The organism is Lentibacillus sp. (assembly GCF_035301675.1).
In the GTDB taxonomy this organism is placed as follows: domain Bacteria; phylum Bacillota; class Bacilli; order Bacillales; family Amphibacillaceae; genus Lentibacillus.
Window position 1 is genome coordinate 1 of the sequence record NZ_DATGTT010000006.1, and the last position, 57,671, is coordinate 57,671.

General features: G+C 44.0%; 59 protein-coding genes, 2 tRNA genes, 1 pseudogene and 3 other annotated features (1 of these 65 running past the window's edge). Of the genes and pseudogenes, 32 read left to right on the forward strand and 30 right to left on the reverse strand.

The features are described 5' to 3' along the window. Positions 1–194: 194 nt before the first annotated feature. Positions 195–395 carry a cold shock domain-containing protein gene (locus VK097_RS00720; protein ID WP_010529359.1) on the reverse strand — a complete coding sequence of 67 codons (201 nt, stop codon included), beginning with the start codon at positions 393–395 and terminating at the stop codon, positions 195–197. A gap of 299 nt (positions 396–694) precedes the next feature. Between VK097_RS00720 and trhO the strand changes: the two genes are divergently transcribed. Together trhO and VK097_RS00730 are read left to right on the forward strand one after the other, a co-directional pair. Beyond that, positions 695–1,678 carry an oxygen-dependent tRNA uridine(34) hydroxylase TrhO gene (gene trhO / locus VK097_RS00725; protein ID WP_324209878.1) on the forward strand — a complete coding sequence of 328 codons (984 nt, stop codon included), beginning with the start codon at positions 695–697 and terminating at the stop codon, positions 1,676–1,678. Between the two features lie 211 nt (positions 1,679–1,889). Next, on the forward strand, positions 1,890–2,372 hold the full coding sequence (locus tag VK097_RS00730; protein WP_324209971.1) for a glutathione peroxidase: 483 nt from the start codon (positions 1,890–1,892) through the stop codon (positions 2,370–2,372). 84 nt (positions 2,373–2,456) lie between these two features. Here the strand turns inward: VK097_RS00730 and proS are convergent, their stop codons facing one another. Further along, positions 2,457–3,854, reverse strand: coding sequence for a proline--tRNA ligase (gene proS, locus VK097_RS00735; protein WP_324209972.1), 1,398 nt, complete (start codon positions 3,852–3,854; stop codon positions 2,457–2,459). Positions 3,855–4,003: 149 nt separating this feature from the next. Then, positions 4,004–4,222 (reverse strand) — a binding site (T-box leader). 174 nt (positions 4,223–4,396) lie between these two features. Here proS and VK097_RS00740 point away from each other — a divergent pair. Both VK097_RS00740 and VK097_RS00745 read left to right on the forward strand, forming a co-directional pair. Then, positions 4,397–5,674 (forward strand): MFS transporter, encoded by a 1,278-nt coding sequence (locus VK097_RS00740; RefSeq protein WP_324209973.1) that lies wholly within the window; start codon positions 4,397–4,399, stop codon positions 5,672–5,674. Between the two features lie 115 nt (positions 5,675–5,789). Further along, a pseudogene (locus VK097_RS00745) lies at positions 5,790–5,888 on the forward strand (VOC family protein); the annotation flags it as partial. 77 nt (positions 5,889–5,965) lie between these two features. Here VK097_RS00745 and VK097_RS00750 read toward each other — a convergent pair. The 5 genes from VK097_RS00750 to VK097_RS00770 form a co-directional block, all read right to left on the reverse strand. Then, on the reverse strand, positions 5,966–6,505 hold the full coding sequence (locus VK097_RS00750; protein WP_324209879.1) for a GNAT family N-acetyltransferase: 540 nt from the start codon (positions 6,503–6,505) through the stop codon (positions 5,966–5,968). 114 nt (positions 6,506–6,619) lie between these two features. Beyond that, complete coding sequence (locus VK097_RS00755; protein WP_324209880.1) at positions 6,620–7,171, reverse strand: cysteine hydrolase family protein; 552 nt, start codon at positions 7,169–7,171, stop codon at positions 6,620–6,622. 117 nt (positions 7,172–7,288) lie between these two features. Continuing rightward, positions 7,289–8,119, reverse strand: a complete 831-nt coding sequence (thiD, locus tag VK097_RS00760; RefSeq protein ID WP_324209881.1) for a bifunctional hydroxymethylpyrimidine kinase/phosphomethylpyrimidine kinase — start codon at positions 8,117–8,119, stop codon at positions 7,289–7,291. Positions 8,120–8,140: 21 nt separating this feature from the next. Further along, a complete protein-coding gene (locus VK097_RS00765; protein ID WP_324209882.1) occupies positions 8,141–8,626 on the reverse strand; it encodes a DUF456 domain-containing protein in 486 nt (161 codons plus the stop codon). Positions 8,627–8,641: 15 nt separating this feature from the next. Then, a complete protein-coding gene (locus VK097_RS00770) occupies positions 8,642–9,265 on the reverse strand; it encodes a glycerol-3-phosphate acyltransferase (RefSeq protein WP_324209883.1) in 624 nt (207 codons plus the stop codon). Positions 9,266–9,445: 180 nt separating this feature from the next. Between VK097_RS00770 and VK097_RS00775 the strand changes: the two genes are divergently transcribed. The 6 genes from VK097_RS00775 to ehuA all read left to right on the forward strand — a co-directional run bounded on the left by VK097_RS00775 (position 9,446) and on the right by ehuA (position 14,852). Next, a complete protein-coding gene (locus tag VK097_RS00775; RefSeq protein ID WP_324209884.1) occupies positions 9,446–10,015 on the forward strand; it encodes a M15 family metallopeptidase in 570 nt (189 codons plus the stop codon). A 104-nt stretch (positions 10,016–10,119) separates the two neighbouring features. Then, complete coding sequence (locus VK097_RS00780; RefSeq protein ID WP_324209885.1) at positions 10,120–11,097, forward strand: ring-cleaving dioxygenase; 978 nt, start codon at positions 10,120–10,122, stop codon at positions 11,095–11,097. 557 nt (positions 11,098–11,654) lie between these two features. After that, a complete protein-coding gene (gene ehuB, locus VK097_RS00785) occupies positions 11,655–12,569 on the forward strand; it encodes an ectoine/hydroxyectoine ABC transporter substrate-binding protein EhuB (protein WP_324209886.1) in 915 nt (304 codons plus the stop codon). Positions 12,570–12,688: 119 nt separating this feature from the next. Further along, positions 12,689–13,348 carry an ectoine/hydroxyectoine ABC transporter permease subunit EhuC gene (ehuC, locus tag VK097_RS00790; RefSeq protein WP_324209974.1) on the forward strand — a complete coding sequence of 220 codons (660 nt, stop codon included), beginning with the start codon at positions 12,689–12,691 and terminating at the stop codon, positions 13,346–13,348. Then, positions 13,348–14,082 carry an ectoine/hydroxyectoine ABC transporter permease subunit EhuD gene (ehuD, locus tag VK097_RS00795; protein ID WP_324209887.1) on the forward strand — a complete coding sequence of 245 codons (735 nt, stop codon included), beginning with the start codon at positions 13,348–13,350 and terminating at the stop codon, positions 14,080–14,082. The genes ehuC and ehuD overlap by 1 nt, the downstream gene beginning before the upstream one ends. Next, positions 14,082–14,852, forward strand: a complete 771-nt coding sequence (gene ehuA, locus VK097_RS00800) for an ectoine/hydroxyectoine ABC transporter ATP-binding protein EhuA (protein ID WP_324209888.1) — start codon at positions 14,082–14,084, stop codon at positions 14,850–14,852. Before ehuD ends, ehuA begins: the two co-directional genes overlap by 1 nt. 96 nt (positions 14,853–14,948) lie before the next feature. On the opposite strand, the gene murB is transcribed toward ehuA, so the two are convergent. Genes murB through VK097_RS00815 form a run of 3 tightly spaced genes read right to left on the reverse strand, consistent with a single transcriptional unit; the run spans position 14,949 to position 17,130 of the window. After that, entirely contained in the window at positions 14,949–15,878 is a 930-nt protein-coding gene (gene murB / locus VK097_RS00805) for a UDP-N-acetylmuramate dehydrogenase (RefSeq protein WP_414672141.1), read from the reverse strand. A gap of 27 nt (positions 15,879–15,905) precedes the next feature. Beyond that, positions 15,906–16,730, reverse strand: a complete 825-nt coding sequence (locus VK097_RS00810) for an alpha/beta hydrolase (RefSeq protein ID WP_324209890.1) — start codon at positions 16,728–16,730, stop codon at positions 15,906–15,908. 19 nt (positions 16,731–16,749) lie between these two features. Further along, the gene (locus tag VK097_RS00815) at positions 16,750–17,130 is read right to left on the reverse strand and encodes a YbaN family protein (protein WP_324209891.1); all 381 of its coding nucleotides are present in this window, start codon (positions 17,128–17,130) and stop codon (positions 16,750–16,752) included. A 372-nt stretch (positions 17,131–17,502) separates the two neighbouring features. On the opposite strand from VK097_RS00815, the gene hisZ reads away from it, so the two are divergent. From hisZ to hisC, 8 genes are all read left to right on the forward strand, one after another. Next, positions 17,503–18,738, forward strand: coding sequence for an ATP phosphoribosyltransferase regulatory subunit (hisZ, locus tag VK097_RS00820; RefSeq protein ID WP_324209892.1), 1,236 nt, complete (start codon positions 17,503–17,505; stop codon positions 18,736–18,738). Continuing rightward, positions 18,739–19,365, forward strand: coding sequence for an ATP phosphoribosyltransferase (hisG, locus tag VK097_RS00825; RefSeq protein ID WP_324209893.1), 627 nt, complete (start codon positions 18,739–18,741; stop codon positions 19,363–19,365). A gap of 6 nt (positions 19,366–19,371) precedes the next feature. Continuing rightward, positions 19,372–20,655 carry a histidinol dehydrogenase gene (gene hisD / locus VK097_RS00830; protein ID WP_324209894.1) on the forward strand — a complete coding sequence of 428 codons (1,284 nt, stop codon included), beginning with the start codon at positions 19,372–19,374 and terminating at the stop codon, positions 20,653–20,655. Further along, positions 20,648–21,232, forward strand: coding sequence for an imidazoleglycerol-phosphate dehydratase HisB (hisB, locus tag VK097_RS00835; RefSeq protein ID WP_324209895.1), 585 nt, complete (start codon positions 20,648–20,650; stop codon positions 21,230–21,232). The genes hisD and hisB overlap by 8 nt, the downstream gene beginning before the upstream one ends. A gap of 294 nt (positions 21,233–21,526) precedes the next feature. Further along, a complete protein-coding gene (gene hisA, locus VK097_RS00840) occupies positions 21,527–22,237 on the forward strand; it encodes a 1-(5-phosphoribosyl)-5-[(5-phosphoribosylamino)methylideneamino]imidazole-4-carboxamide isomerase (RefSeq protein ID WP_324209896.1) in 711 nt (236 codons plus the stop codon). Continuing rightward, a complete protein-coding gene (gene hisF / locus VK097_RS00845; protein ID WP_324209897.1) occupies positions 22,238–22,996 on the forward strand; it encodes an imidazole glycerol phosphate synthase subunit HisF in 759 nt (252 codons plus the stop codon). A gap of 4 nt (positions 22,997–23,000) precedes the next feature. Next, positions 23,001–23,645 (forward strand): bifunctional phosphoribosyl-AMP cyclohydrolase/phosphoribosyl-ATP diphosphatase HisIE, encoded by a 645-nt coding sequence (gene hisIE, locus VK097_RS00850; RefSeq protein WP_324209898.1) that lies wholly within the window; start codon positions 23,001–23,003, stop codon positions 23,643–23,645. Beyond that, positions 23,638–24,723: a histidinol-phosphate transaminase gene (gene hisC, locus VK097_RS00855; protein WP_324209899.1), complete on the forward strand. Its 1,086-nt coding sequence runs from the start codon at positions 23,638–23,640 to the stop codon at positions 24,721–24,723. The genes hisIE and hisC overlap by 8 nt, the downstream gene beginning before the upstream one ends. Before the next feature lie 59 nt (positions 24,724–24,782). On the opposite strand, the gene VK097_RS00860 is transcribed toward hisC, so the two are convergent. From VK097_RS00860 to fni, 8 genes are all read right to left on the reverse strand, one after another. Next, positions 24,783–25,568 carry a SurA N-terminal domain-containing protein gene (locus VK097_RS00860; RefSeq protein WP_491712955.1) on the reverse strand — a complete coding sequence of 262 codons (786 nt, stop codon included), beginning with the start codon at positions 25,566–25,568 and terminating at the stop codon, positions 24,783–24,785. A 200-nt stretch (positions 25,569–25,768) separates the two neighbouring features. After that, positions 25,769–26,713 (reverse strand): siderophore ABC transporter substrate-binding protein, encoded by a 945-nt coding sequence (locus VK097_RS00865; RefSeq protein ID WP_324209901.1) that lies wholly within the window; start codon positions 26,711–26,713, stop codon positions 25,769–25,771. 19 nt (positions 26,714–26,732) lie between these two features. Next, the gene (locus VK097_RS00870) at positions 26,733–27,491 is read right to left on the reverse strand and encodes an iron ABC transporter ATP-binding protein (RefSeq protein WP_324209902.1); all 759 of its coding nucleotides are present in this window, start codon (positions 27,489–27,491) and stop codon (positions 26,733–26,735) included. Beyond that, on the reverse strand, positions 27,485–28,435 hold the full coding sequence (locus VK097_RS00875) for an iron chelate uptake ABC transporter family permease subunit (protein ID WP_324209903.1): 951 nt from the start codon (positions 28,433–28,435) through the stop codon (positions 27,485–27,487). The genes VK097_RS00870 and VK097_RS00875 overlap by 7 nt, the downstream gene beginning before the upstream one ends. Then, the gene (locus VK097_RS00880; protein WP_324209904.1) at positions 28,425–29,378 is read right to left on the reverse strand and encodes an ABC transporter permease; all 954 of its coding nucleotides are present in this window, start codon (positions 29,376–29,378) and stop codon (positions 28,425–28,427) included. The genes VK097_RS00875 and VK097_RS00880 overlap by 11 nt, the downstream gene beginning before the upstream one ends. 205 nt (positions 29,379–29,583) lie before the next feature. Then, a complete protein-coding gene (locus tag VK097_RS00885; RefSeq protein ID WP_324209905.1) occupies positions 29,584–30,309 on the reverse strand; it encodes a DsbA family oxidoreductase in 726 nt (241 codons plus the stop codon). A 128-nt stretch (positions 30,310–30,437) separates the two neighbouring features. Further along, positions 30,438–31,301, reverse strand: a complete 864-nt coding sequence (locus tag VK097_RS00890) for an MBL fold metallo-hydrolase (protein WP_324209906.1) — start codon at positions 31,299–31,301, stop codon at positions 30,438–30,440. A 130-nt stretch (positions 31,302–31,431) separates the two neighbouring features. Then, positions 31,432–32,481, reverse strand: coding sequence for a type 2 isopentenyl-diphosphate Delta-isomerase (fni, locus tag VK097_RS00895; RefSeq protein WP_324209907.1), 1,050 nt, complete (start codon positions 32,479–32,481; stop codon positions 31,432–31,434). Positions 32,482–32,625: 144 nt separating this feature from the next. Here fni and VK097_RS00900 point away from each other — a divergent pair, with 144 nt between their 5' ends. Next, entirely contained in the window at positions 32,626–33,165 is a 540-nt protein-coding gene (locus VK097_RS00900) for an HD domain-containing protein (protein WP_324209908.1), read from the forward strand. Between the two features lie 144 nt (positions 33,166–33,309). On the opposite strand, the gene VK097_RS00905 is transcribed toward VK097_RS00900, so the two are convergent. The 4 genes from VK097_RS00905 to VK097_RS00920 all read right to left on the reverse strand — a co-directional run bounded on the left by VK097_RS00905 (position 33,310) and on the right by VK097_RS00920 (position 37,467). After that, positions 33,310–34,134 carry an aldo/keto reductase gene (locus VK097_RS00905; RefSeq protein WP_324209909.1) on the reverse strand — a complete coding sequence of 275 codons (825 nt, stop codon included), beginning with the start codon at positions 34,132–34,134 and terminating at the stop codon, positions 33,310–33,312. 65 nt (positions 34,135–34,199) lie between these two features. Beyond that, complete coding sequence (abc-f, locus tag VK097_RS00910) at positions 34,200–35,831, reverse strand: ribosomal protection-like ABC-F family protein (RefSeq protein ID WP_324209910.1); 1,632 nt, start codon at positions 35,829–35,831, stop codon at positions 34,200–34,202. A 331-nt stretch (positions 35,832–36,162) separates the two neighbouring features. Further along, positions 36,163–36,279 carry an RAxF-45 family protein gene (locus VK097_RS00915; protein WP_324209911.1) on the reverse strand — a complete coding sequence of 39 codons (117 nt, stop codon included), beginning with the start codon at positions 36,277–36,279 and terminating at the stop codon, positions 36,163–36,165. A gap of 129 nt (positions 36,280–36,408) precedes the next feature. Next, a complete protein-coding gene (locus VK097_RS00920) occupies positions 36,409–37,467 on the reverse strand; it encodes a YkvI family membrane protein (protein ID WP_324209912.1) in 1,059 nt (352 codons plus the stop codon). 712 nt (positions 37,468–38,179) lie between these two features. Between VK097_RS00920 and VK097_RS00925 the strand changes: the two genes are divergently transcribed. After that, entirely contained in the window at positions 38,180–39,604 is a 1,425-nt protein-coding gene (locus tag VK097_RS00925) for an amidase family protein (protein WP_324209913.1), read from the forward strand. Positions 39,605–39,616: 12 nt separating this feature from the next. On the opposite strand, the gene VK097_RS00930 is transcribed toward VK097_RS00925, so the two are convergent. Further along, positions 39,617–40,180 (reverse strand): DNA-3-methyladenine glycosylase I, encoded by a 564-nt coding sequence (locus VK097_RS00930; protein WP_324209914.1) that lies wholly within the window; start codon positions 40,178–40,180, stop codon positions 39,617–39,619. Positions 40,181–40,182: 2 nt separating this feature from the next. Continuing rightward, a complete protein-coding gene (locus VK097_RS00935; RefSeq protein WP_324209915.1) occupies positions 40,183–41,025 on the reverse strand; it encodes a sulfurtransferase in 843 nt (280 codons plus the stop codon). Positions 41,026–41,184: 159 nt separating this feature from the next. On the opposite strand from VK097_RS00935, the gene pepT reads away from it, so the two are divergent. Continuing rightward, complete coding sequence (gene pepT, locus VK097_RS00940) at positions 41,185–42,420, forward strand: peptidase T (RefSeq protein WP_324209916.1); 1,236 nt, start codon at positions 41,185–41,187, stop codon at positions 42,418–42,420. Between the two features lie 178 nt (positions 42,421–42,598). Next, the gene (locus tag VK097_RS00945; protein ID WP_324209917.1) at positions 42,599–43,615 is read left to right on the forward strand and encodes a D-alanyl-D-alanine carboxypeptidase family protein; all 1,017 of its coding nucleotides are present in this window, start codon (positions 42,599–42,601) and stop codon (positions 43,613–43,615) included. A 165-nt stretch (positions 43,616–43,780) separates the two neighbouring features. Here the strand turns inward: VK097_RS00945 and VK097_RS00950 are convergent, their stop codons facing one another. The 4 genes from VK097_RS00950 to VK097_RS00965 all read right to left on the reverse strand — a co-directional run bounded on the left by VK097_RS00950 (position 43,781) and on the right by VK097_RS00965 (position 47,765). After that, positions 43,781–44,233, reverse strand: a complete 453-nt coding sequence (locus tag VK097_RS00950) for a DUF2269 family protein (protein ID WP_324209918.1) — start codon at positions 44,231–44,233, stop codon at positions 43,781–43,783. Between the two features lie 115 nt (positions 44,234–44,348). Then, positions 44,349–45,212 (reverse strand): fructosamine kinase family protein, encoded by an 864-nt coding sequence (locus tag VK097_RS00955; protein WP_324209919.1) that lies wholly within the window; start codon positions 45,210–45,212, stop codon positions 44,349–44,351. Positions 45,213–45,264: 52 nt separating this feature from the next. Then, complete coding sequence (gene abc-f, locus VK097_RS00960) at positions 45,265–47,058, reverse strand: ribosomal protection-like ABC-F family protein (RefSeq protein ID WP_324209920.1); 1,794 nt, start codon at positions 47,056–47,058, stop codon at positions 45,265–45,267. Positions 47,059–47,312: 254 nt separating this feature from the next. Beyond that, positions 47,313–47,765, reverse strand: a complete 453-nt coding sequence (locus tag VK097_RS00965) for a nucleoside deaminase (protein WP_324209921.1) — start codon at positions 47,763–47,765, stop codon at positions 47,313–47,315. Positions 47,766–47,954: 189 nt separating this feature from the next. On the opposite strand from VK097_RS00965, the gene VK097_RS00970 reads away from it, so the two are divergent. Further along, positions 47,955–48,515, forward strand: coding sequence for a nitroreductase family protein (locus tag VK097_RS00970; protein ID WP_324209922.1), 561 nt, complete (start codon positions 47,955–47,957; stop codon positions 48,513–48,515). 204 nt (positions 48,516–48,719) lie between these two features. Here the strand turns inward: VK097_RS00970 and ddlA are convergent, their stop codons facing one another. Continuing rightward, entirely contained in the window at positions 48,720–49,826 is a 1,107-nt protein-coding gene (gene ddlA, locus VK097_RS00975) for a D-alanine--D-alanine ligase (protein WP_324209923.1), read from the reverse strand. A 148-nt stretch (positions 49,827–49,974) separates the two neighbouring features. Continuing rightward, positions 49,975–50,219: a binding site (T-box leader), on the forward strand. A gap of 36 nt (positions 50,220–50,255) precedes the next feature. Next, positions 50,256–50,508 (forward strand) — a binding site (T-box leader). A 129-nt stretch (positions 50,509–50,637) separates the two neighbouring features. Between ddlA and trpE the strand changes: the two genes are divergently transcribed. The 6 genes from trpE (at position 50,638) to trpA (ending at position 56,589) form a co-directional block, all read left to right on the forward strand. Then, the gene (trpE, locus tag VK097_RS00980; protein ID WP_324209924.1) at positions 50,638–52,047 is read left to right on the forward strand and encodes an anthranilate synthase component I; all 1,410 of its coding nucleotides are present in this window, start codon (positions 50,638–50,640) and stop codon (positions 52,045–52,047) included. 142 nt (positions 52,048–52,189) lie between these two features. Beyond that, complete coding sequence (trpD, locus tag VK097_RS00985) at positions 52,190–53,215, forward strand: anthranilate phosphoribosyltransferase (protein WP_324209925.1); 1,026 nt, start codon at positions 52,190–52,192, stop codon at positions 53,213–53,215. 1 nt (position 53,216) lies between these two features. Next, entirely contained in the window at positions 53,217–54,017 is an 801-nt protein-coding gene (gene trpC, locus VK097_RS00990) for an indole-3-glycerol phosphate synthase TrpC (RefSeq protein ID WP_324209926.1), read from the forward strand. Then, positions 54,007–54,612: a phosphoribosylanthranilate isomerase gene (locus tag VK097_RS00995; RefSeq protein WP_324209927.1), complete on the forward strand. Its 606-nt coding sequence runs from the start codon at positions 54,007–54,009 to the stop codon at positions 54,610–54,612. The genes trpC and VK097_RS00995 overlap by 11 nt, the downstream gene beginning before the upstream one ends. Before the next feature lie 5 nt (positions 54,613–54,617). Further along, positions 54,618–55,823: a tryptophan synthase subunit beta gene (trpB, locus tag VK097_RS01000; protein ID WP_324209928.1), complete on the forward strand. Its 1,206-nt coding sequence runs from the start codon at positions 54,618–54,620 to the stop codon at positions 55,821–55,823. Beyond that, complete coding sequence (gene trpA / locus VK097_RS01005; protein ID WP_324209929.1) at positions 55,816–56,589, forward strand: tryptophan synthase subunit alpha; 774 nt, start codon at positions 55,816–55,818, stop codon at positions 56,587–56,589. The genes trpB and trpA overlap by 8 nt, the downstream gene beginning before the upstream one ends. 116 nt (positions 56,590–56,705) lie before the next feature. On the opposite strand, the gene VK097_RS01010 is transcribed toward trpA, so the two are convergent. Next, positions 56,706–56,900 (reverse strand): SHOCT domain-containing protein, encoded by a 195-nt coding sequence (locus tag VK097_RS01010; protein WP_324209930.1) that lies wholly within the window; start codon positions 56,898–56,900, stop codon positions 56,706–56,708. A gap of 131 nt (positions 56,901–57,031) precedes the next feature. Here VK097_RS01010 and VK097_RS01015 point away from each other — a divergent pair. From VK097_RS01015 to VK097_RS01025, 3 genes are all read left to right on the forward strand, one after another. After that, positions 57,032–57,107, forward strand: a tRNA-Thr gene (locus tag VK097_RS01015). 11 nt (positions 57,108–57,118) lie between these two features. Beyond that, a tRNA-Ser gene (locus tag VK097_RS01020) sits at positions 57,119–57,206 on the forward strand. Positions 57,207–57,635: 429 nt separating this feature from the next. After that, positions 57,636–57,671, forward strand: partial view of a spore coat protein gene (locus tag VK097_RS01025; protein ID WP_324209931.1) — the start only. Its footprint extends 183 nt past the window's final position; the window shows 36 of its 219 coding nt (coding positions 1–36); it begins with the start codon at positions 57,636–57,638; its stop codon lies off the right edge, out of view.

Here is a 57,671-nt window from a genome sequence, read left to right on the forward strand (position 1 = left end):
GATAAACGGTACAATATCTTTTCTGCTGCCGGAGTCCCACATTTCCATGCTCCGTTCACTCCAGAATTCCGCCCGGTTATCCCACTGCAGTTCTGCTTCCTGATGCCAGTCAAATTTTTTTGGCATGCAACCCCTCCTCAAACAAAAAAAGGTTTACCTCACAAATGAGATAAACCTTTTTATATCATAATCGATTAAACAGCTGTAACGTTAGCCGCCTGTGGCCCGCGGTTGCCTTCAACGATTTCGAATTCAACGTTCTGACCATCTTCAAGCGTTTTGAAACCTTCAGCATTGATTGCTGAGAAGTGAACGAATACATCGTCTCCCTCTTCGCGCTCAATGAAACCAAAGCCTTTTTCAGCGTTGAACCATTTTACTGTACCAGTCATCATAATTAACGACCTCCTTATACAAATATGTGCAAAGTAATTGAACCATAAATACTTTTACACCACTTGTTAAAGAGATCGTAAAGTATTACTAATTTCAATTTCATTTGCTTATTGCTACTTTACTACTTTATAAAACAAAACGCAAGTGGTTTTGATGAATAAATTAATTTATATTTCCCCTAAGCAATACCAGCCCTGGCAAAAAAGGTGTAAACATGATAAAATATTTTTCTGCAAGATTATAATTAGTTATCCACTGCATTTGTATCTTGCAAATATAAATGGTAGGTGGTATAGAAATGGAAAATAAACAGGAGTATCGGGTGTTGCTTTATTATAATTTCGTCCCGATTGACGACCCGGTGACTTTTTCGGAAGAGCATCTGGCTTTTTGTCAGGACCTTGGACTCAAAGGGCGGATTCTCGTGGCCGAAGAAGGACTGAACGGAACAGTTTCCGGTACAGTTGAACAGACTGAAAAATATATGGAGACCATGAATCAGGATCCGCGCTTTGCTGACATGACCTTCAAAATTGATGAGCACGATGGACACGCTTTTAAGAAAATGCACGTGCGGCACCGTCCGGAGATTGTCAGCCTGAAGCTGAATGAGGACGAAGATGTTAGCCCGATGGAAAAAACAGCAAAGTTCCTCTCACCCAAAGAGTTTTATGAGGCGATGCAGGATGAGGAGACGATTATTCTGGATGCCCGGAATGATTATGAATATGACCTCGGACACTTTCGTGGTGCGATCCGTCCGGAAATTGAGGCATTCCGTGAATTGCCTGACTGGATCCGCGAAAATAAAGATCAGCTGAAGGATAAAAAGGTGCTGACCTATTGCACCGGCGGCATCCGCTGCGAAAAATTCTCCGGCTGGCTGATGGATGAAGGCATTGAAGATGTTAATCAGCTTGACGGCGGCATTGTCACTTACGGTAAAGATCCGAAAGTGCAAGGTGAACTCTGGGATGGCAGATGTTACGTCTTCGATCAGCGCATCTCGGTTCCGATCAACCAGAACGAGCATGTAGTCGTCGGAAAGGACTATTTTGACAGGGAACCATGTGAACGCTATATCAACTGTGCTAACCCGTCATGTAACAAACAAATCATCTGCTCGGAAGAAAACGAGCATAAATATATGCGCGGCTGTACCCACGAATGCCGGGTAAACCGAGACAACCTGTATGTCCGGGAACACAACTTATCTCAGGAAGAAATCGACCATAAACTTGCTGTTATCGAGAAAGAAAACCGGGCAAAACAGGAAGCTTAATAATATGCAGAAAAGAATCGGCGACCAGTATTCGCCGGTTCTTTTTTTGGGATTAACATGATTCGGTCCTGTTTTCACATGTGAGTTTCATCCATTTTTCTGCGATAAACCCCGCTTTATACACTGTATAACAAGACCAAATACTGTTGATTTAATTTTTTGACAATAATTGGTTGCCGTTGTTATTCTTTACAAAAAGGGGGCGATTTCAATTAGTATTTATGATTTCTCCGCAAAGACAATAGATGGAGAAGAAAAATCGCTAAAAGACTATGAGGGGGATGTGCTGTTAATTGTCAACACCGCCAGTGAATGCGGGTTTACGCCACAATTTGATGGCCTGGAAAAGCTTTATGATACATATAAAGATAAGGGGTTGGCAGTACTTGGATTCCCGTGTAACCAGTTTAACAGTCAAGATCCAGGTTCAGATGGCGAAATAGCTACTTTTTGCCGAAGAAATTACGGTGTCACATTCCCTATGTTCAGCAAGATTGATGTTAAAGGTGAGAACGCACACCCTTTGTTTGTATACCTCACCGAACAAGCAAAAGGTGTCGTAACGAGACAGATAAAATGGAACTTCACCAAATTTCTGATTGATCGAAATGGAAACGTCATCAACCGCTACGCACCACAGACAAAACCTGAAAATATCGAAAAGGATATAGAAAAGGCGCTGCGAATTGAATAGATTATCCCTCAAAATGGCGGGACAGCTTTTTTTCACTTGGAACAAAAAATCGGGCGGCTGCAAGCAGCGCCCGATTTTTTTACCTTAATATGCTCTTGCCCAGTAAACCATTTCTGTCGCCTCTCTGCCGCAGCACACACAGGAATCAGCAACCTTCTCCTGCTCAAATGGAATACAGCGGGAAGTGGCAGATGTTTCTTCCTTAATTTTTTCTTCACAATCAGCATCGCCGCACCACATGGCCTTGATGAATCCCGGCGACTCATCCAGTGCACTCTTAATCTCGCCCATGTCAACAGCTGTTGTGGTGGTTTCCTCTAGATGATTCTGCGCTTGTTTGTAAAGGTTCTGCTGCACTTCTTGAAGCAGAGCCGGCAGCCGCTCCTCTAATTCGCCCAATGGCACAAACTCTTTATCGCCAGTATCACGGCGGACAAGCACCACCTGTTCATTTTCAATATCTTTCGGCCCCATCTCAATCCGCACAGGAATTCCCTTCATTTCATACTCATTGAATTTCCAGCCGGGCTTCTTATCACTGCCGTCGATATCAATGCGGACCAGGTTTTGCAGCCGATCACGAAGGTCATAAGCTTTATCCAGAACACCCTCTTTATGCTGGGCAACCGGTACAATCATCGCCTGTGTCGGCGCTATGCGCGGCGGAATCACCAGACCGCGGTTGTCGCCATGCACCATAATCAGCGCCCCCATAATCCGGGTGGACATGCCCCATGATGTCTGATGGACCGGTTTTTGCTCACCATTTTCGTCAAGAAAGAGTATGTCAAATGCTTCGGCAAAGCCTGTCCCAAAATAATGTGATGTGCCGGATTGCAATGCTTTACCATCGTGCATCAGGCTTTCAATCGTTAGAGTATAATTTGCCCCGGCAAATTTCTCGCTTTCGGTCTTTTTCCCACGGAGGACCGGTACAGCCAGATAATTTTCACAGACATCTGCATAAATTTCCAGCATACGGTTCGTTTCCGCTTCAGCATCTTCTCGTGTCGCATGGGCTGTATGTCCTTCCTGCCACAAAAATTCAAGCGAGCGCAGGAACGGCCGGGTTGTTTTTTCCCAGCGGACAACATTGCTCCACTGGTTATACAGCTTCGGCAGATCGCGATAAGAATGGATGTTTTTTGAATAGTATTCACCGAACAATACTTCAGATGTCGGCCGAACGCAAATCCGCTCCGCAAGTTCTTCCTCCCCGCCGTGGGTTACCCAGGCAACTTCTGGCGCAAACCCTTCAATATGGTCTTTTTCTTTTTGCAGCATGTTTTCCGGAATAAACAATGGGAAGTAAACATTCGAATGGCCCGTTTCCTTAAACTTCTTGTCTAGTTCATCACGGATATTTTCCCAGATGGCAAAACCGTATGGCTTAATGATCATCGTTCCGCGGACGGTTCCATAATCAACCAATTCCGCCTGTTTGACAACGTCTGTATACCACTGGGCGAAGTCATCTTCCATCGCGGTAATTTTCTCAACAAATTGCTTGTTTTTACTCAATTAAGTCACTCCTCTAAAATATATTTAGAATCGGCTGCAGCATGATATTGCCAGGCACTGGAAGAATATCGCTTGCAGTTTTCAGCCTATTAAAAAACCCCCGGTCCTTCAAAAGGGACCGAGGTCTGGTGGTACCACCCTTGTTTGCAGACATCCAGACGACTGCACACTTGATATCATAACGGTGTAAAACCGCGCACGTCTTCCGAAAAAACTTTTCGACGGCGAACTCAGAGGCAGGTTCCAGTTTGTGCCTTGGAAATTCCCACCAGCCATTTCCTCTCTGTCAAGGCCGCGCAAACTATACTTATCCTCATCAGCGTTTCGTCTATTGTATGTTTTAATATAAAACGATGACCAATTAAAGTCAAGCCCAAGCCGTAAAATCCGCCCGGAGACCGACGAAAATAACAACTGCCGCCTGATTCACCAGGCTGGATTATTCGATAAAATAGCGTTAGACTTTTGAAAGGCAAATAAGACCGGAGAAGAGGAGCATTATGATGGGGATCTGGAACAACAATAACTTTTTATTCCTGTTTCTGGGGAGAATTGTTACAAATATCGGCGACAGTATTTATTATGTGGCGGCCATGTGGCTCGTCTATAATTTGGGAGGAAGCGCATTTTATTCCGGTTTGGCAGGCTTTTTAACGCTGCTGCCATCTGCACTGCAGTTTATTACCGGACCATTTGTGGATCGCTGGCCGATTAGGAGAACGCTGGTTACGACACAAGTATTGCAGTCCGTTCTGATTTTAATTATTCCCGCCTCCTATTACTTTGATGTTTTGACTGTTCAGATTGTGCTGTTTGTCATGCCTGTCGTGGCCTTTATTGAGCAATTTGCCTATCCGTCACAGACAAAAGCCTTACCCGCCATTTTGACTAAAGAACAACTGATAAAAGGGAATTCGTACTTTTCGTTTGCCTATCAGGGAATCGATCTGGTCTTCAACGCCGTATCAGGTATTCTGGTTGCTTTCATGGGCGCGATTACGCTTTATCTTGCTGATTCGATGACCTTTGCTGTGGCAGCAATACTTTTTAGCCTGTTAAAAGTGCCACAGCTTGAGGAAAAGCCACAAGTCCAGAGAAAAGGACTCAAAATGGTCATGAAAAATTATTTTGCTGAATTGAAGGAAGGCTTCTCTATCGTATTCACATCACTTATGGCTACCTTTCTGATTGGTTCGGTTATGGCTAACTTTGCAATCGGTGCAGCTTTAGCGATTCTTCCGGCTTTTGGTGAAGACCATGGCGGACCGCAAATTTATGGCTTTTACCTGGCTGCCATGTCAACAGGCGGGCTAATCGGAGCTTTATTTGCCAATTGGATGGGAAAATTCCGTCTTGGCCATTTTTCCATTGCAGCATTTTTAATCGGATCCGTCTGCTGGGTACTGGCAGCAATTCTTCCGTGGACATACGCAGGCATCGTATTGTACGGAATTGCCTGGGTACCAATCGGCGGAACAAACGTTATTTTCAGCGCAGTCATGCAAACAGTGATCCCCAACAACATGCTCGGACGAATCAGCTCCGTCCAAAGGAGTATGACAGTCGTTGCCATGCCAATCGGGTCGCTTGCGGGCGGGTATTTAGCAGCTATTACCGGCAGCACCTTAATTTTTGCTGCGTCGGGGTTAGGTTTGGCGTTCGTTTCAATAGTCTGGATCCTTCATCCAAAACTGCGCAAACTGCCAAAAGCAGATGAGATGACACCGGAATTGCTTCATTTGCCTTTTCCAGGGGATAAACAAGTGCCACAACCGGATTAAACCCTTACTTTAAGTTTCAGAACAAATTATATTAAAATTAGCCTGATTATTTCTCTGGAATAAAGAATAATTCAGCAAAATTGTAAAACGGATTCATGGAAGGAGAAGAATTATAATGGAAAAAGTAACATCTTTCTTAATGTTTCAAGATGACAAGGCTGAGGAAGCCATGAATTATTACACATTCCTCATTGAAGATGCTCAAATTACAAGCAATTTCTCCAAGCGTTTTTATGCCACAGATGGCGTTCTGTATTCGTCAATATTTTACAAAGCAGACAATTTCAAGGATTAAACATTCAATGGCTTTTCATACATGGAAAACTGAATGCCCATCGCCTCAGCATAACCGGAAAAGGCGAACCCTGCATTCACATAAAATTGATTTAACCCTGGATTGTCCGCTACACAATCCAGGCGGAGTACATTGTTTCCCGTTTGACTATTTTCCTGGATCCATCTCAACAGCCTTTTACCAATGTGCTTATGACGGTAATTTTTATCTATGGCAAGCCTGTGCAAATAAAGAGACTCGTCATCCCGATTGCCCCATAGACGGGTGTCAAGTCCATTTTGGCTCTGTGAAAGGTTAAACGTCGCAACAGGACCGTCATCTTTGTTCTTTACCAGATAGGTCGTCCCAGCCTTAATCGCTTCTCTTACCTCTAATGCTGCCTCATCTGTCAGATAAAAATCCCATTGATGAATGCCCTTGTCAATCAGCCATTTTGCCGCATCGCGCAACATACGGATGACTTCATGAATATCATCCATACCTGCCTTTCTGACATTATAGCTCTCAAAGGTGTCCATTTTAAATAAACCAGTCATCACTTATCCTCCACTTGCGTATTGGTACATAGAACGATGGAAAACTTCTGCCGGAAACGGAAAACTTCTGCCGGAAAAGCCAGGGCCGAGTTCGGCCTGGCTTTTCCTCAGCAATTATACTACTTTTGCTCCGAGTGTATCTTTAAAATGGCCTAGCGCCCAGTCGTGCCCTGCCGCATTGAAGCTGGCCACTGCATCTTTGTGAATCACAATGTTGAACCCTTTGTTGTAGGCATCAACAGCGGTATGCAGAACGCAAATGTCAGTACAGACACCAACAAGATGGATTTCATCAATCCCCCGCTCACGCAGTTTGATCTCCAAATCTGTTCCGGCAAAAGCACTGTAGCGTGTTTTGTCAAAATAATAGACATGGCTCTTATCCTTATTTTCCGTATAAACCGACGATAAGGAACCATACAGTTCCTGGCCTTCCGTTCCAACGATATTATGCGGCGGAAAAAGTTCGGTTTCCGGGTGAAATGTATCCCCTGCTTCATGTGCATCAATCGCAAAAACTGTAAAATCACCTGCAGCGATAAAATCCCTCGTGATCGATACGATATTTTCCTCAATGGCCTGTCCCGGTTTACCACATGTCAGCTTCCCTTCATCTGCTACAAAATCAACCGTATAATCCACATTAATCAGTGCTTGCTTTTCCATTCATCCCACTCCTCTTTCAAATTTTTGCCATATCATTTGGCATTCTTCCTGCACAAGTTGAATATGCTCTTACACCAGTTGACACTGCCCCTCTCGTATTAAACTGATAAGATCCAATCAAAACCTTTCCACTTTAATCTTATGCGCTTCGCCTTTCATACGCTCAGCTGCATGATATGTCGGGCCAACCATATCAGTATAGGTAAAGCCATATTCAATCGCTGTTGTGACAAAGCCTTTCGATAGACGAACCGCTTCCGGCATCGAATATCCTTTGGTCATATAGGATGTAATCGCTGCCGAATATGAACACCCTGCACCGCTCGTATTTTCCGTATCGATCCGGGGTGCCTCAAATGCAGTCAATGTCTCGCCATCATACAGCACGTCAATCGCCTCGCCTTTCAACCTGCCGCCTTTTACCAAAACATATTGGGGTCCGAGCTCATACAAATCAACTGCAGCCTGCTTCATACCTTCTACCGTCTTCACTTCACGTCCATCCAAAAGATACGATGCTTCAGGCACGTTCGGTGTTATAACATCAGCCAACGGCACTAGCTTTTCCTTCAAAACATCGATGGCGTCATCCGCAAGCAGTTTCGAATCAAGCTTGCCGACCATGACCGGATCAACAACCACTGTTTTCTTTTCTGAATCAGCAATCAGCTCTGCTGCTTTTTCTATGATTTCTTTGGAAAACAGCATACCTGTTTTAAGTGCATCAATGCCCACCTGCTTTATTGCTGTAGCATATTGTGCTTCAATCGCTTCAATTGTCTGCAGATGCACATTTTTATCTGTTTCAGGATGTCGGGCAACAATCGCTGTTACCACACTCATCCCATATACGTCCAATTCCTGAAATGTCTTCAGATCCGCCTGGATGCCGGCACTCCCCCCAGCTGCAGATCCGGCAATTGTAATAGCGCGTGATGGTAAATTCATACTGCAAAATCCTTTCTTCTGTTAAAATATAATAACGATGAAGAACCATGCAATCATCGCCAATTGGATGACGACTTTTGCTGCCGCCCCTCCAAGAAATCCGATTAATGATCCGATAGACGCATGGACCGCCTCCTGGGTCGTTTTCTCCTGCATCATTTCAATCAGAAACACCGTCACAAACGGAATGATCAGGATGCCAAATGGCGGTATAATAAATGACCCGATAATAACAGCGATAGCGGCGCCGCGCTCGCCCCATTTGCTGCCGCCGTACTTTTTGACAAAATAACTGTTGGCAACGACGTCCGAAACAATCAGTATACCGGTCAATACAACCATTGCCGTCCAGAAGAACCAGGTCAACTCATCAGCATCGATCACAAAATGATAAAGCAAAAACCCAACCCAAAGCACTAACGGAGATGGAATAATCGGAAAAATGACACCTGCAAAGCTTGCGATAAATAATACAGCGATTATAATCCAAACGATGATGTCCACCATTGCTGTCCTCCACTTCTATGGCTCTTTTCGAAACATACTTGATACTCTTGTTTCTTCCTTATTAATCATACGTTTATAATTCTCCATATGTTTCATTATGCTCATAACCGATAATAACACAACAACCATCGTTGGCTCGATTCCAAAGAACAGGTAAGTTGTCACCAGAAATGAGAAATACATGAAAAGAACGCCGACGACAAGATAGTCGGTTGCCAGTGTAAATAAAAGCAAAATCGCAATTCCTATAAGAGCTATCTTCCAGTCAATGGCTAACAGGACACCGACTAATGATGCCGTCCCTTTACCGCCGCTGAATTTCATGGTGATCGGATAATTATGCCCCACTATAATAAATAACGCATTGATGTATACCAATAATGTTTGTGCAGGTCCGTCAATACCTTGACTTTCCAACAAATATAACACAAGTAAGATTGATAATGTCGCTTTTAAAATATCAATAAGCGCAACGAGAATACCAGACCTCCAGCCCAATAAAATTGCTGTATTGGAAGCCCCAGAGTTTTTCACCCCTGTATTCTTAATATCGGTTTTTTTATATTTGCCGACAATCTGTGAGCCATGAATGCATCCAAACAGATAACCAACCAGACTGACAATCAGCACGGAAACCATAAAACCCCTCCCCCTCTAGTTTATCTTATATTCAGTCATAGGATTGTTCAAGACAATTATCTCCGGAAGCCATGCCCCTTTTTGCCGGTTCTTTTCAATTATAGATATCTTTTGATAACTGAACAGTAACCCTGGATGTTATAATTATAACGAAATCTATTTGCAAGGAGAACGGAGATTTTGAAACGCTACCGCAAAGACATCACAGCATGGTTTATCATTATTTTATTTTTAATAACATTATTCTTTTTATATAACCAATTAAAAACAGACCGTTATGATGATCAGGGGGGTGAGGCATCGCTTCCGGAAAGCCTTGATCCGGTTGTCACCAGGAAAACGGAAAAACTAGTTAAACGAGCTTCTGAAAAAAATATCGATGTCGTCATTACCGAAACCGTACGGAGCCATGAGGCACAGGACGCATTATATGAACAAGGCCGCTCAAAAGACGGAAACATTGTAACCTATGCTCAGGGCGGCGAATCCTATCACAACTACGGGCTTGCAGTTGATTATGCTTTGCGCAATTATAACGGCAAAATTATTTGGAACACAAGTTATGACGGCAATAACAATGGGGAGTCAGACTGGTTCGAAGTTGCCGACATGGCTAAAGAAATTGGATTTGAGTGGGGCGGTGACTGGAGTAATTTCAAAGACTATCCGCACCTGCAAATGAATTTTGGATTGAGCATCGATCAATTGAAGCAAGGGCTGCGCCCGAAGCATGAGGACTCCGATCAATGAGGCATTATCCTGTACAAGCAGTTAAAACCGACTTATACTGTATTTATACTGAATTTAAGTAATTTTAATTCAGTATAAATACGCTTAAATGAAGGAGTTTTTCTATGGAACTGAAAGGTATTCACCATGTATCCGCCATTACAGCAAATGCAGCCAATAACTATCAATTCTATACAGAGGTTTTAGGTATGCGATTGGTGAAAAAAACAATCAACCAGGACGACCCATCTGTATACCATTTATTTTATGCAGATGAGATCGGCAATCCCGGAACCGATTTAACATTTTTTGAAATTCCGAGTGCAGGAACAACGTACCAGGGCAACAACAGTATCACCGGTACATCCCTCCGTGTGCCCAACGACGACGCACTGGCATACTGGGAAAAACATCTGACTGAAAACGGTGTTGACCATGATGGGGTTGCAGAACAGGACGGCCGAAAAATCATCAATTTTCGTGACCCCGAAAACCAGCGGTTAACACTTATTTCAGATGAAACAAACTCAGGCGTTGAAGGCGGAAAGGTATGGGAATACAGCAGTGTCCCTGCTGATAAAGGCATCATTGGTCTTGGGCCGGTAAAGCTGACAGTACAGAATCCCGTTTCTACAACCAATGTGCTAACTGAAATATTAACGTTTCAGGAAACCGGCAGTTACCCATCACCTGTCAATGGGCAAGACGACATTCGCGTTTTTTCAACCGGGGAGGGTGGCACAGGTGCAGAAGTACATCTGGAAATCCGCGATGAACTGCCAAAAGAACGGCCCGGCCGGGGAAGCGTTCATCACGTGGCCTTTCGGGTCGAGAATGAAGATGAATTGGCAAAATGGAAGGATCGGATTGTTGCTGAACGCATTCCCAATTCCGGATTGGTTGACCGCTTCTATTTCAAATCACTCTACTTCAGGGAACCAAATGGCATCTTGTTTGAACTGGCAACAGACGGACCCGGATTTGCAACTGATGAAGATGAAGGCCATCTGGGCGAATCACTGGCACTGCCGCCATTCTTTGAAGACCAGCGTGAAGAAATTGAAGCTAATTTAAATCCTCTGGATACAACGAGACCGCGCTAATTGGCGCGGTCCTTTTCTTTATTAGTGAATATCCCCCAAATTTGGAAAGGGACTTCCTGCTTATCCTAAAAACAAAATACACATGACATATTTCCTGCCATTAGCTCATATATTATTACAACTACTAGCATGTCCATTTGCTGGTCAAATCGAGACTGAATTTTCTGTCATAATGACCAATTACGAGCATATAAAAGTAATACAATCTATTTTAAAGCATATTATAGTATACATTAGATTCATAGATGCTATTGGTGAAATTTGGGGATATATTTAAAATTATCAAAAAATATAGCGTTTGAACAGATTGCGCACTCCTTATACTATTATAGTATGACTTTTTTCCAAGAACTTTCCCTATTTTCCGATTGTTCAATTTCTAGTAAAAAAGTAGTACGTATTGCAAGTTATACTGGGATATTGAACACGAATACTTAACGCCTTATCTCCACTTAAGGTAGACAAATTTATAAAGAGAATCATAGGTAAACGGGCTTACCGTCATAATACACGGCATTTCCCCGATACTTAAAAAATTATGGGAGGTCATTTAGGAGATGAAAAAACTATTATTAGCTTCAATCTTCGGCATTTTCATACTGGTGCTTGCGGCCTGCGGCGGATCAGATGATGCAAGCGGCAGTGACAGCGGAGATAGCGGAGGTGAAGGTGAATCAAGCGGAGGTTCAGCGCTTGAAAAAATTAAAGATTCAGGAACCGTTCAGATTGGCTATGCGGATGAAAAGCCGTATGGCTATAAGGAAGACGGCGAACTAAAAGGTGCATCACCGGATATTACGGCAGCGGTATTTGCGGAACTTGGTGTGGACAATGTTGAAGGTCAAATACTCAATTACGACCAATTGATTCCTGGTTTAAACGCAGGTAAATTTGATGTTATTACATCAGGTATGGCGATTAACCCAGGCCGCTGTGAAAATGCGGACTTTGGCGAACCGGAAATGACGTATGGGGAAGGTCTTGTTGTCCCGGCTGGTAACCCGATGGATCTTCATAGTTATAAAGATATAGCTGAAACGGGTGCTTCAGTTGCCATCATGTCCGGTGCAACCGAAATCGATTATGTGAAAAAAGAAGGTGTGGAGGAAGGTAAGATACAAAAGGTTTCAGATATTCCTGCAACTTTCTCAGCTGTTGAGTCCGGCCGTGCTGATGCAACAACAGGAACAGAAATGACTGTGAAAATGGCATTGAAATCAGCAGATACTGACAAACTTGAATTTGTGGAAGACTTTGAACAGCCGGATATTGAAGGCGTTCCAAGCTATGGCGCTGCTGCTTTTCACCCGGATAACGACAAGCTACGTGAAGCGTATAACAAAGAACTGCAAAAATTAATTGATGACGGCACAGTTGCTGACATATTAGAAAAGAATGGTTTCCACCCAGAGAACAACGCACCTCCGGAAGATATAACAACTGAGGAAATCTGCAGTGGTGAAAAATATTAAACACGGTTTGAAAAACATATAATATTTCTGCAATGACTCCATAGGGTCCGGCTCCCTCACCCAGGGGGTCTGACCCTATTATTTTGTAAAGTACAATCCTTCTAAGAGGAGTGATTATTATTAACGCTCTTGCTGAGATATTTCCAATCCTTATGCAAGGTATAGGTATTACAATTAAAGTTTTGATTGGTTCTATCATTCTCGGTTATTTAATGGCATTTATTGCCGGCTTCTGCCGCTTATCCAAGAACCCAATCATTAAATATTTAACAAGCTTTTATGTTGAAGTGTTCCGCGGAACGTCATTGATCGTCCAACTATTCTGGCTTTTTTATGCCCTGCCGATCTTATTTGGCATAGACTTGGGAAGTGATTACCTCGCAGGTGTCCTTGCGATTGCTCTAAACTATGGTGCATACATGTCAGAGATTGTACGTGGTTCAATATTGTCTGTTGCGAAGGGTCAGACAGAAGCTGCGACTGCTCTTAATATGTCGAGTTTCCAGCGCATGCGCCTTGTTATTTTTCCGCAGGCTGTCCGCATGATGCTTCCGGAATTCGGCAACTACCTTATTCAAATGCTCAAGGCGACATCCCTTGTCTCACTGATTGGTATGTCCGATATATTATACTATGGTGATATTTTACGGAGCAGTAATCTTTCACAGGCACCGACTGTCTATTTCTTAGTGCTTGTATTCTATTTCATTATGGCACTGCCATTAATTTGGCTGACCAGAAAGATGGAAACAGCATCGAAGAAAGGAGTGGCTAGCTAATGAATGGCGGCAACTGGCAATGGAATACATTCTTTGAAGCCTTCCCGGTTGTATTAGAAGGACTAGGAATCACATTAGGACTGACTGTTGCAACCTACTTATTCGCGCTTATATTTGGTTTTGTCTGGACGGCCTTGGGTGCAATCCGTAACAAACCTCTCAAATGGTTGTTCAGATGGATCATGGAATTCATTAGGTCCACACCACCCCTGGTTCAGCTATTTTTCATTTTCTACGCATGGCCAATGGTACCTGTTGTCGGATTTGCCCTGGATCCATTTACAAGTGCTATTCTCGGTCTGGGGGTTCACTTTAGCACGTATATAGGTGAAGTGTACCGCTCCGGAATTGAAGCGGTCGATAAAGGTCAATGGGAAGCAGCCCGCGCACTTAATTTCTCGACTGGACAAAAATGGACCAAAATCATATTACCGCAAGCTATTCCGCCAACCATACCGATGCTTGGAAACTATTTGATCATTATGTTCAAGGAAATTCCATTGGCATCAACGATTGGGGTTGCGGGGATATTGAACCTGGCAAACTCTTACGGCTCTGCAAACTTCAGATATTTGGAGCCCTTGACAATAGTCGCCTTGCTGTTCCTTGTGTTAAGTTATCCATCCGCTATACTAATCAACAAATTGGAACGTAAAATGAACCGTCGCTTTGATAAAAAAGAACCGACCGGCGGTAAACCACTTAAAGAAGAAAAGGAAGGAGCTGCATCGTAATGGCAGAATCGATTGTACAATATCAGGATGTGCATAAATCGTTTGGCGATACAGAAGTATTAACAGGCATTAACCTGGATATTCAACCTGCTGAAAAAGTCGCTGTCATCGGACCAAGCGGTTCCGGGAAAACAACCATCATCCGCATGCTGATGACACTGGATGAGCCGACGTCCGGTGATATCATTGTTGATGGCAGGAACTTATGGCATATGGAGAAAAATGGCGAGCTGGTGCCTGCCAACGAAAAACATTTAAGACAGGTACGCGGGGATATCGGAATGGTTTTTCAGCACTTTAACCTGTTCCCGCACATGACCATTCTTGATAACTGTATGTCAGCGCCGATACATGTTCAGAAAATGGATAAAAAAGAAGCAAAACAGCGATCCATTGAAATGCTGGAAAAAGTTGGACTTGGTGATAAACTTGATAATCATCCGAACCAGCTATCGGGAGGGCAAAAGCAGCGTGTTGCAATGGCCCGTGCTCTGGTAATGCGTCCAAAAGTTATGCTGTTTGACGAGGTAACATCAGCACTTGATCCTGAATTGGTCGGTGAAGTGCTGGAGGTTATCCGGGACATTGCCAATGAAGGTGAAATGGCAATGGTTCTGGTTACTCACGAAATGGAATTTGCCCGTGATATTGCTGATCGCGTCCTTTTTCTTGATAATGGTGTAATAGCTGAACAGGGACCGCCGGCAGATGTATTGGAAAATTCCACAAACGACAGGCTGCAAAGCTTCCTGCACCGTTTCAGATCATAAGCGTAAAAAAAAAGCTGACCTGCTCATGAAGAGCGGTCAGCTTATTATCACTGCGTATCAGCTTGTGCTATCGATTTCTGCTCAGCTTGATAACATTTATCCAACTGAGTCTTCCCCAATAATTTTTACTTCGCGTTCTAGATTTACGCCGAATTTAGCTTTCACAGTATCCTGTACGAACCGGATTAAACTGATATACTCTGTTGCTGATGCGCTATCCAGGTTAATAATAAAGCCGGCATGTTTTAATGATACTTGTGCCCCGCCAATCTGTTTTCCCTGCAGTTCACTATCCTGAATAAGTTTGCCTGCAAAGTAACCCGGCGGGCGTTTAAACACACTTCCGCATGATGGATATTCAAGCGGCTGTTTGGATTCACGTTTGAATGTCAAATCGTCCATCACCGCTTTAATGTCGCTATATTCTCCCTCTTCCATTGAGAACCTTGCTTCCAATACAATGTATCCTTTATCAGGTATGTTACTTGAGCGGTATTCCAAATCAAGATCGTCTGCTGATAAATGAAGCAGATTACCTGTTGCATCCACAACGATCGCACTTTCCAGAACATCTTTAATTTCACCGCCATACGCACCGGCATTCATGAACAGTGCCCCGCCGACTGATCCGGGTATGCCGCATGCAAATTCAAGTCCTGTTAATGAGTAGGACAAAGCTTTTTGTGAGGCGGTAATGATTCTGGCACCGCTTTGGGCCACAAGTTTCATGCCCTCCACTTCTATTTTCGCCAAACGCCCCAAGTTTAAAACAATACCTCGGATCCCGCCGTCTTTGACTATAAGGTTGGACCCGTTCCCAAGCAGCGTGAACGGGATATTTTCTTTTATGGAAAGTTTTACAATTTCTTGTACCTCTTCATATGTTTCAGGTGTTACAAAAAAATCAGCCTTTCCGCCAAGACGTGTATACGTATGATTATACAAACATTCATCCGCCATCACATTCCCAGGTGATGTTATTTGTTTCAATTGCTCGTACGTATGGTGATCTTTTATCACAAACATCAATCCTTTGTTATTCAATCTGCCAGTTCATTCTCCCGAGTTTAAAAAGGAATAAACCATTTTATCAACTCGGGCATCTTCATGCAACTCACTATGGCCCAATGTATTATCATGAATCATTTCATATGTTAACTGATTGTTGCGGACAATATTTTGTATTGCCCTGACACTTTGTGGTACTACGACGGAATCACCCGTGCTGCCAATACTCAGCACTTTTAATTGTTCCGGTATAACATCTTTATTCACATAAAGCTTTTTTAGTGCGTCTGAATCGGGTTTCAGATTTTCTGCAGCAGGGTCGTGATGAATACGAAAGTACTCTTCATTATAAATCCCATCAAACGGGGCTCCGATAACGACCAATTTATTGACCTTGGGGTATACCCGTTCATTCTGATATGTCTCAATATAATCCATCGTGACAAGACCACCCATTGAATGCCCTACAAGATTCACTGTATTGAACTGGAATGTTTCCTTCATATGTGCCAGCAGTTTTGCGAGCCATGCCGAGGTATTCTGAATGCTGGACCGATTGTTTTCAAAAATAACGTGTACAAATATCGAATCAGTTACGTTTTCCTTCCCATACACGTTCACATCCAGATTACCCGCCGGCGAAACTCTGTAAACTAATGTCCGTTGGCCCCAGCCATATTTATCTTCAAAACGTTTCAGCATATTTCCAAACGAGTTTTTTGTTCCTTTATAGCCGTGTACAAATACGGTTGAATTTTTAATCTGTCCTTCTGACTTTGTCTCTCCCGGAGCATAGAACCAGCTAAAAGCCCCGATCATTAAGATGAATAACAGGACTATACTGATAACATGTTTTTTTTGCAAATGCATATATCTTACCCCACTATATCTAGTGCTCGTTTTGCAGTGTTTTTTGTTTGAGAATGAACCATGTGAAATAGGCGCCAATGCCGGCCAGCAATAGTTTTATCGACAGCAGCGGTATGATAAAAAGAATCGTATAGCTCATGGCCAGCCATAATACCGAAACGCCGATCACTTTCGCTCTTAATGGGATCCCCTTGCCATCCCGGTAATTTTGGATATATGACCCAAAATATTTATTCGTAATCAGCCAGTAATATAAACGTTCTGAACTTCTGACATAACACGCGGCTGCGAGCAATAAGAAAGGTGTTGTCGGTAAAAGCGGCAGAATTACCCCCAACACGCCCAGGCCCAATGAGATTGAACCGGCTATAATTAACAATAACTTTTTTATCTGTTTCATATTAACACCAGCTGTATAGTTTAATAAAGTTAAATAGAGATCTTGCTCCCATTAAGTCGGGATAAACTAATCATGCCTCTGTTTATTATAGCACTTAGCAGCCTGTTATGCTTTATCGTTTATGGAATTTATTTGACATTTAAATTGGCTTTGTTCCATTAAATTAGCTGTATCAGCAATTGAACATCCATCCAATTTCAGCTCACCTCGCCTCAAACCATATTACCGTGCAATCCATATTTCGTTCATACATTTAAAAAAATCTATTTTCACGGTTGACTTTTGCTCTGTTGCTGGCTAAAATATTAAATAACTTTAATTAAATAAAGCAATAAAGTGATAAAGTAGCAGATAACTGAATGGAGTTTTTTTATGCAACCGTATTTAGCAGGGAACGGACATAATTTCAGCCAGATTGACTATCAGCTTCAAAGCAGTCTGGTGTCGGCAATAAAGAGACGCTTTCGTACTTACGGCTATCTGGAAACGGGAACAAGTACATTTCAGGATTATGATATGTACTCCTCCATGATTGGAACCGTTCGAAAACATAATATGATTAAAACGATCGACCCTTCAGGTGACGTGCTTGTGCTGCGCCCTGATATGACCATACCCATTGCCCGGCGCATGGCAAACGAAAATGCATCGCACCGCAGACTCTTTTATGTGCAGAAAATTTTCCGTCAGCTTAAGGAAGAAAGTAATCCTAAAGAATTCACCCAGGCCGGCGTCGAATGCTTTGGTGAGGACACACCTGAGAATGATGCCGAGACGATTGCCCTGGCGGTTCATATACTGCAGGATTTGCAATTTGATCAATTCAAAATCGAAATTGGCCATGCCGGTTTTTTTAAAGACATGATTGATGAACTACCACTATCACCGGAAGAGCTGGAAAAACTACAGGAACTGATTCAGTCAAAAAACCTGGCTGAAATCCGTCCGTTTCTGGATAACCTTTCTGTGGAAGAACCAATCGTCAAAGCAATCGAAACGATCCCATTGTTGTATGGTGCTCCGCTAAATGTCATTGAAAAAGCGGCAACAATTACGCTAAACAACAATATGGAGCAGACAATCAAGTACCTGCAGCAGGTATATGTGTTATTGAAAGCTTATGGCATAGAGAATTCTGTTGTTTTCGATCTTGGTCTGATTAATCACATGGACTATTATTCAGGAGTTATTTTTCAGGGGTATATAACCGGTTACAGCAAGCCTGTATTGATGGGCGGCAGATATAATGGCCTGGCTGAACAATTCGGTGCTGAAATCCCTGCCATCGGATTTGGTTGTATTATCGATCATTTGCTGAATGCCAGGAAAGAAGCGGGGCATACTCCACAGACTGATGAGACTGTTGAACTGGTTATCTATTACGACCAAAGCAGAAGCTCTGATGCCCTGCCGGCTGCAAATCAGCTTCGGAATGCAGGCTATCAGGTACTGACACAGGCGGCTTATAGCAGCAGAAACATTCCGGCAAAGTTCATTGTCCGGTTTACAGACGAACAGCCGCTTTTTATCCACCGGCAAAAACAAACGTCTTTTCAGAGTGTTGATGAATTGAAAGGTCTGCTGCAAACAGAAATGGGGGATATTTGAGTGGATACGATAACGTTAGCACTGGCAAAAGGGCGCACAGCCAAAGATTCTATTAAACTACTGGAAAAATCGGGTGTTTATTTCGATGATTTCAGCAATGAATCCAGAAAACTGGTCTTCTATGATAATACCGACCGGGTCAAGCTAATTTTCGTTAAAGCCGTTGATGTTCCAACTTATGTGGAAAATGGCGCTGCGGATATCGGCATCGTCGGCAAAGATAATATTATGGAGGCCCAGGCGGACATTTATGAAATTCTCGACCTTAAACTGGGCCAATGCAAATTTGCCGTCGCCGGTTTTAATAATAGTCAGCCGGCCAATGGAAATGTGCTGACAGTAGCTTCCAAATACCCGGCGGTTGCGAAAGCCCATTTCCTTAAAAAAGGTGTATCTGTTGAAGCCATTAAACTGAATGGATCAGTCGAGCTTGCGCCAATCATTGGTCTGGCAGATGTGATTGTAGACATTGTGGAAACAGGAAACACCATCAGGGAAAACGGCCTGACAATCCTTGAAGATCTTGATTCGATCAGTACCAGGTTAATCGTCAACAAGGCTAGTTTCACCACAAAATCCGAAAGCGTGCATGCATTTATCAACACGATACAAATTGGTTTGGAGTGACACGGAATGAAACTTACTACAGGTAACCAATTTTTAAGGGAACTGCAAAACCCGACTGAACAAACCGACAACAGCCAGCTGGATTCATCCGTACTGGACATCATCTCCAGGGTGAAGCAAGCGGGAGACAAAGCATTATTGGAAATGACTGAAAAATTAGATGGTGTCAAGCTTGATACGATTCCTGTTTCGGAAGCAGAATTTGCGGAGGCACAGGAAGCAGTCAGCGATGAGTTTATAGCAGCCATTCAAACTGCCCGTGAAAATATTACCGCCTTCCATGCCAATCAAAATGAACAATCATGGTTTATGAACCAGGCTGGCGGCATTACGCTCGGACAAAAAGTGACCCCCATCGAACGGGTCGGTGTTTACATACCAGGTGGAAAAGCCTCCTACCCTTCTTCCGTCCTGATGAATGTCATTCCCGCAAAGCTGGCAGGTGTAAAAGAGATCGTTATGACCACACCTCCGGACAGCGACGGAAGAATCAGCCCGTATGTGCTTTCAGCTGCTAAAGAAGCAGGCGTTGATACGGTTTATAAAGCCGGCGGCGCCCAGGCAATCGCAGCGCTGGCTTATGGCACTGAAACGATCGGCAATGTCTTTAAGATTGTCGGTCCCGGGAACGCTTATGTTGCCCGCGCCAAAAAATGGGTGTTCGGCGATGTGGCTATTGATATGATTGCCGGACCAAGCGAAATTTGCATCATTGCCGATGAAACGGCACAGCCCCGGTTCGTGGCAGCAGATTTGCTCTCCCAGGCAGAACACGATGAACAGGCACGCCCGTTGCTCATTGCAACAAACAGACAAATCGCTGAAGCTGTAAAGGCTGAATTATCCCGGCAAACCGAACGATTGGAGCGAAAAGCCGTCATTCAGCAGTCGCTCGCACAAAATGGCCGCATCATTCTGGCCGAAACTCTTTCTGAGGCATTCGATATCGCTAACCGGATTGCGCCGGAACATTTGCAGCTGATGATCGCGCAGCCATTTGAAAATCTTTCTAATATCACAAATGCTGGAGCGATTTTTCTCGGAGCCTATTCACCCGAACCGCTTGGTGATTATGCAGCCGGACCGAATCACACGTTACCGACCAGCGGCACTGCGGTATTCTCTTCACCGCTTGGGGTCTATGATTTTGTTAAAAAGTCAAGTATCATCCATTATTCAAATGCAGCACTTAATAAAATCTCAACAGATATTATTTCCATTGCCAACGCGGAAGGGCTCACAGCTCATGTCAATTCAATCCAAATCAGAAAGGATGAAAACGATGCGTAATGCCACAATTAACCGAAAAACAGCCGAAACAGCCATCTCAGCAGAACTCGAACTGGATGGCAAAGGGATGTCACAAGTAAAGACAGGCATTGGCTTTTTCGATCACATGCTGACACTGATGACCAAACACGGACTATTTGATCTGAAGCTTAACTGTGACGGCGATCTGGAAGTTGACCAGCATCATTCCGTGGAGGATACAGGTATAGTCCTGGGGCAGGCATTCAAAGAGGCACTTGGTGATAAAGCAGGCATCACCCGTTACTCGACTGTGACAACACCAATGGATGAGGCACTCTCGTTCATTTCCGCCGATATCAGCGGGCGCCCTTATCTCGTTTATCATGTTGGTGGGCTGAAAGATAAAGTCGGCTCATTTGATACCGAGCTGGCTGAAGAGTTTTTCCGGGCCTTCGTCAATCATGCCGGCATTACACTGCATATTAATCTGGCATATGGGACAAACAGCCATCACATCATCGAATCGGTCTTTAAAGGAGTCGGCCGTGCGCTTGATCAATCCGTGTCTCTGAATGACAGAATCGACGGCATCCCATCGACCAAAGGGGCACTATAATAAAAGATGCGGTTTTGACAACAAGAGGGGGACGCCTGAGTTGAAGAAGCTCCCGCACGTTTTGGCGGGCTCTCGCATGTTTTGACGGACTTCTCGCACGAGTTGGTGGACTTCTCGCACGAGTTGGTTTTTGCACCTTCGTATACTCGGTGCAAAACCAACTTCAACTTTTAGAAGATCAAAGACTTAAATTAAGTTTGTCCGATGAAGATGGCAAATTGGCATACAATTTCACCCTGAAAAAAGCGATACGGCCGGTTAAAGCTACTACAATTTTTTGGAGCTGATGCTATTATGATTCTTTTTCCTGCAATTGACATCAGAAACGGTAAATGTGTCCGCCTTATCCAGGGCGACTATAATAAAGAAAAAATATACAATGACTCCCCTGCCGATGCAGCGCAGAAGTGGGAGAAAAATCAGGCTGAATTCTTACATATTGTTGATTTGGATGGAGCCAAAGATGGCGTCTCAGCAAATATTGAAACTATCCGGAAAATCGTTGATGCCACAAATATTCCTGTTCAAGTCGGGGGCGGCATCCGTTCAATGGACATCATCCGTAAATACCTGTCGGCAGGAGTGGATCGCGTTATCATCGGAACTGCCGCTATCAATGACAAATCGTTTCTTGAAGAGGCGATCAGTACATTTGGCAACAAAATTGCCGTATCGATTGATGCCCGAAATGGCCGCGTTGCCACTGACGGCTGGACGGAAACGAGTGATGTGACAGCAAGAGGTCTGGTAAAAGAGCTTGAAACAATTGGCGTAGCGACCATCATTTATACCGATATTTTAAAAGATGGCATGCTGAAGGGGCCGAATTTTCAAGAACTGGATGCCATCAACCAGCTGACCGCCATCAACGTCATCGCTTCCGGAGGTGTATCATCCAAAGCGGATGTTAATCAGCTGAAAAACATGAACCTCTACGGAGCCATTATCGGGAAAGCACTGTACGATGGCACGCTATCGTTTCAATCATTACGGGAGGAGATTTAAATGTCAATAAAACGAATCATCCCATGTATGGACGTTGACAAAGGGCGGGTCGTAAAAGGACATCAGTTCCAGAACATCCGTGATGTGGCCAATCCGATTGAACTTGCTAAACGATACAATGAGGCCGGTGCAGATGAACTGGTGTTTTATGATATTACCGCATCGAATGAAGAACGGCCGATATTTTTGGATATCGTTGAACAGGTGGCGGCAGAAATGGCTATTCCGTTCACGGTCGGAGGCGGCATCCGAAGCGTCGGGGATATCCATCAGACATTAAAGGCCGGATCGGACAAAGTTTCAATCAACAGTGCCGCGGTAAAGAACCCTGAACTCATAAAAGAAACAGCCCTTAAATTCGGCAGCCGGTCCATCGTGCTCTCAATCGATGCCAAACAGACCGGTCCGAAAAAATGGACCGTTTTTACCAAAGGCGGCAGAGAAAATACCGGCCTCGATGCGGTTGAATGGGCAAAGCGGGGAGAACAACTCGGTGCCGGTGAGATCGTCGTAAATGCGATCGATACGGATGGGGAAAAAAATGGCTATAACCTTGATATGACAAAGGCTGTTGCTGACAATGTCAACATTCCGGTTGTGGCAAGCGGCGGTGCCGGATCGGAGAAACACATTGCCGATGCGCTGACAGAAGCAAATGCTGATGCGGCGCTGGCAGCTTCTGTCTTTCACTATAACGACATACAGATCCCTGAACTGAAGAGCTATCTGAAACAAAACGGCATTACTGTCAGGAGGTAATATTATGTACGACGAACAGCTGAACAGGCTCACATTCGATCAGCAAGGGCTGATTCCGGCGATCATTCAGGACGCTGAAACCGCCGAAGTTTTGACGCTTGCTTATATGAACAAGGAATCACTCCAAAAGACACTCGAAACCGGTGAGACATACTTTTACAGCCGGCAGCGCCAGGAACTCTGGCATAAAGGTGAAACCTCAGGAAACCGGCAGATTGTCAGAACGATTCGCTTCGACTGTGATTCTGATTCACTTCTGGTGATGGTTGAGCCGCTTGGACCCGCCTGTCATACTGGAAAGAAGTCATGCTTTTATAATATGCTGCAGGAACATGACACGCGTGATCAAATGGGGATAAACGAACTGACAAATCTCATAAGTCAGCGGCGTAATGAGGCAAGCGAAGGATCCTACACCGCCTACTTATTCGAAGAGGGCATTGATAAGATCCTGAAAAAAATCGGTGAAGAAACAAGCGAAGTCATCATCGGCGCCAAAAATAACGATCACGAAGAAATGACATGGGAGATCGCTGATTTGACTTACCATACACTTGTCCTGATGGAACTGATGGGGGTTTCCATTTCAGATATTAAACAGGAGCTGGACAAACGTCATGCCGTAAAGGAAGGTAGTGCCAATGAATAAATTCTGGAGTGAAGCCGTCAAACGGACAGAACCCTATGTACCGGGGGAACAACTGAACGACCCGAATATTATTAAGCTGAACACCAATGAAAATCCGTATGATCCATCACCACAGGTCACTGAAGCAACACAAAATGAACTAAAACGAAAATTACGCCTGTATCCGTCCCCGGATGCTGATGGCCTTCGTGATGAATTAGGCCGTTATTTTAAGCTCGACAGGGATTACATTTTTGCCGGGAACGGGTCAGATGAAGTGCTCGCATTTTCATTTATGGCTTTTTTTGAGCAGCATGCCATTGTCCGCTTCCCTTCGATTACGTACAGTTTTTACCCTGTATATGCCAAGCTGTTCAATGTTCCGTATGAAGAGATCGCGTTAAACCGTGATTTCACGTTGCCTGCTGAAAATTTTTTCGGAGCTGACGGTGGTGTTATCATTGCCAATCCCAATGCGCCAACAGGATTATATTTGGACACTGCCGCCATTGAAGAAATCGTCATGAATAACCCTGAATGTGTCGTGATCATTGATGAAGCATATATTGATTTTGCCCCCGCTTCAGCTGTTTCTTTAGTTAAGCAATACCCTAATCTGCTTGTTGTAAGAACCATGTCAAAGTCACGGTCACTGGCCGGCTTGCGGGTTGGCTTTGCGATCGGTGATCCAGGGCTGATTGAGGCACTGAACCGGATCAAGGATTCATTTAACTCCTATACAATTGACCGTCTCGCCATCGCGGGGGCAGCAGCTGCCATCAGGGATGAGGATTACTTTCAGGAGATCAGACAAAAGATCATAAGCACAAGGGAATGGCTGATTTCCGAAATGAAAATACGCGGATTTCATGTCCTTCCTTCACACGCTAATTTTATTTTTGTTTCCCATTATAAAGCGTCAGCCGAGTCACTTTACCAGCGTTTAAGGGAGTCAGGCTTTTTAGTGCGTCATTTTCAAAAACCGGAAATTGAAAATTATCTCCGTATTACAATTGGATCCGATGAGCAGATGGAATTCTTTCTAAACGCATTGGATAGTACCATCTTGTCTTCTGCTGGTTCTACTGTTCAGGACTGAAAAAGTTTATTAACATAATCAAAACCAGGTTCCAAATAGAACCTGGTTTTTTAGAGTTTTTATAAATTTATCGTTACATTCGCTTTTTCGCGAAGCTGATCAATAATCTTTTGTGTTGCTTTAGCTTCTTTTTGTCGTTTAACCTGATTTTTCAAATCTGATTTCATGTCTTCAAAAGAAGGGATGTCTCCCCCGCCATCTTTACTGTTTTTGCTCATCTGTTCCCTTTGAGACTTAAACTTATCATAGGCTTCCTTCAGCTCTTTCTCTGTAGGTTCAGTATCACCTGACTCGTCAGCAATCAGCTTATCCATTTTTACCCGCTGTTTCACCTGTGACATGACTTCCTTCTCTTTCATGCCTTGTTCCTTTAAGGCAGATAAAAATTTATCTTTTGATTTGAGCTGATTTTGTTTCGCCAATTCCTTCAGTGTCTCATCAATCTCTTTTTGGGAAGCTTTATAATCTCGATTATTTACTTCCTGTATAAGCAGCTCGGTTCCTACCATACCTTCTGCCGTCTGTTTTTTCAATTTATCCTGGTCGAGTTTCTGCCCGCTCATCTGAGATTGCATGGCCATTCGCTGAAATTGTCCCTTGTAAGTACTTTCAAATTCTTTCTTGGTTATTTCCTTACCATTTACCTTTGCAACAACATCAGGAACTCCTTCCAGGTTGGGTTTAGGCTTTTCTTGCTTCTTAGATGCTTGTTCGTCCTGACTTTCCTTGGCACTTTCCTTACTATCTCCAGAGTCGCCGTCATCGCCGCCGCATGCTGCCAGCACGACAGCCAGACCCAGCGTCAACATAATCGTTATAAGCTTTTTCATAGAGTTTTCCCTCATTTCCTTCCATTGTTATTTCATTCAAACATATTTTATGGCGGTGTCGCAAGTTTTATTATACGGGGTATTTCAAGTGATGTCCCATGACAGCGGCACTTATGGTGTAGATTAACATTTCATTTACAATTCAGCCGGCTTTTTACTTAATTTTGCCGTACGAAAAAGAGATTGGCATTATCACCAACCTCTCTTTCCCTGTTCTATTCCAGGCTTTTCGAAATTTCATTAACCATCTCCTGTACAGAGACCAATCCTCCGCCGGAAAGGTACCAATAGTCCGGATTCAAATAGACAATATTATCGTTCTGATATGCTTTTGTTTGTTTAACGAGTTTGTTTTCAACGACCTGTTTAGCCGAAGATTCGCTCCCGACAACAGCACCGCGGTCAATGACATAAAGCATTTCAGGATCTTGCTCAACGACGTACTCAAAGGAAACGTTCATACCATGCGTGGATGCTTCAATTCCCTCATCAACTGCCGGAATCCCAAAAACATCATGGATGAGGCCGAATCTTGAACTTGGACCATATGCACTGATTTTATCATCATTTGCCAGAATGATTAATGCATTTTTACCGCTTGATGACGCTTGTTCCTTTAAATCAGCAATCGATTGTTCAATCTCCTGAAGTTCCTGATCAATTTCATCCTGCTTATCGAAAATGGTTCCAATTTTTGAAAGATTTTCTTTGAATGACTCCATGTACCGGGTTGTATCAACGCCAAGGTATATTGTTGGTGCAATTTCCTGAAGCTGGTCGTATAAAGAAGACTGCCTTCCGGATATAATTATGAGATCGGGATTCATCTGGGCCAGTTTATCAAAATCAGGTTCCTTTAGACTGCCGACATTCTTGTAGTCGTCACCTTCGTATTTTTCCAAATAGGACGGTATGCTCCCCTTTGGAACACCTGCTGGTTCAATTCCCAATTTATCCATTGTATCGAGCGTTCCATAATCAAATACAACCACATCTTCAGGGTTTTTAGGGACTTCAGTTTCACCAAGTTCATGTGAGACTGTCACCTTTTCCTGTTCCTGGGCTCCGGAAGCATCATCGCTACCCCCTGACGTTGATCCGCATGCTGCCGTAAAGATTGCTGCAATACCTAATACACATATTAAGACTATTTTTCTCATTTATTACACCCTCCAATATTTATGCAAAGTAAACGCAAATTCGTTGGTTATTAACATATTTAATATCAATATCCATGTCGTAAATGTCTCTAAGTACACATTTGTCAATCACATCACAGGTCGGTCCCTGTTTAACGACCTCGCCATCCTTGAGTGCAACGATCTGATCGGAATAGCAAGATGCGAAGTTTATATCATGAATGACAATCAATATTGTTTTATCAAGTTCATCGACAAGCCGTCTCAGTGTCTTCATAATTTGAACAGAATGCCTCATGTCAAGGTTGTTCAGCGGTTCATCCAGCAAAATATATTCAGTATCCTGGGCGATAACCATGGCAATGTGCGCCCGCTGACGCTGACCGCCACTTAGTTCATTAATGTATTTATCTTGCATGTCTCGCAGTTCCATATAATCGATTGCTTCATCAACCTTTGCCCAGTCCTCCCTGCTTAACCGGCCCTGTGAGTATGGGAACCGCCCAAACGAAACAAGCTCGCGGATGGTCAAGCGCAGATTCAGATTATTTGACTGTTTCAGTATGGAGATTTTTTTAGCCATGTCATTATTTTTTTGTTTTGTAATATCTTTGCCGTCAATTGAAATATCGCCTTCATCCTTGGCAATCAGTCTGCTTATCATTGAAATGAGCGTACTTTTCCCCGCGCCATTCGGCCCTATGAATGACGTGATTGTGCCTTTTTCCACTGATACCGAGACATCATTGATGACTTTTTTATGATTATATTTCTTAAAAACACGCTTCAAATCTACCATGATTTATTCTCCTTTAATAAAAGATAAATAAAGTAAATGCCGCCGACAAAGTTGATGATCACACTGATTGTGGTCTGGAATGCAAACAGCTCTTCAACAACAAACTGTCCGCCTAAGAGGGCGATAATGCTGATCAGCACCGAACCGATAATAAGATAAAAATGACGGTATGTTTTTAAAAATTCATAGGCAACATTCACAACCAACAGCCCAAGAAACGTTATCGGTCCGATCAGCGCTGTGGCTATCGAAATCAGGATTGCGACAATAACCAGTAGCCGTTTCACCACATAATCGTATGGAACTCCCAGGTTAACCGCATGATCTTTTCCTAATGCGAGTACATCGAGATATTTGTAAAACCGGATAAAATACAGTGTCACAAGTACCATTAAACCAAGTGATAAATAGACAAGGCTTTTGTTGACATTGTTGATACTGGCAAACATCCGGTCCTGGGCAACCATGAATTCATTCGGGTCAATCAGCACTTGCATGAAATCGGTAAAGCTACCGAAAAAAGTTCCCAGAATCATGCCAATCAGGAGCAGAAAATAAATGTTATTGTTTTCTCCTTTAAAAAGAAAACGGTAAAGCAGCAGCGAGAATAACACCATAATCCCGACTGAAAGGAAGTAATTGATATTGCTGCTCATCATGACCAGTGACTGTGACCCAAATACAAATATAATGAATGTTTGCAAAAGCAGATAGAGTGAATCCAGTCCCAAAATATTTGGGGTCAATATCCGGTTGTTCGTGATTGTCATAAATACCGTTGTTGCAAATCCGATGGCTGATCCGGTTAATATAATGGCCACGACGCTGGTAATCCGGCGCGGCAGAATATAGCCGATATTCCCGGTAAGGTCATATAAAATGTAAATCAGGGTGATGACTGCTGCAATAACTGCCAGGGTGATTGTCTTTTTCTTATAGCCCATATTTCTTTCTCCTCAGCAGCAGATAAATGAATATACCGCTTCCAATGACACCAACGGTCAGGCTGATCGGAATTTCGTACGGATAAATGGCAATCCTTCCGATAATATCGCAGGCCAATACAAAATTCGCCCCCAGCAGTGCTGTATGCAGCAGACTTTTCTTTAAGTGGTCACCCTGATAAATGGTCACGATATTTGGAATAATCAGCCCTAGAAACGGAATGACACCAGCCGTTAACACGACTGACGCTGTTACCAATGCAACGATAATCAGCCCGATATTGACGACCTGCCGGTAATTCAAGCCCAGGTTTCTGGCAAAGTCCTCACCCATTCCTGCAATCGTAAATTTGTTTGCAAACAAATAAGCAATGAGCAGGATCGGGATACTGACATACATAAGCTCGTAATTTCCACTCATGATCATCGAGAAGTCCCCCTGCATCCAAGAGGACATGTTCTGAATCATGTCATTCCTGTAAGCGAGGAATGTTGCAACAGAACTTATGATATTCCCGAACATCAGCCCAACCAGCGGTATGAATATGGCATCTTTGAACTTGATTTTCTCAAGTATTTTCATAAAAACGAAGGTGCCCAAGAGTGCAAACGAGAATGAAATGAACATCTTCTGCAGCGGACTGGCGGATGTAAATAACATCAGCGCCACCAATATCCCCAGCCTGGCTGAATCCAATGTACCCGAGGTGGTTGGTGAGACGAATTTGTTTTTACTTAACTGCTGCATAATAAGGCCGCATATGCTCATGCTCGCTCCCGCAATCAAAATGCTTATGAGCCTTGGCAAGCGACTGATCGTCAACAATTCCAGCTGCTCTTCCGATAAACTGAAAATCTCCCACGGCGCAATATCTGATACACCTATAAAAACAGAAATAAATGATAAAACGATCGCTGCCAGCGCCAGATGCCATATCTTCATAAAAAACCCTCGAATGCATTTTAGAATGATTATTAGATTTTAATAAATCTAACTTAATTAATAATGAAATTCATTATCAATTAGAAGTTGTGTATCATTATAGCAGATTTTGTGACAACTGCAACATTCTTCACAAAAAAATTTGAATTAAAAAAGAAACCCTTGAAAAGAAACAATCTTTTCAAGGGTTTCTGCTATGGACGTATTAATCTTCTTCGATGACCTCGCAGCCTTCATCCGTACAGTATGTGGTTTTGGATTTTTTAGGATTCAATGATTCCAGTGTCGGTGTTTCTTTTTCCTCTTCCCAAACTTTTTCCAATACTTCGCTGAAGACTTCCTGTGGCTGGGCTCCGGATACAGCATATTTGTCATTAAAAACAAAGAACGGCACACCCTGTACATCCAATTGCCTGGCCTGTTCTTCATCGGCACGGACATGGAGAGCATAGTCATCCACTTTCAGCATTGCTGTTACGTCATCTTCTTCCAGGCCAACTTCACTGGCAAGCCTGATGAGTGTTGCATGATCACTGATTAGTTCCGAATCCGTGAAATATGCTTCCAAAAGCCGCTCAGTCATTTCTTTTCCTTTGCCTTTTTCGTCAGCGTATTTTGCCACACGGTGTGCGTCAAATGTGTTCGTATGTTGCATTGTATCGAAATTGTATGTCAATCCCACTTCGGCAGCCTGTTCTCCCAGGCTTTCATTCATGCTTTTTGCCTGTTCAAAAGGCATTCCTTTTTTAGAGGACAGATATTCATGTATATTCTGCCCGGGGTTCACTTCAGCCTCCGGGTCCAATTCATAGCTTTTATAACCCACTTCTACCTCATCACGATGCGCAAATTGCTCCAGGGCATGTTCCAATCTGCGCTTGCCTATATAACAAAACGGGCACACAAAATCTGACCATACTTCTATTTTCATCATAACACCTCGTTTCTGCGTTTTATTGTAGCACAGCACAAAGCTTTACAGTAAACATTGTGCTTAAACGTTTTATTAGAGGCGCGAATTTAATAGAAAAAACAACATTCTAACGGCGGAGTTCAAGTCTAATGTGTTTGTTCGCCATCTTCAATATAACGGCCATAATCCGGCTTGGCCGTTTGATCAAATGTTTGAACGAGCTCTTGCAAGCCTTCCGTTAAGTCTTCTCCCTGCATCGCTGTTCCATGTCCGGGTATGACCATGTCAGGTTTGAGCGCTTCCAGTTTCGCCACCGATTTCTTCGCCGCCTCCCAGTCCGTCGTTAAATAACGCGGTGGACCGTTCACTTCATCGGTTTGCATCAATACATTGTAAAACGAATCCTGTCTCACAGTGATAAACGCATCACCGGAAAGAAGCAGCGCATCACTTCCCCGGTAGAAAGATACATGGCCTGGTGAATGACCCGGGGTATGGATCCATTCCCAGTCCTCCAGCCCGGGGATGGTATGGTCATCCGGAAGGGGGTTAACTGCGTCACCCAAATCAATTGGTTCATTGGGATACATACCGGATATTTTAGCCAGCAGACCGCCTTCAACACCCGGATCCGGCTCAGGATAGCTTTTCTCGCCGGTTAAATACGGCATCTCCAGCTTGTGCGCATATACCGGAACGTTCCATTCTTTCACGAGCTCGACCAAACCCCCGACATGATCAAAATGCCCATGGGTCAGAATAATGGCAGACGGTTTGCTGTTCTCGCCAAAGCGCTCTGTCACAACCGATTTGATTTCATCTGCACCTCCCGGCAATCCTGCATCTACAAGTATCCATTTCCCTCTGTCCGGGTAACCGAGAAAGACAATGTTTGCAATCTGATCGGTGTAATAATACACATCATTGATAACCTCCCGCCCTGAACGGCTTGTAATAGATGTCATCGGGATGAATTTATTGTCCCGGGGCTCATGCATTTCTTCATCCAAACAAAAAACCTCCTTTTTGCCTTAGTATCTGGAGATTTTTTGATTATAATCATGATATTTTGTGAAAACATTGCTTGGCGTTTTTGCCATTTAAAAGCTGCTCACCCATTCAGGTAAACAGCTTCTGCTATCAATCATCAAGCAATGATTTGCCCATGACGGAGACGCGTTTTGTATTTTTCAGTTCATCAAGTGTACTGGCGCCAACCCCGAACATCGTCATTTTCAGTTCCAATTCAATCTGATCCATTGTTTCAATGACAGCTTTATCTGATTCGGTTGCGGCCTCCAGCAGCTTTCTCGCAAAGCCTATGACATCCGCGCCGATTGTCAGTGCTTTCGCAGCATCCATGCCAGTTTTCATGCCGCCGCTGGATACAACCGGTACATCCTCCAGAGCGCTTTTTACTGATACGATACAGTCTTTTGTCGGGATGCCCCAATTATTAAACGACTCTGCTGCGGCTTTTTTCAGCGGATCGTTCGAGCGGAGCTTTTCCACCTGACTCCAGGAGGTTCCGCCGGCTCCGGCGACATCAATATAGGAAACACCGGCATCATACAATTTTTTCGCAATAGTGCCGTCAATGCCAAACCCGACTTCTTTTGCACCAACCGGAACGTTGACAGCAGAACAGACTTTTTCAATCTTCGGCAGCAGATTTTCGAAATTCAGATCACCGCCGTCCTGGACTGCTTCCTGAAGCGGGTTGAAATGCAGAACGATTGAATCAGCCCCCGTCAACTCAACAATGCGCTGACATTCTTCTGCGCCGTAGCCATAATTCAGTTGTACAGCACCAATGTTAGCAATCAGGGGAACACTCGGCGCATATTTTCGAATTAAAAATGATTCCTGATGTGTATCACTTTCCAGAAGTGCCCTTGTTGAGCCGAGAGCAACGGCCCATCCTTTTTCTTCCGCTGCTTTAGCAAGATTTTGATTGATTTTCGCTGCAAGTTCAGAACCCCCGGTCATTGAGCTGACAAGGAATGGAGCTTTTAACGGCTTGTCCAGAAAACGGGTGCCCGTATCAATATCAGCAAAATTTATTTCCGGTAATGCATTATGGATAAAGGAAATCCCTTCAAGTCCTGTTGATTTGTTTACACCTTCTACATTGTCGGTTAAACAAAGCCGGATATGCTCTGTTTTCCGCTTATTTATTCCTTCTTCCATCACTATTCATCCTAACTTAAATGTCATTATGTTTATCATACCAGTAATCGATCGGGAATAAAACAAAATGGCAATTGCTTGCTGGAACAATTGCTGTTCAACTGATATACTTATTCTCAATATCTAACTCCGGGAGGCCAATCAATGAAAAAGGAAGCAAAAAATTTTGCCGAAAAAGCCCATGAAGGCCAAATACGGAAAAGTTCTGACGACCCTTATATTACTCATCCCATCCGTGTTGCCAAACGTCTTGAAGAGGCTGGATTCAACGACGAATTGGTATGCGCCGGTTATTTGCATGACGTCGTGGAAGACACACCTTATGAAATAGAGGACATTGAAGAAGCATTCGGCATCAAGGTTGCCAGCCTGGTTTCCGCTCATACAGAAGATAAATCAAAAACATGGAAAGAACGTAAACAACATACAATTGATACCGTAAAATTCGCTTCAAGAGACATTAAATACCTGATTCTCGCTGATAAATTGGACAATCTGTTATCGATGGAACAAGAGTATAATTTGCAGGGCGATGCATTGTGGGAAAACTTCAACGCAGGCTTTGAAGAGCAAAAATGGTATAACAAATCGATTGCCGAGAATATGAGTGCCGGATTGTCTGAAGATGAGATGCCGGACTATTTCCGGGAGTTTGAAGAGGCAGTGAAGCGGGTCTTTGGATGAGATTATTGCTTTAATCAGCGGGAGACATTTTGAAAATCATCGCTTCTTCTGAAACTTATAGCCGTCAAGCCACAGTATACGTCTTATTATAAATGCAAGTAAGATAGGAAGAGGACGCGGATTTCTCCACGTCCTTCAGAGCAATTACCGATGATTCATTTGGCTTGGTTCGGGGCCATTACGATGGTTGCGGTCCAGTTCAGCAATCTTATCCATATCATCTGGGCTTAACTCAAAATCGAACACATCAAAATTCTCTTCAATCCGTGATGGTGTAACGGATTTCGGGATGACAATCGAGTTGGATTGAAGGTGCCAGCGAAGAACAACTTGGGCGATTGTTTTACCGTGCTTTTCAGCAATTTCCTTCACAATATCATTACTTAAAACATCCCCGCCGCTCATTAACGGACTCCAAGCTTCCAGATAAATATCATGCTTTTGGCAGAACGCTTTCAACTCTTTCTGCTGGAGATATGGATGGCACTCCACCTGGTTGACAGCAGGTACGACTTCACATTCATCCAGCAGTCGCTGCAAATGATCAATGTTAAAATTGCAGACACCAATTGCTTTCGCACGGCCATCTTTATACAGTTTTTCCATTGCCTTATAAGTTTCGACATAATCATCGAACTCAGGTGTCGGCCAGTGGATCAAGTACATATCAACATAATCCAGTCCTATTTTCTCAAGACTTTCGTCAAACGCTTTTAACGTATTTTCATAACCCTGGTCTGAATTCCATACTTTTGTTGTGATAAACAGATCTTCACGGGGAACATCGCTTTGTTCAAGAGCTTTTCCAACCCCATTTTCATTTTCATATGCTTTCGCCGTATCAATTGAACGATACCCAACTTTAATTGCCTTGGATACAGCCGGTGTTGCTTCTTCATCCGGCACTTGCCAGACACCAAAGCCTAGTTGTGGTATTTCAAGTCCATTATTTAGTGTAACGTATTTCATATAACAGCTTCCTTTCTTGCCATGATGGATTTTCAGTTTATCATATTCCGACAGATAAGATAAAACTATTGATACACTTCCCGTTTTTCCCTTGCAAATGAATAGTTCCCTTCATATCGCATCAATTCTCCGTCAGCAAGCCAGTACGTAACAGGGAAAATTTTATCCAGGAAATACCGGTCATGGGAAACAGCTACGATTGTTCCATCAAAATGTTCCAAAGCATCTTCCAGCACTTCTTTTGATTCAATATCCAAATGGTTGGTCGGTTCATCGAATATGAGCAGGTTGTGGTTTTGATGAACAAGCTGGGCAAGACGCAAACGCATTTTTTCTCCGCCGCTCAAGTCTTCTACTTTTTGAAAAACAGTCTTTCCATAAAACAGAAATCGTGCTAATATCCCTCGGGCTTCCCCTTCTGTTACATGAACCTGATCACGAAACGCATCCAGGATTGATCTGTCCTTATCCATTTCAGTCATATGCTGGGACAAAAAACCGACTGACAAATTACTTCCTAACCTAATTTCACCATCATCTGCCGTTTCCGTACCAAGTATCATTTTCAATATGGTGGATTTTCCACTTCCATTTTCACCGACAATAGCAACTCGCTCCTGAAACCGAACATGTATATCGATTGCTGATAACAATAGCTGTTCACCAAACGACTTACAAACTGCTTCCATAATCATAACATCATTTCCGCTCCGTTTGCCGATTTGAAAATCCAACCCGATCTTTTTATGCTCTAAAACCGGCCTTTTCATAACATCAATCCGTTTCAGTGCTTTTTCCATGCTTTTCGCCCGGCGATGCAACCCTGCATTAGGCGGGTTGGCCTGGTTCGCCCATTCTTTAAGCCGTTTAATGGTTTCTTTCATTTTTTTGATCTTCTTTTGCTGATCTTCGTATTGCTGGAATTCCCGCAGAAGACGTTCTTCGCGTTCTTTCACATAACCCGAGTAGTCGGTGCGATATTTAATCAATTCCCCTTGATCCATCTCCAGGATGGATGTTACGTTCTCATCCAAAAAGTAGCGATCATGTGAAACAATCACAACCGTCCCAAGATATTGCTGGATAAAATCGGTAAGCCATTCAATCGCTATAAGATCAAGGTGATTCGTCGGTTCATCCAACAGCAACAGATCGGGTGAAGTCAGCAGCAACTGGGCTAACCCGACCTTTGTCCGTTCACCGCCACTGAGCTGCCGCCATTTCTTTTGAGATAAGTCATCAATGTTAAGTCCGCTCATGATTCGTCTGATTTTCGAGTCGACTTCATAACCGCCATCCTGCTGGAATTTTTCCTGCAGTTCGCCGTATTTTTCAATATGTCGCGTTAATTTATCAGGGTCTGTCTCCTCCGACATGGCCCGTTCCAGTTTTGCCATTCTCACTTTCAAATCTTCAATCTCATCAAAAACATCATAAAGAATGGCTTCAACCTGCTTCCTGTCGTCAATTTCCGGCCTTTGTTCAAGCAGCCCAACCGTTAAACCTTTTTTCCACGTCATTTGCCCTGAAGCAGGCTCCGTTTTCCGGGCGATTAGATCCAATAACGTCGTCTTTCCTTCCCCATTTCGGCCGATTAACCCGATTCGATTACCTTGTTTAATTTCAGTTGTCATTCCTTCAAAAATAGTATTAGCACCAGTTATTTGCGTTACTTTTTGTATACTGCATACGATCATAATTCTCTTCCTCCGTTTGAAGAGACACTGCTGCAACAAGAACAAAGGCGCAAGCGCCCGTTTAGCGACGTACGGACTGGACTGAACCGCAGGAGATAAAGGAAACACGGCGACCATAGGAAGCCGCTGTTGACTTATCGGACGGAGGTGAAGGAAGTCACGCTAGTCGCTGGGCGCTGGAGCCGGACGTGGCAATTTTTGATAAAGCATTCGTAGAGCCAAAAGTTTATACTTTCCTATACAACAAAAAAGACGGCAGAGAAACAGTCTCCACCGCCTTGAATATAAAAATTCCGTTCGTGGACAGATGTCTCTTACTGGTATTTTTCCGTTAAGTTATCTTAAAAAAGGACATACGTATCCCTTTGATAGAAACATCGGAAAAAAGCGCATAGCAAATCCACAGATATTCTCTGAATTTATCTATGCCGCTGCCAGTAAAATTCATCTGATCCACCTCCTTTTGATACTAGTTTATTTTATAAACTACAGGAAGTCAATAAAGTTATACTAAAAAGGCTTTTATTAGCGTTTATTTTTAAAGATACAATAAACATTTTCAAAGATGGACAAAGAGTCAGACACTCTCTTCCCACTTTTTGACTTTGAATGGGGCGATAATAAGTACGATGATTAATACGAGTCCGAGATAACCGATAAATGGGTACAGGGATGAAACGAGATCAGTAAATCCGACAAAGCTTGCCGCATAGCCGGTAATCACTGTAATGATGAAAAAGACTTTGAATTTTTTCGTCGCTGGCTCCGTAAAACGCGCACCGAACGAGTAGAACATGCTGATAGCTGTATTAAAAATCATGGCGAATAATACCAGTGACATAAGGACACCTAAAATTGGCGATATGTCATTCACAATTCCAAGTGTCGGTAATTCCAGGCTGCCAACGTCTTCAATTTTAGCGAAGATGGCCAGATGACTTAAAAGAATAATGAGACCCAGACCAACCCCGCCGGCAAAGCCGCCCCAGCCCGCCGTCTTACGGTCTGCCTCAGCAGCACCTGTAACAATTGCCATAGAGGCGCCTACAGCTGTGTTAAACGAAACGTAATTGATGGCTGAAACAAACCAATTTGGCAGATTTGTCGGATGTTCTCTAGCAATGCTGTCCAAGCTAAGATAAGATCCGTCCATTGTCAGAAAACTGTAGATGGAAACAACCACGACAAACATAATAAGAAATGGTGTGATCCCGCCGATGATGTTCACAACACGGTCAACCTGCAGCATGCCGGTTACAATAATTAAAATGGTTATCAGCGTTGTACCAGCAATAATCGGAATGCCGAACTGCTGATTTAAATTGGAACCGGCTCCGGCGATCATAACTACACCAACTCCGAACAATGTAAAGATTAGAATATAATCAATGAGGAAGCCCAGATAACGGCCGCTGACTCGATAAATAACCTCTTTATGCGATGGCTGCTTCGCACGGCTGCCCAACCACACGAGCATCATTCCGACATAAGCGAATAAAGCAATTGTCACAATCGCTCCAACAACGCCCCATAAACCGAAACTGGTAAAGTACTGTAAGATCTCTTGTCCGGACGCGAGACCTGCCCCGACAATGATTCCGATAAAAGCGCTTCCGATTTTCAAGACTTTTTTCATATGAGTTGTGTCTCCTTCTACGATGCCAATACGATTAAGTGCAGCAGATTATATTTTAATATTTATAGTATCGTCACGTACAGTATCTATTTAATAAATATAAAAGTTTAATAATTTTTATCTTTCTTTACTTTTATCAGGACCGAATTGCCCCAAAGCACAAAGTGTTCCCGCTTCCGGATGTGCTGGACATGTTGTACAAGGAGATCGCCGGGTAAGGCGGATGGTATTATCTTCTAGATAGATAAACCTGTCCACTGCCAGTACGTAAAATAAAACAGAAGTAATGCAAGGATATAAAGCGGCATCAATATGAAGCTTATCTTGAGCAGCTGGCCTGCTTTATAAGTTACTTCCCCCTCTTCATAAAAAAGAAGCAACGCTTTTGAGGTGACCGGAAAAGTCACACAGTAATTCATTCCGATCAAACTTATAAAGACAACAGCGCCAGGTAGCTTTCATCCTTGTCTCCTCCTCGTAACAAATCATTACTTACATAGTACCGTTGGAAAATTAATGGAAACTGAGGATGACATTAGAAATTGATTAAGAAAATGTCGACTATGTTACCAACTCCGATGACTATCAGCTTCCGAATTGAAAAGTTATACCGCAATAGAAGCACCGAACAAAGTCACAAAGTGTGGATTCTGCTACATATTCAATCACGTGATATAGTGTTTTATAAAGGGGTTAACAAGGAGGAGATACAATGGCATTTACACTCAACGAAGCCACCATTTCCGATATGCAATATGAAGTGGAAGCTGGCAATCTATCAGCCAAAAAACTCACAATGATGTATTTGAAGCAAATCGCCGACCATAATGACGAGATCAATGCAGTACTGGAAATGAATCCCGAAGCATTGCATATCGCGGAAGCACTCGATACAGAAAGGAAACAAAACGGCACACGCAGTCCGCTCCACGGTATCCCTATTTTAATTAAGGACAACATCAATACCGCCGGAGATAACACACATACAACCGCCGGATCGCTGGCACTTGAAAACCATTACGCACGGGAAGATGCCTTTATCGTTAAAAAGCTGCGTGCGGCCGGTGCTGTTATTCTTGGAAAAACAAATCTGACTGAGTGGGCGAACTTTATGACCGACGGGATGCCTAATGGGTTCAGCTCACTGGGCGGGCAGGTGATGAATCCATATGGCTTGGGTGAATTTGATACAGGCGGTTCCAGTGCGGGATCGGGAGCTGGAATTGCTGCGAACTTTGCGGCTGGAGCCATAGGAACAGAAACGAGCGGATCGATTCTCAGCCCGGCAAGCAGCAATGCCATTGTCGGCATCAAACCGACTGTTGGCCTGTTAAGCCGAACTGGAATCATACCCATCTCAACCAGCCAGGACACAGCCGGACCAATGACCCGTACAGTTAGAGACGCAGCCATTATGCTGAACGCTCTCACCGGCATTGATGAGCAAGACCCTGCGACTTTTATCAGCCGGGACAATGTAACAGCGGATTATGTACAAGCGCTTAATAAAAATGGCTTAAAAACAGCAAGGCTGGGCATTTCACACGATTATTTGAAAGACCTGGATGAAGACGAAGCGGCCATTATCAATACAGCTTTGGCCGATATGGAGAAGTTGGGTGCTGCCATAGCTGATCCAGTTGAGTTGCCCTTTCATTCGAATGATATAAGCGTTATGATTCATGAATTCAAAAACGGGCTCAACGCCTTTCTGAAGGACCTGCCGGCATATTCATCTGTCCATTCATTAGAGGATGTTATTCAATTTAATAAACAGCATAAGCAGAAGGCGCTCAAATACGGCCAGACAAGGTTTGAACAATCCGATAAAAAAAGCGGGAAACTCACTGAGGCGGAATATATTAACGCCCGGCTGAAGGATCTGGAGATGTCACAGGAAAAAGGTATCGACAAGGCCATAGAGGAAAATAACCTGGATGCTTTAATTTTTGCAAATAACTACGGGTCCATTATTGCGGCTAAAGCGGGGTATCCATCCATAACCGTCCCGGCGGGCTTTACATCAGCAGGCAAACCAGTCGGCATCACCTTTACAGGAGCGGCCTTTTCCGAAGCAAGGCTGATTGAACTGGCATATGCCTATGAGCAGGCAACAAAACATCGGAAAGAACCATAATGGGACAAGGTGTCAGCCACCCTGTCCCAAAAAACATTTCTTCGTATGGTCACTCACCATACCTGTGGCCTGCATAAATGCATAGCAGATCGTTGGTCCGACGAATTTGAATCCGCGTTTTTTCAGGTCTTTGCTCATTTGCTCCGATTCTTTGGTTGTCGCGGGAACGTCTGCATGCTCGGCCCAGTCATTTACAATCGGCTCCCCGCCGACAAATTGCCAAATATAACGATCAAAGCTCCCAAATTCCCGCTGAATGCTCAATACAGCCATAGCATTGGTAATAACGGATTCGATTTTTTGTCTGTTCCGGATGATGCTTTTGTCCTGGATAAGTTTGTGAACCCTGTCAGTGTCGTAATAAGCGATTTTTTCCGGATCAAATTGATCAAATGCCTTTCGATAACTTTCCCTGCGTTTAAGTATTGTAATCCAGCTCAGCCCTGCTTGTGCGCCTTCCAAAGAAAGCATTTCGAATAATTTATGATCATCGTGGACCGGCCTCCCCCACTCATAATCATGATAATCGATATAGATCTGGTCATCTGTCACCCATTCACAGCGTTTTTTGTTCATCGTCATTCTTCCTTTGTTTCCACTTCATGTTCATCATAGGAAATCCAGTCACTGAAGCTCCCAGGGTACAGCTTCACATTTTCGAATCCGGCTGATTTCAGGGCAAGCACATTCGGACATGCCGAGACACCTGAGCCGCAGGAAACGATAATTTCGTCATCTTTGGATAATGAATCAAAATTTTTCTCGAGTTCCGTGGCCCCTTTCCACTGGCCGTTTTCATCAAAAACATTCTTCCAAAAGAAATTTTTCGCACCGGGGATATGACCGGCCTTTATATAAAGTGTTTCGTTTTTACCAAGATAGCGATCCCGTGAACGTGAATCAATCAATGTTGCTGACTGATTCTGCAGTTTTTCTTGGACTTCATCGATATGGACAACATCATTTTCTCGAAACGCAGGCTTGAATTCCTTCGCTTCAAGTGCTGGCACTTCTGTTGTAACATCACGACCTGCTTTCACCCATTGTTCAAATCCACCGTCGAGTAAATGGACATCTTGATGACCTGCGTATTGCAAAAGCCACCAGAGTCGTGCAGCGAACATGTCATTCTTCTGATCATAAATAACGACCGTGGTATCCTGATCAATCCCGATGTTGCCTATTTTGGCAGTAAACATCTCCATATCGGGCAAGGGATGACTGCCTCCATGCTTAGCTGCCTTATCAGATAAATCCTTATTTAAATCCAGATAAACCGCTTGCGGGATATGGCCTTCCAAATAGACTTTCCTGCCGGCATCCGCATCTGTTAATTCAAAGCGCGTATCCACTACTACTGTATTTTTCGGGTCGTTTTCCAGTCTCTCCTGAAGCCATTTATCACTTACAACAACTGACATTCTACAACCTCCCAGTTTAAAGTGTTGCATTTATCTATTGTCGTTCATTGTGCTCACTTCCTATTTTAACCGATGGACAAGCCAATGAACAGCACGAATTATTCTTCATTTTCTGATGATAAAAATGGTAAAATAGATGGACGAGGAGATGGATATATAATGAGAGAAGAATTAATCGAACGTTTCACACGATACGTAAAAATCGATACTCAGTCAGATGAAGCTAATACGGCAACACCATCAACACCGGGACAGCTGGAATTGGCTAATCTGCTTGTGGAAGAGTTAAAAGAAATCGGCATGGCTGATGTCTCGATCGATCATAATGGCTATGTGATGGCAACACTGCCGGGAAATACCGAAAAAGACATCCCGACAATTGGTTTTCTTGCCCATGTTGATACGGCGACTGATTTCACCGGCAAAAATGTGAAGCCGCAAATTGTGAATAACTTCGACGGCACAGACCTGACATTAAACGAAGACAAGGGTGTTGTTTTATCCGCCAATGACTTCCCGGAACTGCTGGGCTATAAAGAGCATACACTCATTACAACTGACGGCACCACCTTGCTTGGCGCCGATAACAAAGCCGGCATCGCAGAAATCATGACGGCAATGGCTTACTTAATCGACCACCCGAAAATAAAACATGGGAAAATTCGTGTAGCCTTCACTCCTGATGAAGAAATCGGCCGCGGTCCGCATAAATTTGATGTTGACCATTTTGCTGCCAAATACGCCTATACAATGGATGGAGGGCCGCTGGGTGAATTGCAGTATGAAAACTTTAACGCCGCTGCTGCCAGAATCACATTTCGTGGCAATAGCGTACATCCCGGCACAGCCAAAAATAAAATGGTCAACGCAGGAAAAATAGCTGCTGAATTCATCACTAAGATTCCGAAGCAACAAGCGCCCGAACACACTGAAAAATATGAAGGGTTCTATCATCTGCTCGATGTGAATGGCGATGTGGAACAAACCGTGGTATCCTATATTATCCGGGACTTTGACAAAGACAACTTTGAAGCACGGAAAGAAACAATGCGCCAATTCACCGAAGAAATCAATGGCAAATACGGTGAGGGATCTGCAGAAATTGAGATGAAGGATCAATATTACAATATGCGCGAGAAAATCGAACCGGTTAAACACATAGTGGATATCGCTTATGGGGCGATGGAAAACGCTGAGATCACTCCGCTTGTAAAGCCTGTCCGCGGCGGTACAGACGGCTCACAGCTTTCATACATGGGACTGCCGACACCAAATATCTTCACGGGCGGCGAAAACTATCACGGAAAATTTGAATACATTTCCGTCGATAATATGGAAAAAGCAACAAATGTCATTGTTGAGATTTGCAAGCTGTTTGAGGCAAAAGAACAATAATGAAAGACTGGTCGAATCACCAGTCTTTTGCCATTGCTTCCACCCTTCATCACAATTGATCAAACGTTTGATGAATTGCCGCTACCTTTCCATTACCCTTGATTTTTCATGGATTACACCAAAATAAGCGTGTTAAGATATAACAGAAAAAGAAGAACGAATGACAGGGGAGAATTTGATGTTAAAGAAAAGTCTTACGGGCGCTCTAGCGCTATTTGCCACGCTATTTCTGATTACAGCTTGCAATAATGGGACTTCAGAAGACAAGCAATCCGCTGAGAACGCACCAAAAGATGAATCAGACAACCAAAAAAAGACCGAACCGGCCAATAAACAGATCCAATTGCCGCAGGAATACCTGCAAAAAAACGATACAAGTGATTCTGTGAAAATGCTGCAGAGGGCCGTGAATCAAATCGGGTATGACATAAATCCAACCGGGACTTATCATGACATGACGACATGGGCTGTCACAGACTATCAAATGCAGCAGGAGAACCTGCCTGTAACCGGTGTTTACGACGATGTAACCAGAGATGCACTGAAGAAATCATTAAAAAACGCTACATCCATAGAGCCTGGTTCAGGCCTTCAAAAATCCGGCAACAATTCTGATGCAATCAGTAATCCGCACGAAATTCTGGCGCTTGTCAATAAAGATAATGCGCTGCCGGAAGGGTTCGAACCTATCAATCTTGTCGTACCGGATGTCCGCTTCCCGTTTGAAGACTTTTTGCCAAAGAAACAAATGCGGCAAGTGGCCGCAACAGCCATGGAAGACATGTTTGCAGCGGCGGACAATGCAGGACTTGAGCTGTATGCTCAGTCCGGATACCGCTCCTACGACAGACAAGATGCTATTTTTGCCGCCAATGTCCAGGAACATGGTGAAAAAGCAGCGAATAACTTCAGCGCAAGACCTGGTGAGAGTGAGCACCAGACCGGATTGACAATGGATGTCACCAGTCCGGATATTGATTTTAAATTAACCGTTGAGTTCGGCAAAACCGATGAAGGCCAATGGCTCAAGGAGCATGCAGCCGAATATGGTTTTATCATCCGGTATCCGAAAGGGAAAGAAGACATTACCCAATATCAATATGAGCCGTGGCATCTGCGGTATGTTGGTGAAAAAGCAGCGACGGATATTATGGAGCAAGGCATTACACTGGAAGAATACATGGGAGAAAATTAAATAGGTTTAAAAATGGCGCACAACTGAGCATGTGCGCCTTTCTTATGTATTAGCCTGTCCATTGTTTTTCTTCAGGTTGTTTTGACTATGCTCAGAAATTGAGTAACGACTTTTTCCCGGAAGCAAGTTTTACCAGCGGTTAAAAATACATTTACATGTGCTCCATTAAAAAGGCTTCAGTATCATCAACGCAATAACAATCAAAAAAATGATATTTTCAACCCGTTCATAGAAAAAGAGTTTTTTGGATAACACGTAGTATTCATCAGGTATATGCTCTCCTTGATGTTCTTTCAGCAATGCTTTAATCGGCTTCGACCGCGGTGACAAAATAATAGGTCCGAAAGCAAGTCCGGCCAGGAATAACACAAGACTCAAGACATACCATCCCTGGCTGAATAAACAGGGGTTCAGCGCCCCCATCCAGAGACCGGTTATTAACAGCAAGGTCCCCCCTACCATCACATAAATATGCAGACGGTTCCTGATAACGTAAGCATGCCTTAGTTCAGTCATCGTTTCAGCCTTCGTGACAATATAAATCATCACAAACCCCGGACCCAAACCCAGGATTGCTGAAAAAACATGTATAAAAACGAGAAGTTCATAAAATGTCATCCATTATCACACCAATTCGTATCATGTATCCTCATCATACACGATTTACCATAGGGGAAATTGTGAGATTCAGCACATTTCCAACATACTTTTTGACGAAATTGTGCCGGAATATTCAACCGGCATACCGCTTCAAAATTGTGTCCACCGAGCGTCCATATGCTTCACCGAACATATTCAAATGAACAAGTAAATAATACAGCTGATACAGCGGTTTAATGTCCTCATAGTCCGGTGATAACGGGAATTGTTCCTGATAGGCCCGGTAAAAATCACTGGAATAACCGCCAAACACCTCAGTGAATGCCAGTTCAAAGTGCCGGTCACCATAAAGGAATGATGGATCAATCACATATGGTTCGCCCCCGGGACCGGCCAGCCAGTTACCGCCCCACAGATCACCATGAAGATAAGACGGGGCGGCATCATCAGGAATCCACTTGCCAAGATCTTCAAGCAATGTTTCCATGCGTCCGCGTCGTTTGCCGGTCATTCTGCCTTTGTCGATACCCATCCGTAATTGAGCAGCAAGCCGCTGATCCCGATAATATTCCAGCCAGCTTGAAAACAAGCCGTTTGTCTGTGGAAGTGATCCAATAAATGTATCATCATCAAACCCATGCTTTTCACCAAACGTCTGATGCATAGCCGCAATGCGGTCACCCAATATCCGGTCTGTATCCGCTGACGGCGCCCCATCAATCCATTCCATCACAAGATATGCACTGTTACTTTCATCTGTATACGTAAACACTTCCGGTACGGCAATCGAATTTGTTTCCCTGATCAGCTCCAGCCCTCTTGCCTCAAGTTCAAAAAAGCGATCCGGTGCCTCCGGATGAAATTTTATGAAATACTTCCGGTTATCAGTCTCGACAAAACAGCTTTCATTGATTGAGCCGCCTGCTGCATGTTTAGTCGTTTTTATATTGGAATCGTCACCTGCCTGGAGCAAAGCTTTTTTGATTTGTTCATTCACTGGAATACCCCTTTCAAAAAACTATAGAATCCACTTTCACCATCCTATCATGTCATCGTCTTAACCGTAGAAGTTTCTGCTGTATTATACCGATTTCATTTAAAATGCTCTGCTGCTCTTCATCAATCGTTGTTTCCATGCTCATCAGCTGTGTCAATCTCAGCTCCAGCTCCTGTACATCATTTTCCGTGTCAGGGTTATAGTTTGCCTTCCTTTTTTTATGTTCCATAAATTGCCCATAGTTTCCCTCGTAATCCAAAACCTGGCCGTTTCCCAATTCCAGAACCCGGTTTGCCGTTTTTTGAATCAGGTAACGGTCGTGGGAAACAATGATCAATGCGCCCGGATATGCTTGCAGAACATCCTCGATGACTTCTTTTGTATCAACATCGAGAAAGTTTGTCGGCTCATCCAGCACCAATAAGTTGGCACTGCTGAAATACAAAAGAATAAAGGCGACTCTGCATTTTTCGCCCATACTGAGTGATGAAATTTGCTTGAATACAGTCTCCTGCGGGAACAGAAAACAGCCAAGAATTGTGCGTGCCTCTGACTGGGTCATGCCGGGCAACTCAAGTATACTGTCCAAAATCGTGCTGTGTTCATCAAGGTTTTCAAGTTCCTGGGCAAAATAGCCGATGCTCGTCTGTGGATTGAGCTTTATATCCCCACTTTCCGGTGTCAGCTTTCCTGCTATCAGTTTCAGCAGCGTGGATTTGCCTGAACCATTGGGGCCGATTACACCAATCCGGTCCCCCCGATAAATGGACGTATTCAAACCGGAAAATAACATCTGTTCTCCTTTGAATGAAAACGACAAATTTTCAATCTGCAGAAGCCTTCTTGCCGAAAAGCTAGCACCATCAAGCGTTAGATTCACGTTTTTATCTGATTGCGGTTTTTGTACTTTATTTTTTTCAAGCCGTTCCAGTTCTGCTTCTTTTGCCTTAAACCGGGACACATTTTTCTTTGCCTTGGACCGGGCGAAATCATTTGTTCCGGCGGCTTTGTGTGCCTGCTGATACCATTGCTGATAATTGCGGATTGTGGCTAATAACGCTTCTTTTCTCTTTTGTTGTTTCTGATACAGTGTTTCCTGTGTCCGCCGTTCCAACTCTTTTTGCTGCCGGTATTCGGTGTAGGCCCCTCCGTATCGTCTGCAGGATATCGGAGTCAGTTCATAGATGGCATCCGCTGTACGGTCCAAAAAATATCGATCATGCGATACGAACAAAACAGCTCCAGGATAATTCACAAGCCACTCCTCCAGCCATTCCATTGTTTCCTTATCGAGATGGTTAGTGGGCTCATCCATGATGATGCATTCCGGGTTTTTCAAAATGAGTCTTGCCAATTGTGCCCGTGTTTTTTGACCGCCGCTTAGCTTGTCAAAAGAGTCGTTCCAAACCGATGCCGGAAGTTTCACCTGCTGCAATGCGCTTTCTGCTTTCGACTCCAGCTGAAAGCCATCATAGTCCAAAAATGCATTATAAATCTGTGTGTAATTTTCCATATCAAATTCAGATTGTGCATGTAATGTCTCCAGCTGTTGCTTTAATTCATAAACCTTCCCGGCAGCGGTCTGAACAAAATCAAGTACCGTTAGCGTGCCATATCCCGGATCCTGTTCCAGGAACCCCCATTTTTCAACGGGGACAAAGCGCTGTACTAAACCTGAATCAAACGCTACGTCCCCCCGCAAACCATTTAGCAGGGTTGTTTTCCCTGTGCCGTTTCGTCCGAATAACGCCACATGTTCTCCTTTTTGCAATGCCATATCAATATCGCTGAAAAGCTTTTTGCCGTCCCATTCCTTGCTGAGTCCTTTTCCTTGAAAAATAAACATATCCATACCCCCATCTGTTGAACCTGCCTTTGGATAAACGAAATGGGCATATGGATATACTTGTTCCCGGAATTATATATGGATTGCCACCCGAAAAAAGCACACACGTATCCCTCTCGTTCCTAAAGGCGGTAACGTTTGTTTGAATGATTCAAACTTACGGAAAACGTGGGTTTACTTCATTGTCGGATAGGACCTCCCCTAGATTTGCTACTTATTATCATACGAGTATGGCAATCCATTGTCAACGTTGATCAGGAACGGGCTTTCCATAACTGCATTGGATCTTCCTGGCCATCTCTTAACGGCATATGGACCATCTCTATCTGCCGCTCCGATTTCGACTTCTGCAGTTCCTCATAAATATCTTTTGTCTTTCCAAGACCTGCTTCAACGGCATCCTCAGATGAATTACAATAATAAATCGTATCAATACCTGAAAAATACATCGCTGTCAGGCACATCGGACAAGGCTCACCGCTGGCATACATTGTATATCCCTGCAACATATGTGAATGCATCATCTTTTGTGCTTTCCGCATTGCCAGAATTTCTGCATGTGCTGTAATATCAAAACGCTTATGCAATTCATTGACACCTTCAGCAACCTGTTTATCATTCTTCACAAGAACGGCACCAAAAGGTTCACCGCCATTACGGACATTCTCTGCAGCGAGTTCCACTGCCCGCTCCATAAATTGATTCATCGGATTTCCTTCCTTTTCATTTGGGTGTTGCCCTAAGTATAACAAAATTTCTCGCGTATGCCGCTTCAAAAGTCTGTTAACATTGAATAGTTTTGCTTTTTTCTCCCATATCGGCTACAATCATAATTGAAAATAATTATCAATTATGATTGTAAATTTAGAGTGATACGAATAAAGGGAGGACATCATATGGAAGTGACAAAACGGCCGACAGCCCTGCAGCAGGTCATCCGCGAACGGCGTGCTGTGAAAAAGCATTATAATGATAAACCCGTAGCCGAAGAAACTGTCAAGGAACTGTTGGAAGATGCCGTCTGGGCACCTACACATGGCGTGCGACAGCCCTGGCGTTTCATTTTTATCAGACCTGATCAGACAGAGAACTTTGCTGAAAAAGTAGCCGCCACCTATCCCGAAGAACGACAGCAAAACCGCTTTGAATATCTCAGTGAGCCAACTGCTTTTCTGGTGGTTGTGATGGAAGAACCTGAGAGCCGAAAACAATGGGATGAAAATTTTGGAGCAACCGCTTGCATGATTCAAAACTTTTGGCTGCTTGCCTGGGAACAGCAGCTTGGCGTCGTCTGGAAAACCAATTCACATATTTATAATCAGCAAGTCAAAGACATCCTGAATGTCGGGGAAAACGAAAAAATCGTCGGCTTCCTGCATCTTGGCTATTTTGATGAGAAACCTGCTAAAAAGGGTCGTGTATCAGCTGCGGATAAATTCACCACATTTAAAGGTTAAGCATACAAAAGAGGCTGTTCCCTATATAGGGCAACCTCTTTTTATTGTGATGGTTATCTGCAGTTGATGTTAAGCTTCTCGCGTTGATATTTTGTTTCTTCTGCTGATATTTTCCTTTTTCTGCAGATACTTTTTCTTTTCTGCCGATACTTTGCTTCTTCTGTCGATACTCCTTAATTTGGAGAGCTGCCGTCAGTATTTCAGTTATTCCTCATCCCATACAGCACTTTTCAATGTGCTATTCTTCTGATGACGGTCGATTGCCAGCTCAATCAGCTGATCAATCAGCTCCGGATATGGAACACCGCTGAGCTCCCACAGTTTCGGGTACATGCTGATGCGGGTGAAGCCGGGCAATGTATTTACTTCGTTTACATAGACCTCCCCGTCCTCAGTCAGAAAGAAATCAACGCGGGCAAGACCTTCACATTCAAGTGTTCTGAACGCCTCTATAGCTGTTTTTTGCAACTTTTCAACTTCTTCATCCGTCAAATCAGCCGGCATTTCCAGTATTGCACCGGTTTCATCGATATACTTGGATTCATACGAGTAGAATTCGGTTTGCGGTAAAATTTCGCCCGGCACCGACGATTTTGGATCCTCATTACCTAAAACAGCACACTCGATCTCCCGGCCTTTAAGCGTTTCTTCAATCACCACTTTCTGATCATACAGAAACGCCTGCTCAATTGCTTTATCAAAATCGGCTTGTGTTGAGACTTTGCTGACGCCGACAGAAGACCCTTGATTGGCTGGCTTGATGAACATCGGCACTCCGACCTGGTTCTTTACTGCAGTAAAATCAATCTGATCCTGGCTGGCACGTGAAAATGCTACTCCGTTTGCCACATTAATCCCTGCTGCCTTCAGCAATCGCTTGGCAATGTCTTTATCCATGCAGATGGCCGAGCCCAACACACTGGTTCCAACAAACGGCAAGTTCGCTATCCGCATCAGCCCCTGCAGACTGCCATCCTCACCGAGCGTTCCATGGACAATCGGAAATACCGCATCCAACTGATCAATCAGCCCTGCGTCTGCTGCCCGCACAAGCTGATGATCTGTTTCGCCCGGCACGATGGCGATAGCCTTATTCGATTTATTCAATTGAATCAATTTTGGATTTTCTTCGTTAATCAGATAGGAAGATTTATCATTGATATGCCACTTCCCCTGTTTATCAATTCCGATTAAAACAACCTCATATCTATCTTTATCAATCGCATCGACGATATTTTTGGCTGATTGCAACGACACCTCATGCTCAGCCGATTTCCCGCCAAAAATAATTCCTACTTTTTTCTTTGGCATCTTCAGAACTCCCTCTTTTATGAAAAATGTATATATCTAAAATAGCACATAACAGCATGTTTGAAACAGCATTATTTAATTATTTTTCAAAAACCACTTGACATTCTGGCAGAACAGTTTTATGATATTTAACAATAATTTCATTCTGAATTGAGCAAAGACGAAGAGCAGTAATCTATTCGCTTCACATAAGAGAGCCGGTGGCTGGTGGGAACCGGTGTGTGCGTTAGATGAATGGACTTCCGAGCTTCCAGACCGAACCAATTTTGCAGTAGGCTTTGGCGATCAAGTCTCATCGTTACACGAGACTCTATTGAGCATGACTGCTTGATATGGCCAAAGTGAGCTGTTTTCAGCTAATAAAGGTGGTACCACGGGTTCCTCGTCCTTTTCGGATGGGGAACCTTTTTGCATTTCAAAAAGAATACTGCTAAATTGTCGAGTAAGAGAAGTAAGCTTTTTTTGAAGCGTTCAAGAGAGCCGGTGACGGTGTGATACCGGTACGTGAATCATTGCTGAATGGACTTACGAGAGGTTTCCTGAAATGTCAGTATGGAAACACGGTGCTCCGCCGTTATACGGATAGGATATCGGAAGAAGGATTTTCCCGTATCTGAACAAAGATGGAGATTTGTTATGACTCTCCAAAAGAGGTGGCACCGCGGTTGCAATCGTCCTCTGCATTCACATTTCATGTGTGTTTGCAGAGGATTTTTTTATTCTAAAGCCCCCTGCTGCCTGCAGCGAATTCGAAATCAACACGATTGTTTAACAGAGCCCATTCAAATAACCGGAAAGGAGCCGTGCGAAAATGACAGAATCAAACACACTGCCCTATAAATATACCAAACTGAATGGTGACACACTGACACCCATCGGGATATTCGAAAACCTTTACGGCAGAAAAAAGTTTTTACTGGAAAGCTCAATCCAGCATGAGGAAAAAGGCAGGTATTCCTTCATCGGGGCTGATCCTTATCAGGAATTCAAAGGCAGCGACAAAGAAACAACCATTTTAAATCATGAAAATGAAACATCCGAAACCAGGAACGAACCAGCTCTGACCGTACTCCAAAAAGAATTTCCCGAAATGAATCTGGCACTCCCCTTTCCATTTTTCGGCGGTGCAGTCGGTTACATCGGCTATGATGCCATCCGAAGCTATGAAAATATTGGGGACGATTTACCTGACGACATCGGCATGCCGGATGTCCATCTGATGCTTTACCAAAACATTATCGTTTATGACCATAGCGACGAATCGGTATACCTGGTGGTGACAAATCTGGATCACCAGCCAGAGTACATGCTGGACGAACGGCTGGCAGCTTTGAAAAAGGCATTAATTCCGTTCCCGACGGCAGATGTCTCAGCTGGTAAAGAGGTAGTTTTTGAGCCCGAAATGGAGAAAGAACATTTTATACGGAATGTCGAAATCGCCAAAGACTATATCAGACGAGGTGACACCTATCAAGTCGTGTTATCACAGCGGATGAAAGCTGAGATGCAGGGTGATCCATTTACTTTTTACCGGAAACTGAGAAAGGCCAACCCATCACCATACATGTTTTATATCGATTTTGATGATTACGTTGTGCTTGGCGCTTCACCGGAAAGCCTGATTGAAACAAGCGGCCGGCACATCATGACAAATCCGATCGCAGGGACACGTCCGCGCGGTAGTACAACAGATGCCGATGAAGCCCTGAGGAGAGAACTGCTGGCAGACAAGAAAGAAATCTCGGAACACGAAATGCTTGTCGACTTAAGCCGTAATGACTTTGACAGAGTCTGTGAAACCGGTAGTGTCACTGTGCCTATCTATATGAAAGTGGAGAAGTATCAGCATGTGATGCACATGGTATCGGTAGTCCGCGGTAAATTGGCTAAAGGTTATACGGGTATTGATGCGCTGATGGCTTGTCTGCCCGCCGGAACCGTGTCTGGGTCACCGAGAACCCGTGCAATGCAAATAATCAATGATCTGGAAAATGTCAATCGCGGTGTTTACGGCGGCGGGGTCGGTTACATCAGCTTCAATTACAACCTGAACATGGCGCTCGCGATCCGGTCACTCATTGTAAAAGAGGATCGCGCATACTTACAGGCCGGTGCAGGCATTGTCAATGATTCAGATCCGGAAGCTGAATATAACGAAACGTTGCACAAAGCAAAATCTTTAATGGCCATTAAAGACTATGACGTCACACATGAGGCATAGCTGAGAAGAGCTGTGGAAAAATTTCCGGAGCGGTATCATTGCACTCAAATATACTTTCAAAGTACGTCGCAGTTTATGTTTTTTATTAAAAAGAACAACCGTTTAAAAACAATCATTTTTAAAATAGAAAGGAGATTTCATCATGAAACATTATCTTGAAAAACTGCTGAGCCAGGAAAACCTGACATTAGAAGAAATGAAGGGTGCTGCCACTGCGACATTTGCAGATCATATCAGTGAAAGTGAACTTGCTTCATTCCTGACTGCACTGCGGGCAAAAGGCGAAACACCTGAAGAAATCGCCGGACTTGCTGAGGTTATCAGATTACAATCCAGTCAAACAACGAACACATTAACGGATGTCATGGATAATTGCGGGACCGGCGGGGACGGATCACACAGTTTCAACATCAGCACAACCGCTGCGTTTGTGCTTGCCGGCGCCGGGGTTAAAGTTGCCAAACACGGCAATCGCAGCGTTTCAAGCAAAACGGGAAGTGCTGATGTGCTGGAGCACTTAGGCATCTCCCTATCTTTTTCAAAGGAACACGTGGAGGAAATGATTCAGGAAAATAACATCGCATTCCTCTATGCACCCCATGTCCTTCCTGGTATGAAGCGATTTATGACTGTCCGGAAAAACTTAGGCATTCCGACAATCTTTAATCTGGTTGGCCCGCTGACAAACCCGGTCAATCTTGACACACAACTATTGGGATCTTATCGCCGAGATATGCTGCCAGTGCTTGCTGAAACACTGCATCAGCTCGGACGTAAGCGCGCACTAGTCATTAACGGTGCCGGGTATATGGATGAAGCGTCACTTGCAGGCGACAACCATATTTCATTAATGGATGAAGGAAAAGTCACATCATTCACCCTTCATCCGTCTGAGGTCAATTTACCGGTGTATGACAATGACGACATCCGGGGCGGTGACGCAAAAGATAACGCCGCTATTCTGCTCGATGTCCTAAACGGTAAGAAAGGCCCTTATTACGATACCGTCCTGCTCAATGCCGGGATTGGCTTATTTGCCAACGGGGCCGCAGCGTCGATTAAAGACGGCATCCAAAAGGCTGAAGAGAGCATTCAAAGCAGCGCAGCCATGGAAAAACTGCAGCGATTGGTCGATTACAGCAGCAAAATCACAAGCGAGGCGATATAACATGACCATTTTAGATAAGATTGTCCAGCAAAAGAAAAAGGAAGTTGAACAATTAAAAAGGCAGGCGCTTCCTGATGTGCCGCCAACAACCGGACAGGTGCCGTCGATTACCCGGACATTTCATAATACAGAACGCATGAACATTATAGCCGAAATCAAACGGTCATCCCCTTCCAAAGGGGCAATCGACCTCGATGTTAATCCGGGCAATCAAGCAACCTTATATGCATCAAACGGCGCCGGAGCGATATCGGTGCTGACCGATGAAACGTTTTTTAAAGGGTCGATGAATGATTTGCATGCCGTTCGCAAAGCAGTCGATGTCCCGCTCCTCTGTAAAGACTTTTTCATCGACAAGGTACAAATTGATCATGCCAAAGCGGCGGGAGCCTCCATCATTCTATTGATTGTCGCAGCCATGTCCCCGTCCAAATTGCAGGAGCTCCACACTTATGCCAGCGAGCAGGGCCTTGATGTGCTTGTTGAAGTGCACGATGAAGATGAAATGAAAACGGCCATTGAGTCACGCGCTGACGTTATCGGCATCAACAACCGGAACTTAAAAACGTTTGACGTTGATTTAAATACCACCGGCCGGCTGGCATCTATGGTCACGAACCCTGACACCATTCTGATCAGCGAAAGCGGGATTAAAACGCGTAACGATGTCGCTGAAGCTGCCGGCAGCGGTGCGCGGGCCGTCCTTATCGGCGAAACACTGATGTGGGCTGATGACTTGCCGCAAACAATCAGCGAGCTGCAAGTCCCGCTAACGGAAGGAGAACAGACCAATGTACGTTAAAATTTGCGGCATGACAACGATTGAATCGGCACAAGAGGCTGTCAGGGCCGGTGTGGATTTCATCGGGTTTGTCTTCGCACCGAGCAAACGGCAATTGACACCGGAAAAAGCAGCGGCCATCAGCAAAGAGGTCCCGTCATCAGTCAAAAAAGTCGGTATATTTGTCAATGAAACCAGGGATACGATTATACAGACTGCCGAAACAGCAGGACTGGATATTATTCAGCTGCACGGCGATGAACCAGCGACTTTTGCTGAATCACTCCCCTTCCCTGTCATTAAGGCGTTCCGGATGGGTAAACAGGATGTGGATGAAATACAAGCTTATCCGTGTGACTATTTTCTGATCGACAGCCCTAAAGGACCCAACCGGGGCGGCAATGGCACGACATTTGACTGGGCCCGGCTGGCAGATGCCGGGCTGGATACCGAAAAACTGATTCTTGCCGGCGGACTGAATCCCGAAAATGTGCAAACAGCGGTTTTAACTGCCAAACCGGCGGGTGTGGATGTATCAAGCGGTGTTGAAACGGGCGGCGCAAAAGACCGTGAAAAAATCAATCAATTTATTAATAACGCTAAAATGAAAGGATGATGGCAATGACCACATATACATTCCCGGACACGAAAGGAAGATACGGCAGTTTCGGCGGACGATTTGTTCCTGAACTTTTGATGCCGGCACTGCTTGAACTGGAAGAAGCTTACGATGCAGCCATGAACGACCCTTCTTTCAGAGAGGAACTCGATTATTATTTGAAAGACTATGTCGGGCGGGAAACGCCGCTTTTTCACGCCAAAAGCCTATCTGAAAAACTGGGCGGGCCTTCCATATACTTGAAGCGTGAAGACCTGAATCACACAGGGGCACATAAAATCAATAATACAATCGGTCAGGCTTTGCTGACATTGCGAATGGGAAAGCAAAAGATTGTTGCCGAAACAGGTGCGGGCCAGCATGGCGTCGCTACCGCAACAGTTTGTGCGCTCCTGGGACTTGAATGCATTGTTTTCATGGGTGAAGAAGATATCCGCCGGCAAAAACTGAACGTTTTCCGGATGGAACTGCTCGGTGCAAAGGTCGAAAGTGTATCACAGGGAAGCGGCACATTGAAAGATGCAGTGAATGAAGCATTGCGTTACTGGGTCAGCCATGTGGAAGATACACATTATATCATTGGCTCTGTTGTTGGCCCCCACCCTTTCCCGAAAATGGTGCGTGATTTTCAGTCCGTTATCGGGAAAGAAACGAAACAGCAGCACCAGAAGGATAGGGGGCGACTCCCCGATGCGGTTGTTGCCTGTGTAGGCGGCGGCAGCAATGCAATGGGCATGTTTTATCCGTTTGTCGAGGATGAAGACATTAGAATTTATGGTGTGGAAGCCGGTGGAAGCGGAATTGAAACGCAAAAGCATGCTGCAACATTAACAGCCGGCAGTGTTGGGGTTTTGCATGGGACAATGACACATCTGCTGCAGGATGAGCATGGCCAGATTGAAGAGGCAAATTCCATTTCAGCAGGCCTCGATTATCCCGGCGTCGGACCAGAGCACAGCCATCTTCATAATACCGAGCGCGTTACCTACACATCTATCACAGACCGGGAGGCTATCGATGCTTTTAAGCTTCTATCACAGACGGAAGGGATTATTCCGGCTCTGGAAAGTGCTCATGCGGTGGCTTTTGCGGTGAAACTGGCAAGGGAAATGGATGAGTTTGAATCGTTAGTTATTTGTTTATCCGGACGCGGAGACAAGGATGTTGAATCGGTTAAAGATGTATTGGGAGGGAATGCCGATGAATAATAAGTTTTTGGATAATGCGCTTAAAAACAAACGGTCAGCAGATCAAAATATTATTGTCCCATACATTATGGCCGGTGATGGCGGACTTGATATCCTTGAGGAGCGGCTCAGTTTTCTTGAAGAATGCGGAGCAGTGGCTGTGGAACTCGGCATCCCCTTTTCCGACCCGACCGCAGACGGACCAACCATTCAAGATGCCGGACAGCGGGCTTTGGAGAATGGCACGACACTGAATGGTGTCCTGGAAGCATTGGAGACATTCAAGGATAAACGGTCGATTCCGGTTATTTTGATGACCTATTTAAACCCTATTTTCACTTTTGGCCCAGAGAAATTTGCGGCAGCCTGTGCAAATGCCGGTGTAAATGGTGTGATCATTCCAGACCTGCCACTGGAGGAAGAAGCATTGATTACTGACGCCCTTGAACAATACTCAATTTCCAATATTCGGTTGGCCGCTATGACCAGCCCGGATGAGCGGCTCATTGAAATTGCCCGGCGTACGGAAGGTTTTCTCTATGCCGTTTCGGTCAAAGGCACAACCGGTGCCAGGACATCACACGGCAGCAATGTTCAAACCTATTTGCAGAATTTGAAGCAAATGACGGACACACCCGTGCTGGCAGGGTTCGGTGTATCAACCCCCGAACAGGCCCGTGACCTATCCACTAACTGTGACGGTGTAGTTGTCGGAAGCAGGATCGTGGATTGGTTTCATAAAGGACAAACAGAGGATATCAAACACCTGATCCAGAATAGCATCTAAATCCTGCTGCCGCTTGCCTGCCCTCCGGCGAGCGACGGCTTAACTGTCCATAAATGTCCGATTTTGTTCAACTAACATTCAGTGGAGAAGAACACTCCACTGAATGAAGTTTCACTTTATTTCCCTTGCTTTTTCCTCGCTTTCTCATACTCTTCCTCAGTAATCTCGCCCTTTTCGTATCGCTCTTTCATGATTTCCAACGAACTTTGCCTCCTGTCGCTTTTTCCCGCATTGAATCGATAGAGGATAATCACAATCATAACCAAAATAATAACTGTCAGACCTAATCTGATATAGCCTTCCACTGTCATGCGAGCACCTCCGTTATTACTGTTCCCTGTACTTGCCAATTTAAGCACAGAAGAATTTCCAGTCAAATCCATTGCACAAACAAAAAATTTATATTATGATTTTCAATGAACTTAAAAGTTGCAGATAACTTGCTGGTGTGGCACAGTTGGCAGCGCGGCTCACTCGTAATGAGCAGGTCGGAGGTTCGAGTCCTCTCACCAGCACCATTTCAGAAAGTGGAGGAGTACCCAAGCCCGGCTGAAGGGGACGCACTCGAAATGCGTTAGGGGTTGACGCCCGCGTGGGTTCGAATCCCACCTCCTCCGTTTAATACCCTTAAATGCAAAACTGTCGCCCCAATGGCGGCAGTTTAATCTTTTTAATAAAGATAACACTTCAAATAACACAACTTGCGTTCGGAAGGAGGCGCTGTCATGAGAACATATACCGTATCGTCCACATGGATTTGTTTAAAGAAAAAATAAGTAAAATATATGATGGATTCCTGCAGTAAATCCTATCCGGAGTCAATCCCCGATTTAAAAGTGCAGTTAGCCAAACTGTGCTTTTTCTTGTCTTACTCTCCCCTTCTCTTTCCGCTAAATAACGATGGGTACCTGTCTCTCATATATCTCTCATAGGATAATAGTCTATCAACGATTCATGGTCCCTAAAAATCATAGACAACAATACAATCAAAAGTTGTCATTAATCATAAAATACACTAAAGCTTAAAGAAAGCAGGTGAAATTACTATGGACGGCAAGTCATCCAATCACAACGCAATACCC

Coding starts and splice junctions, on each gene's coding strand:
- VK097_RS00755 (WP_324209880.1), bottom strand. CDS start 7,171: ATGGAAAAGCAAGCACTGATTAATGTGGATTATACGGTTGATTTTGTA.
- trpA (WP_324209929.1), top strand. CDS start 55,816: ATGAATAATAAGTTTTTGGATAATGCGCTTAAAAACAAACGGTCAGCA.
- hisD (WP_324209894.1), top strand. CDS start 19,372: ATGAAACTTACTACAGGTAACCAATTTTTAAGGGAACTGCAAAACCCG.
- VK097_RS00750 (WP_324209879.1), bottom strand. CDS start 6,505: ATGACTGGTTTATTTAAAATGGACACCTTTGAGAGCTATAATGTCAGA.
- VK097_RS00950 (WP_324209918.1), bottom strand. CDS start 44,233: ATGACATTTTATGAACTTCTCGTTTTTATACATGTTTTTTCAGCAATC.
- VK097_RS00740 (WP_324209973.1), top strand. CDS start 4,397: ATGGGGATCTGGAACAACAATAACTTTTTATTCCTGTTTCTGGGGAGA.
- VK097_RS00865 (WP_324209901.1), bottom strand. CDS start 26,713: ATGAGAAAAATAGTCTTAATATGTGTATTAGGTATTGCAGCAATCTTT.
- ehuB (WP_324209886.1), top strand. CDS start 11,655: ATGAAAAAACTATTATTAGCTTCAATCTTCGGCATTTTCATACTGGTG.
- hisIE (WP_324209898.1), top strand. CDS start 23,001: ATGTACGACGAACAGCTGAACAGGCTCACATTCGATCAGCAAGGGCTG.
- hisB (WP_324209895.1), top strand. CDS start 20,648: ATGCGTAATGCCACAATTAACCGAAAAACAGCCGAAACAGCCATCTCA.
- VK097_RS00860 (WP_491712955.1), bottom strand. CDS start 25,568: ATGAGGGAAAACTCTATGAAAAAGCTTATAACGATTATGTTGACGCTG.
- VK097_RS00875 (WP_324209903.1), bottom strand. CDS start 28,435: ATGGGCTATAAGAAAAAGACAATCACCCTGGCAGTTATTGCAGCAGTC.
- pepT (WP_324209916.1), top strand. CDS start 41,185: ATGAGAGAAGAATTAATCGAACGTTTCACACGATACGTAAAAATCGAT.
- VK097_RS00770 (WP_324209883.1), bottom strand. CDS start 9,265: ATGGTTTCCGTGCTGATTGTCAGTCTGGTTGGTTATCTGTTTGGATGC.
- murB (WP_414672141.1), bottom strand. CDS start 15,878: ATGTTTGTGATAAAAGATCACCATACGTACGAGCAATTGAAACAAATA.
- VK097_RS00880 (WP_324209904.1), bottom strand. CDS start 29,378: ATGAAGATATGGCATCTGGCGCTGGCAGCGATCGTTTTATCATTTATT.
- VK097_RS00945 (WP_324209917.1), top strand. CDS start 42,599: ATGTTAAAGAAAAGTCTTACGGGCGCTCTAGCGCTATTTGCCACGCTA.
- VK097_RS00925 (WP_324209913.1), top strand. CDS start 38,180: ATGGCATTTACACTCAACGAAGCCACCATTTCCGATATGCAATATGAA.
- VK097_RS00900 (WP_324209908.1), top strand. CDS start 32,626: ATGAAAAAGGAAGCAAAAAATTTTGCCGAAAAAGCCCATGAAGGCCAA.
- VK097_RS00965 (WP_324209921.1), bottom strand. CDS start 47,765: ATGAATCAATTTATGGAGCGGGCAGTGGAACTCGCTGCAGAGAATGTC.
- VK097_RS01010 (WP_324209930.1), bottom strand. CDS start 56,900: ATGACAGTGGAAGGCTATATCAGATTAGGTCTGACAGTTATTATTTTG.
- VK097_RS00810 (WP_324209890.1), bottom strand. CDS start 16,730: ATGCATTTGCAAAAAAAACATGTTATCAGTATAGTCCTGTTATTCATC.
- ehuD (WP_324209887.1), top strand. CDS start 13,348: ATGAATGGCGGCAACTGGCAATGGAATACATTCTTTGAAGCCTTCCCG.
- VK097_RS00780 (WP_324209885.1), top strand. CDS start 10,120: ATGGAACTGAAAGGTATTCACCATGTATCCGCCATTACAGCAAATGCA.
- thiD (WP_324209881.1), bottom strand. CDS start 8,119: ATGAATTTACCATCACGCGCTATTACAATTGCCGGATCTGCAGCTGGG.
- abc-f (WP_324209910.1), bottom strand. CDS start 35,831: ATGATCGTATGCAGTATACAAAAAGTAACGCAAATAACTGGTGCTAAT.
- VK097_RS00970 (WP_324209922.1), top strand. CDS start 47,955: ATGGAAGTGACAAAACGGCCGACAGCCCTGCAGCAGGTCATCCGCGAA.
- VK097_RS00765 (WP_324209882.1), bottom strand. CDS start 8,626: ATGGTGGACATCATCGTTTGGATTATAATCGCTGTATTATTTATCGCA.
- hisF (WP_324209897.1), top strand. CDS start 22,238: ATGTCAATAAAACGAATCATCCCATGTATGGACGTTGACAAAGGGCGG.
- ddlA (WP_324209923.1), bottom strand. CDS start 49,826: ATGCCAAAGAAAAAAGTAGGAATTATTTTTGGCGGGAAATCGGCTGAG.
- VK097_RS00870 (WP_324209902.1), bottom strand. CDS start 27,491: ATGGTAGATTTGAAGCGTGTTTTTAAGAAATATAATCATAAAAAAGTC.
- VK097_RS00905 (WP_324209909.1), bottom strand. CDS start 34,134: ATGAAATACGTTACACTAAATAATGGACTTGAAATACCACAACTAGGC.
- VK097_RS00935 (WP_324209915.1), bottom strand. CDS start 41,025: ATGTCAGTTGTTGTAAGTGATAAATGGCTTCAGGAGAGACTGGAAAAC.
- VK097_RS00815 (WP_324209891.1), bottom strand. CDS start 17,130: ATGAAACAGATAAAAAAGTTATTGTTAATTATAGCCGGTTCAATCTCA.
- trpB (WP_324209928.1), top strand. CDS start 54,618: ATGACCACATATACATTCCCGGACACGAAAGGAAGATACGGCAGTTTC.
- trpE (WP_324209924.1), top strand. CDS start 50,638: ATGACAGAATCAAACACACTGCCCTATAAATATACCAAACTGAATGGT.
- VK097_RS00915 (WP_324209911.1), bottom strand. CDS start 36,279: ATGAATTTTACTGGCAGCGGCATAGATAAATTCAGAGAATATCTGTGG.
- hisA (WP_324209896.1), top strand. CDS start 21,527: ATGATTCTTTTTCCTGCAATTGACATCAGAAACGGTAAATGTGTCCGC.
- VK097_RS00720 (WP_010529359.1), bottom strand. CDS start 395: ATGATGACTGGTACAGTAAAATGGTTCAACGCTGAAAAAGGCTTTGGT.
- trhO (WP_324209878.1), top strand. CDS start 695: ATGGAAAATAAACAGGAGTATCGGGTGTTGCTTTATTATAATTTCGTC.
- proS (WP_324209972.1), bottom strand. CDS start 3,854: ATGGAAGATGACTTCGCCCAGTGGTATACAGACGTTGTCAAACAGGCG.
- abc-f (WP_324209920.1), bottom strand. CDS start 47,058: ATGTTTATTTTTCAAGGAAAAGGACTCAGCAAGGAATGGGACGGCAAA.
- VK097_RS00885 (WP_324209905.1), bottom strand. CDS start 30,309: ATGAAAATAGAAGTATGGTCAGATTTTGTGTGCCCGTTTTGTTATATA.
- VK097_RS00930 (WP_324209914.1), bottom strand. CDS start 40,180: ATGAACAAAAAACGCTGTGAATGGGTGACAGATGACCAGATCTATATC.
- fni (WP_324209907.1), bottom strand. CDS start 32,481: ATGGAAGAAGGAATAAATAAGCGGAAAACAGAGCATATCCGGCTTTGT.
- hisZ (WP_324209892.1), top strand. CDS start 17,503: ATGCAACCGTATTTAGCAGGGAACGGACATAATTTCAGCCAGATTGAC.
- VK097_RS00995 (WP_324209927.1), top strand. CDS start 54,007: ATGTACGTTAAAATTTGCGGCATGACAACGATTGAATCGGCACAAGAG.
- trpD (WP_324209925.1), top strand. CDS start 52,190: ATGAAACATTATCTTGAAAAACTGCTGAGCCAGGAAAACCTGACATTA.
- ehuA (WP_324209888.1), top strand. CDS start 14,082: ATGGCAGAATCGATTGTACAATATCAGGATGTGCATAAATCGTTTGGC.
- trpC (WP_324209926.1), top strand. CDS start 53,217: ATGACCATTTTAGATAAGATTGTCCAGCAAAAGAAAAAGGAAGTTGAA.
- VK097_RS00920 (WP_324209912.1), bottom strand. CDS start 37,467: ATGAAAAAAGTCTTGAAAATCGGAAGCGCTTTTATCGGAATCATTGTC.
- hisC (WP_324209899.1), top strand. CDS start 23,638: ATGAATAAATTCTGGAGTGAAGCCGTCAAACGGACAGAACCCTATGTA.